Annotated in this window: 59 protein-coding genes, 1 other RNA gene and 1 pseudogene (1 of these 61 running past the window's edge); 52 read left to right on the top strand and 9 right to left on the bottom strand. The window is 43.9% G+C overall.

The features are described 5' to 3' along the window. Both AB4114_RS13575 and AB4114_RS13580 read left to right on the top strand, forming a co-directional pair. On the top strand, positions 1-812 hold an 812-nt coding region (locus tag AB4114_RS13575), incomplete at its 5' end, for an SbcC/MukB-like Walker B domain-containing protein (protein WP_441988946.1). A gap of 223 nt (positions 813-1,035) precedes the next feature. Then, positions 1,036-2,139 carry a hypothetical protein gene (locus AB4114_RS13580; protein ID WP_441988947.1) on the top strand — a complete coding sequence of 368 codons (1,104 nt, stop codon included), beginning with the start codon at positions 1,036-1,038 and terminating at the stop codon, positions 2,137-2,139. Positions 2,140-2,253: 114 nt separating this feature from the next. Here the strand turns inward: AB4114_RS13580 and AB4114_RS13585 are convergent, their stop codons facing one another. Next, positions 2,254-3,306 carry a CapA family protein gene (locus AB4114_RS13585; RefSeq protein ID WP_441988948.1) on the bottom strand — a complete coding sequence of 351 codons (1,053 nt, stop codon included), beginning with the start codon at positions 3,304-3,306 and terminating at the stop codon, positions 2,254-2,256. Positions 3,307-3,736: 430 nt separating this feature from the next. On the opposite strand from AB4114_RS13585, the gene AB4114_RS13590 reads away from it, so the two are divergent. Beyond that, positions 3,737-5,674, top strand: coding sequence for a stalk domain-containing protein (locus AB4114_RS13590; protein ID WP_441989121.1), 1,938 nt, complete (start codon positions 3,737-3,739; stop codon positions 5,672-5,674). Positions 5,675-5,750: 76 nt separating this feature from the next. Here AB4114_RS13590 and AB4114_RS13595 read toward each other — a convergent pair whose 3' ends face one another. After that, positions 5,751-7,673: an FAD-dependent oxidoreductase gene (locus tag AB4114_RS13595; protein WP_441988949.1), complete on the bottom strand. Its 1,923-nt coding sequence runs from the start codon at positions 7,671-7,673 to the stop codon at positions 5,751-5,753. A 184-nt stretch (positions 7,674-7,857) separates the two neighbouring features. Here AB4114_RS13595 and rsgA point away from each other — a divergent pair, with 184 nt between their 5' ends. The 25 genes from rsgA to rnpB all read left to right on the top strand — a co-directional run bounded on the left by rsgA (position 7,858) and on the right by rnpB (position 29,323). After that, positions 7,858-8,928, top strand: coding sequence for a ribosome small subunit-dependent GTPase A (gene rsgA, locus AB4114_RS13600; protein ID WP_441988950.1), 1,071 nt, complete (start codon positions 7,858-7,860; stop codon positions 8,926-8,928). A gap of 90 nt (positions 8,929-9,018) precedes the next feature. Beyond that, entirely contained in the window at positions 9,019-9,369 is a 351-nt protein-coding gene (locus AB4114_RS13605; RefSeq protein WP_441988951.1) for a histidine triad nucleotide-binding protein, read from the top strand. Between the two features lie 113 nt (positions 9,370-9,482). Then, a complete protein-coding gene (rpsU, locus tag AB4114_RS13610; RefSeq protein ID WP_028558020.1) occupies positions 9,483-9,656 on the top strand; it encodes a 30S ribosomal protein S21 in 174 nt (57 codons plus the stop codon). Positions 9,657-9,664: 8 nt separating this feature from the next. Beyond that, the gene (locus AB4114_RS13615) at positions 9,665-10,108 is read left to right on the top strand and encodes a GatB/YqeY domain-containing protein (protein ID WP_171635233.1); all 444 of its coding nucleotides are present in this window, start codon (positions 9,665-9,667) and stop codon (positions 10,106-10,108) included. A gap of 277 nt (positions 10,109-10,385) precedes the next feature. Continuing rightward, a complete protein-coding gene (locus AB4114_RS13620) occupies positions 10,386-11,051 on the top strand; it encodes an NfeD family protein (RefSeq protein ID WP_441988952.1) in 666 nt (221 codons plus the stop codon). 14 nt (positions 11,052-11,065) lie between these two features. Further along, positions 11,066-12,055, top strand: a complete 990-nt coding sequence (gene floA, locus AB4114_RS13625; protein WP_216626290.1) for a flotillin-like protein FloA — start codon at positions 11,066-11,068, stop codon at positions 12,053-12,055. Positions 12,056-12,073: 18 nt separating this feature from the next. Beyond that, positions 12,074-12,535 carry a hypothetical protein gene (locus AB4114_RS13630; protein ID WP_441988953.1) on the top strand — a complete coding sequence of 154 codons (462 nt, stop codon included), beginning with the start codon at positions 12,074-12,076 and terminating at the stop codon, positions 12,533-12,535. A 482-nt stretch (positions 12,536-13,017) separates the two neighbouring features. Next, complete coding sequence (gene yqfC / locus AB4114_RS13635) at positions 13,018-13,296, top strand: sporulation protein YqfC (RefSeq protein WP_171635236.1); 279 nt, start codon at positions 13,018-13,020, stop codon at positions 13,294-13,296. Positions 13,297-13,333: 37 nt separating this feature from the next. After that, positions 13,334-14,527, top strand: coding sequence for a sporulation protein YqfD (yqfD, locus tag AB4114_RS13640; RefSeq protein WP_441988954.1), 1,194 nt, complete (start codon positions 13,334-13,336; stop codon positions 14,525-14,527). Positions 14,528-14,534: 7 nt separating this feature from the next. Then, entirely contained in the window at positions 14,535-15,500 is a 966-nt protein-coding gene (locus AB4114_RS13645) for a PhoH family protein (protein ID WP_441988955.1), read from the top strand. 39 nt (positions 15,501-15,539) lie between these two features. Continuing rightward, positions 15,540-17,768, top strand: coding sequence for an HD family phosphohydrolase (locus tag AB4114_RS13650; protein ID WP_441988956.1), 2,229 nt, complete (start codon positions 15,540-15,542; stop codon positions 17,766-17,768). Between the two features lie 18 nt (positions 17,769-17,786). Continuing rightward, complete coding sequence (gene ybeY / locus AB4114_RS13655) at positions 17,787-18,323, top strand: rRNA maturation RNase YbeY (protein WP_171635240.1); 537 nt, start codon at positions 17,787-17,789, stop codon at positions 18,321-18,323. Beyond that, complete coding sequence (locus AB4114_RS13660; protein ID WP_441988957.1) at positions 18,323-19,027, top strand: diacylglycerol kinase; 705 nt, start codon at positions 18,323-18,325, stop codon at positions 19,025-19,027. Before ybeY ends, AB4114_RS13660 begins: the two co-directional genes overlap by 1 nt. 32 nt (positions 19,028-19,059) lie before the next feature. Next, positions 19,060-19,473 carry a cytidine deaminase gene (gene cdd / locus AB4114_RS13665; RefSeq protein WP_056609726.1) on the top strand — a complete coding sequence of 138 codons (414 nt, stop codon included), beginning with the start codon at positions 19,060-19,062 and terminating at the stop codon, positions 19,471-19,473. 6 nt (positions 19,474-19,479) lie between these two features. Next, positions 19,480-20,379, top strand: a complete 900-nt coding sequence (gene era / locus AB4114_RS13670) for a GTPase Era (protein ID WP_056609724.1) — start codon at positions 19,480-19,482, stop codon at positions 20,377-20,379. A 94-nt stretch (positions 20,380-20,473) separates the two neighbouring features. Further along, positions 20,474-20,626 carry a YqzL family protein gene (locus AB4114_RS13675; protein WP_082593664.1) on the top strand — a complete coding sequence of 51 codons (153 nt, stop codon included), beginning with the start codon at positions 20,474-20,476 and terminating at the stop codon, positions 20,624-20,626. Between the two features lie 46 nt (positions 20,627-20,672). Next, on the top strand, positions 20,673-21,422 hold the full coding sequence (gene recO / locus AB4114_RS13680; RefSeq protein WP_441988958.1) for a DNA repair protein RecO: 750 nt from the start codon (positions 20,673-20,675) through the stop codon (positions 21,420-21,422). 178 nt (positions 21,423-21,600) lie between these two features. Beyond that, positions 21,601-22,413, top strand: a complete 813-nt coding sequence (locus AB4114_RS13685; protein ID WP_441988959.1) for a pyruvate, water dikinase regulatory protein — start codon at positions 21,601-21,603, stop codon at positions 22,411-22,413. Between the two features lie 91 nt (positions 22,414-22,504). After that, a complete protein-coding gene (locus AB4114_RS13690) occupies positions 22,505-22,969 on the top strand; it encodes a YaiI/YqxD family protein (protein ID WP_441988960.1) in 465 nt (154 codons plus the stop codon). A 48-nt stretch (positions 22,970-23,017) separates the two neighbouring features. Then, entirely contained in the window at positions 23,018-24,865 is a 1,848-nt protein-coding gene (gene dnaG, locus AB4114_RS13695) for a DNA primase (protein WP_441988961.1), read from the top strand. Between the two features lie 37 nt (positions 24,866-24,902). Next, on the top strand, positions 24,903-26,018 hold the full coding sequence (gene rpoD / locus AB4114_RS13700; protein ID WP_028558036.1) for an RNA polymerase sigma factor RpoD: 1,116 nt from the start codon (positions 24,903-24,905) through the stop codon (positions 26,016-26,018). Positions 26,019-26,138: 120 nt separating this feature from the next. Then, positions 26,139-26,969, top strand: a complete 831-nt coding sequence (locus tag AB4114_RS13705) for a hypothetical protein (RefSeq protein ID WP_441988962.1) — start codon at positions 26,139-26,141, stop codon at positions 26,967-26,969. A gap of 3 nt (positions 26,970-26,972) precedes the next feature. Continuing rightward, on the top strand, positions 26,973-27,737 hold the full coding sequence (locus AB4114_RS13710) for a tRNA (adenine(22)-N(1))-methyltransferase (RefSeq protein ID WP_441988963.1): 765 nt from the start codon (positions 26,973-26,975) through the stop codon (positions 27,735-27,737). Beyond that, the gene (locus AB4114_RS13715) at positions 27,713-28,822 is read left to right on the top strand and encodes a Nif3-like dinuclear metal center hexameric protein (RefSeq protein ID WP_441988964.1); all 1,110 of its coding nucleotides are present in this window, start codon (positions 27,713-27,715) and stop codon (positions 28,820-28,822) included. Before AB4114_RS13710 ends, AB4114_RS13715 begins: the two co-directional genes overlap by 25 nt. A gap of 86 nt (positions 28,823-28,908) precedes the next feature. Further along, positions 28,909-29,323, top strand: an RNA gene (gene rnpB / locus AB4114_RS13720) — RNase P RNA component class A. Positions 29,324-29,445: 122 nt separating this feature from the next. Here rnpB and AB4114_RS13725 read toward each other — a convergent pair. Further along, positions 29,446-31,365, bottom strand: a complete 1,920-nt coding sequence (locus AB4114_RS13725) for a S8 family peptidase (protein WP_441988965.1) — start codon at positions 31,363-31,365, stop codon at positions 29,446-29,448. Between the two features lie 179 nt (positions 31,366-31,544). On the opposite strand from AB4114_RS13725, the gene AB4114_RS13730 reads away from it, so the two are divergent. The 9 genes from AB4114_RS13730 to AB4114_RS13770 all read left to right on the top strand — a co-directional run bounded on the left by AB4114_RS13730 (position 31,545) and on the right by AB4114_RS13770 (position 39,672). Then, on the top strand, positions 31,545-32,045 hold the full coding sequence (locus AB4114_RS13730) for a YpuI family protein (protein ID WP_145656973.1): 501 nt from the start codon (positions 31,545-31,547) through the stop codon (positions 32,043-32,045). A gap of 73 nt (positions 32,046-32,118) precedes the next feature. After that, complete coding sequence (locus AB4114_RS13735) at positions 32,119-33,213, top strand: glycoside hydrolase family 15 protein (RefSeq protein ID WP_441988966.1); 1,095 nt, start codon at positions 32,119-32,121, stop codon at positions 33,211-33,213. 44 nt (positions 33,214-33,257) lie between these two features. Then, positions 33,258-33,479, top strand: a complete 222-nt coding sequence (locus tag AB4114_RS13740) for a DUF1540 domain-containing protein (RefSeq protein WP_376769532.1) — start codon at positions 33,258-33,260, stop codon at positions 33,477-33,479. Between the two features lie 22 nt (positions 33,480-33,501). After that, entirely contained in the window at positions 33,502-33,909 is a 408-nt protein-coding gene (locus tag AB4114_RS13745) for a hypothetical protein (RefSeq protein WP_441988967.1), read from the top strand. 339 nt (positions 33,910-34,248) lie between these two features. Then, the gene (locus AB4114_RS13750; protein WP_441989122.1) at positions 34,249-35,541 is read left to right on the top strand and encodes a hemolysin family protein; all 1,293 of its coding nucleotides are present in this window, start codon (positions 34,249-34,251) and stop codon (positions 35,539-35,541) included. 120 nt (positions 35,542-35,661) lie between these two features. Continuing rightward, the gene (locus AB4114_RS13755; RefSeq protein ID WP_441988968.1) at positions 35,662-36,372 is read left to right on the top strand and encodes a lytic transglycosylase domain-containing protein; all 711 of its coding nucleotides are present in this window, start codon (positions 35,662-35,664) and stop codon (positions 36,370-36,372) included. A 163-nt stretch (positions 36,373-36,535) separates the two neighbouring features. Then, positions 36,536-37,714 (top strand): cysteine desulfurase family protein, encoded by a 1,179-nt coding sequence (locus AB4114_RS13760; RefSeq protein ID WP_441988969.1) that lies wholly within the window; start codon positions 36,536-36,538, stop codon positions 37,712-37,714. Further along, positions 37,711-38,919 (top strand): tRNA uracil 4-sulfurtransferase ThiI, encoded by a 1,209-nt coding sequence (gene thiI, locus AB4114_RS13765; RefSeq protein ID WP_441988970.1) that lies wholly within the window; start codon positions 37,711-37,713, stop codon positions 38,917-38,919. Before AB4114_RS13760 ends, thiI begins: the two co-directional genes overlap by 4 nt. Positions 38,920-38,991: 72 nt before the next feature. Then, a complete protein-coding gene (locus AB4114_RS13770) occupies positions 38,992-39,672 on the top strand; it encodes a TerC family protein (protein WP_441988971.1) in 681 nt (226 codons plus the stop codon). A gap of 23 nt (positions 39,673-39,695) precedes the next feature. Here AB4114_RS13770 and AB4114_RS13775 read toward each other — a convergent pair whose 3' ends face one another. Next, on the bottom strand, positions 39,696-40,901 hold the full coding sequence (locus AB4114_RS13775; protein ID WP_441988972.1) for an MFS transporter: 1,206 nt from the start codon (positions 40,899-40,901) through the stop codon (positions 39,696-39,698). 242 nt (positions 40,902-41,143) lie between these two features. Here AB4114_RS13775 and AB4114_RS13780 point away from each other — a divergent pair. From AB4114_RS13780 to AB4114_RS13810, 7 genes and pseudogenes are all read left to right on the top strand, one after another. Continuing rightward, positions 41,144-41,242 (top strand): annotated as a pseudogene (locus tag AB4114_RS13780) (hypothetical protein); the annotation flags it as partial. A gap of 123 nt (positions 41,243-41,365) precedes the next feature. Further along, on the top strand, positions 41,366-41,599 hold the full coding sequence (locus AB4114_RS13785; protein ID WP_441988973.1) for a hypothetical protein: 234 nt from the start codon (positions 41,366-41,368) through the stop codon (positions 41,597-41,599). 164 nt (positions 41,600-41,763) lie between these two features. Beyond that, complete coding sequence (typA, locus tag AB4114_RS13790) at positions 41,764-43,605, top strand: translational GTPase TypA (RefSeq protein WP_441988974.1); 1,842 nt, start codon at positions 41,764-41,766, stop codon at positions 43,603-43,605. A gap of 145 nt (positions 43,606-43,750) precedes the next feature. Next, entirely contained in the window at positions 43,751-44,026 is a 276-nt protein-coding gene (locus AB4114_RS13795) for a YlaH-like family protein (protein WP_056610118.1), read from the top strand. Between the two features lie 26 nt (positions 44,027-44,052). Next, the gene (locus AB4114_RS13800; protein WP_441988975.1) at positions 44,053-44,490 is read left to right on the top strand and encodes a hypothetical protein; all 438 of its coding nucleotides are present in this window, start codon (positions 44,053-44,055) and stop codon (positions 44,488-44,490) included. Position 44,491: 1 nt separating this feature from the next. Next, the gene (locus tag AB4114_RS13805) at positions 44,492-44,773 is read left to right on the top strand and encodes a hypothetical protein (protein ID WP_441988976.1); all 282 of its coding nucleotides are present in this window, start codon (positions 44,492-44,494) and stop codon (positions 44,771-44,773) included. Between the two features lie 185 nt (positions 44,774-44,958). Further along, the gene (locus AB4114_RS13810) at positions 44,959-45,102 is read left to right on the top strand and encodes a hypothetical protein (protein WP_171635279.1); all 144 of its coding nucleotides are present in this window, start codon (positions 44,959-44,961) and stop codon (positions 45,100-45,102) included. Positions 45,103-45,142: 40 nt separating this feature from the next. Here the strand turns inward: AB4114_RS13810 and AB4114_RS13815 are convergent, their stop codons facing one another. Continuing rightward, positions 45,143-45,691, bottom strand: coding sequence for a YhcN/YlaJ family sporulation lipoprotein (locus tag AB4114_RS13815; protein WP_441988977.1), 549 nt, complete (start codon positions 45,689-45,691; stop codon positions 45,143-45,145). Between the two features lie 113 nt (positions 45,692-45,804). Between AB4114_RS13815 and AB4114_RS13820 the strand changes: the two genes are divergently transcribed. Then, positions 45,805-47,136 (top strand): PhoH family protein, encoded by a 1,332-nt coding sequence (locus AB4114_RS13820; protein WP_056609685.1) that lies wholly within the window; start codon positions 45,805-45,807, stop codon positions 47,134-47,136. A 44-nt stretch (positions 47,137-47,180) separates the two neighbouring features. Here the strand turns inward: AB4114_RS13820 and AB4114_RS13825 are convergent, their stop codons facing one another. The 3 genes from AB4114_RS13825 to AB4114_RS13835 all read right to left on the bottom strand — a co-directional run bounded on the left by AB4114_RS13825 (position 47,181) and on the right by AB4114_RS13835 (position 49,883). After that, positions 47,181-47,669, bottom strand: coding sequence for a hypothetical protein (locus tag AB4114_RS13825; RefSeq protein ID WP_441988978.1), 489 nt, complete (start codon positions 47,667-47,669; stop codon positions 47,181-47,183). Between the two features lie 47 nt (positions 47,670-47,716). Then, positions 47,717-48,814, bottom strand: a complete 1,098-nt coding sequence (locus AB4114_RS13830) for a coiled-coil domain-containing protein (RefSeq protein ID WP_441988979.1) — start codon at positions 48,812-48,814, stop codon at positions 47,717-47,719. Positions 48,815-48,914: 100 nt separating this feature from the next. After that, positions 48,915-49,883 (bottom strand): hypothetical protein, encoded by a 969-nt coding sequence (locus tag AB4114_RS13835; RefSeq protein ID WP_441988980.1) that lies wholly within the window; start codon positions 49,881-49,883, stop codon positions 48,915-48,917. 89 nt (positions 49,884-49,972) lie between these two features. On the opposite strand from AB4114_RS13835, the gene AB4114_RS13840 reads away from it, so the two are divergent. Beyond that, positions 49,973-51,103 carry a class I SAM-dependent methyltransferase gene (locus AB4114_RS13840; protein WP_441988981.1) on the top strand — a complete coding sequence of 377 codons (1,131 nt, stop codon included), beginning with the start codon at positions 49,973-49,975 and terminating at the stop codon, positions 51,101-51,103. 32 nt (positions 51,104-51,135) lie between these two features. Here AB4114_RS13840 and AB4114_RS13845 read toward each other — a convergent pair whose 3' ends face one another. Then, entirely contained in the window at positions 51,136-51,366 is a 231-nt protein-coding gene (locus AB4114_RS13845; protein ID WP_029196536.1) for a DUF2626 domain-containing protein, read from the bottom strand. A 389-nt stretch (positions 51,367-51,755) separates the two neighbouring features. Here AB4114_RS13845 and AB4114_RS13850 point away from each other — a divergent pair, with 389 nt between their 5' ends. From AB4114_RS13850 to AB4114_RS13875, 6 genes are all read left to right on the top strand, one after another. Continuing rightward, complete coding sequence (locus AB4114_RS13850; RefSeq protein WP_441988982.1) at positions 51,756-52,409, top strand: RsfA family transcriptional regulator; 654 nt, start codon at positions 51,756-51,758, stop codon at positions 52,407-52,409. 101 nt (positions 52,410-52,510) lie between these two features. Continuing rightward, on the top strand, positions 52,511-53,464 hold the full coding sequence (locus AB4114_RS13855) for a ketopantoate reductase family protein (protein ID WP_441988983.1): 954 nt from the start codon (positions 52,511-52,513) through the stop codon (positions 53,462-53,464). Between the two features lie 13 nt (positions 53,465-53,477). After that, positions 53,478-53,879, top strand: coding sequence for a DUF3397 domain-containing protein (locus AB4114_RS13860; protein WP_441988984.1), 402 nt, complete (start codon positions 53,478-53,480; stop codon positions 53,877-53,879). A gap of 389 nt (positions 53,880-54,268) precedes the next feature. Next, positions 54,269-55,951, top strand: a complete 1,683-nt coding sequence (locus AB4114_RS13865; protein ID WP_441988985.1) for a peptide ABC transporter substrate-binding protein — start codon at positions 54,269-54,271, stop codon at positions 55,949-55,951. Between the two features lie 97 nt (positions 55,952-56,048). Then, positions 56,049-56,981: an ABC transporter permease gene (locus AB4114_RS13870; protein ID WP_441988986.1), complete on the top strand. Its 933-nt coding sequence runs from the start codon at positions 56,049-56,051 to the stop codon at positions 56,979-56,981. Between the two features lie 3 nt (positions 56,982-56,984). After that, on the top strand, positions 56,985-57,671 hold the 5' portion of the coding sequence (locus AB4114_RS13875) for an ABC transporter permease (protein WP_441988987.1). 246 nt of this gene lie beyond the right edge of the window; only the first 687 of its 933 coding nucleotides appear in the window; its start codon is at positions 56,985-56,987; its stop codon lies off the right edge, out of view.

Raw genomic sequence — 57,671 nt, forward strand, 5'->3', positions numbered from 1 at the left:
CCGCCGAAGCAGCGGCGCTGGCGCCTGAGCAGCGCCGCCAGTGGGCGCAGCTCGCGGCGGAGCACCGCGAGCGCGAGCAGGCGCTGCGCGCCCAGCTGGCGCAGCTGGCAGCGAAGCTGCAGGGCCGCGTGCTGAGCGCGGCCGAGTGGGCGCAGTCGCAGGCGCAGCTGAGCGACGCGAAGGCTTGCGCCGAGGCCGCGTTGGAGGCGCGGGCCAAGGCGGCGCAGGGCGCCAGCGAGCTCGCTGCGCGGCACTTGCGCTGGTGCGAGCTCGAAGCGCAGCGCGCTGAGCAGGCGACGCAACTAGAACGGCTTGGCAAGCTGCAAGCCGTGCTCAAGGCCAATGCCTTCGTCGAGTACCTTGCCGAAGAGCAGTTAATGCAAGTAAGCCGCGCGGCATCCGAGCGACTTGGTGAGTTAACGCGTCGACGATATGGGATTGAAGTCGACTCGGGAGGTGGCTTCGTCATTCGTGACGATGCGAATGGCGGGGTGAAGCGACCAGTTGGCACGCTATCGGGTGGGGAAACCTTCCTTACCTCGTTAGCATTAGCATTAGCCTTGTCCGCTCAGATTCAGCTGAAAGGCGAATATCCATTGGAGTTTTTCTTCCTTGATGAAGGCTTCGGCACGCTGGACCAGGAGTTGCTGGACATGGTTATTGGTGCACTGGAGAAGCTGCATACAGATCGACTAGCTGTAGGTGTCATCTCGCACGTACCCGAACTCCGCGCTCGACTCGTACGCAAGTTAATTGTTCAACCCGCAGAACCATCTGGCCGCGGGAGCCGCATTTCTCTTGAAGAACTATAAAAAAGTTTATTAATAAACGCCACTTTTTATCTCGAAATAGTCCGTGAAGATCAGCTTTTACTACGCTGCGCATCTCACTTTCTTATCACCTCCATTAAGGCTAATGACCCACTATCGGTCATTAGCCTTTTTTTGTTTCCTGTATGCCCCTTAGGTAAAGGCATCATGCCGAATCGTACAAGTTGGCATACACTGCACCAACATGACGAAAAGGGGAATGTGCATGGCAACATTTCATGAAGCACTGAAACATAAGAATCGTCTCTCGCCTGTATTATTGAAAAGGGCAGAGGTTATGGGCGTAGGCGTCGGGTACGCAGATCCCAAAAAACCAACCGCAGGTGCGAGTGTCATTGTATACACCCACCAAAAAATCGTGCCATCAGGATTAAATAATCTGAAAAGCGTTGCTTCTAAATTAGGTTCGTCCGTTCCCGTGCGTTTTCTCTCTGCGGATTCTTTTAAAGCACATGTGTTAAAAGCACCTAAACCCAAAGTGTACAAAGCAACTTCTTTTCAAAGCAGAAATCGTCCAGTACCAGGGGGCGTAAGTATTGGTAAGACGAATCCCTCCGCGACAGGAACTGCAGGCTTAATTGTCATCAAGAACAATCAACTTTACATTCTAAGTAACAACCATGTGTTAATCAGAGATAATTCGTCTGCATTCTCTGAAACGGTCCAACCTGGTCCGGCAGATGGCGGAACATCGGGAGCTGATCCTGTAGGAAGAGCTTATCAATTTGTACCGTTACGCCCTGGTGAAGTTAATTATCAAGATTCGTCTATTGCCCTTCCTACCTCAAACAGCCTATTAAACCCAAGGTATTTACGAAGTGCATCGGGCGACTTAATTACAGTCCCAGGCCATCTTCTAAGTTATCCGGTTGGACTTCAAGTGTTTAAATCAGGTCGTACTTCAGGAGCTGTAAGGGGAACAGTGGAGTCAAATAATGTAGATGTTCGTGTGTCATATGGCGGTAGTTTAGGTACGCTGCTGTTTCGCAATCAGACTGTCATTGTTGGAACCTCGGGTCCAGTATCACTTCCAGGTGATTCGGGCTCTGTCTGGCTCCGTTCCAGCGATCGTTATGCGGTAGCACTCAATTTCGCCGGTCCGGCGGATGGTTCTCGTTCCATTAGTAATCCGATCGGTGTAGTTATGGCATCTTATGGTGTGCGTACCGCTATTCCGGCTGCAGGTGGCACGTATATCGCAGGTAAAATAAAAGGGATTGCTCCTCATGGTGATGCCTCTTATGTACAGCCTTTGACAGCGCAACAACGGAAGCGTACTAGAGCTATTTTGGTGAAATCCCATAAATGAAATAAGTAGGTAGAACTGGAATTACAATGGCTGTTCACATAAAACGAGGTGATCGCAATCCTTATTTATGTTTAATAGCCATCGGTCATTCCTTTACATATTTCCACGACTCAATCATTTACTGGCAAACCCAGTCTCTGGTCGAAACATCTCCCCCTCGAGTGCCACCCCATAAGAAATAGACTTCAAATAAGCTAATTGCTTTTCTGCATAAACGGAACCTTTAGAGACGATTTGATTTTTTTCAATGTAAAAAGGTTGAAAAGACATCTCGATTTGCCCATCATCGAGCTTCAAATGGAGCAGACCCGTGTCTGCTTTCGGGCCAGTTACGTAGTCAGGGAATAGGAAATTACCGATCGAATAGGCAATAGGCTTGCCTTTGTAATACTCAAAACCTTGCAGTACATGCACGTGACTCCCAATGATGGCATCTGCTCCTGCATCTATCATTTGTTTAGCAAATTCGCGTTGCCAAGCCTCAGGGCGATTATTCATCTCCACCCCCCAATGCAGGTAGACGAGAACATAATCGGCATCCTTACGTTCCTGAGCAATCGCATCGAGCACTGGCTTTCTATCGTAGGCCTGAGCAATACCAGGCTTGTTCTTGCCTGCAAACCAATCTCCAGTTGGGATGAACCGAGAGAAAGCGAGGAATTTTACTGTTTTTCCCTTCAAATTTACACTCTTTGCTTGATACGCCTCTTGTGCATTCAGACCACCTCCCACATAGAGCAATCCAGCTTTGTCTAAATGGGAAAGTGTATCGAGAAACCCCTTTTGCAAGAAATCCATAGAATGATTATTGGCAACGGATACCATATCAAAGCCAGCATTTTTCAGACCAGTAAGGGATTCAGGATTCGATTTGAAATTGTAGATCTGATTGGTATCCTTTTCATTCTCCAGGGTTACTGCCGTTTCAAGATTGACGAATGAGAAATCCGCCTGTTCAATCTCGGATTGAATATGCATAAAGGGATAATCAGGACCGTTGCGGTTGATTGCTTCTTTGACAGACCAATCGAACATCGCATCGCCGGCATAGAGAATATGCAAGGGTTCCGACCTATCTTGTTGGGTTGGAGCTGGTTGTACATATACGACATTCGGAGAATTATCATCATCGATTGTGCTGAGAATGGAGGGAGGTGTTTGACTCATATCTTCATCTAATCCAGTCACCTTCGTCGTTGGTATGGGTTCCAAAACATGTAGGTTGTTTAAGTCCTGTGAAGCTACAGTTGATTTTGATTCATTAGGAGTTGACTTCATTCCAATGGACAAGGGGTTAAGGGCGGCTTCACAACCAACAAATAACGAACATATACAAACTGCCATCAGGAAAACTGACCCTTTATTTTTCATGTGATGGAACCTTTCACACTCTTATTTTCTATATTTTAACAATGGTTAATTGCAAAAGGGATCGAACCGTCGTGGTGAAATCATCAAATTTGGGTCAATTTTGCCTGATAGGTAGTGGGATATTGTAATTTTTTTAAGTAATATGCTACTTTTCTGTGACTCATAACGTATCAAGTACAAGCGAATATTTTAGAACATCATGAAAGGGAGTATATAACAATTGAAAATGAATAAACGAATAGGAATTCTTTCACTGGCTGTTGGTATTCTTGCAGCGGGTATGGCGGGGGCACCAGTACCTGTACGTGCGGATGTTGTTTGGGATCATTGGAAACAAGCTGACTCGTTGCAAGCGTCTGGAAATTCCAAAGCAGCGGTTCCTCATTGGATATATCTAGCTGATTACTATGCAGGTGCAGGGGACTGGGAGAATGCGGCTCTTTTCAGTGGCAAATTAGACAAATATTTTGATGAGATCGGCGATTATGATCAAGCAATTCGTTATTATGAGCAGGAAAATCAATATTGGGTCCATGCAGGCAAGGATTGGGGTGCTGTCAAATTACAGCGTGCTGATCAAATTCGGACAACCGTTGAATTATACCGGGAAGAAAATATCGAGAGCATCGTCGAGGATCGCTCTGAATCAGCTGGATCCCGTTTGGCCAAGTTTGAACCAGCATATGGTACATATTTAGGCATGTATTCCGAGCAAGATCCTAAAGTCGGTAATACTTTTACTAAAATGCAATCCGTCTACGGTAAAAAGCATGCGATTTACTTAGCTTATGCACATTGGGGACAAGGTTTTCCATCCTCCTATGCGAAGCGCGCCAAAGATGCTGGTGGTGCTTTGCAAATCGCTTGGGAGCCAGACAATGGGCTAGATCCTGTTACAGATGGAGCTTATTTAAGGAGCTGGGCGAAAGAGGCGAAAGCTGCTGGAATTCCAATATTTTTACGATTTGCAGGAGAAATGAACGGTGCATGGGTGAAATGGCATGGGAATCCTGCGCAGTATATCGCGAAGTTTAGAATGCTTCATGATGTATTTGCGACAGACGCGCCTAACGTGGCTATGGTGTGGAGCCCTGGGGATGTACCGGCGAATGATATTGATCCCTACTATCCAGGTGATGCGTATGTGGACTGGGTTGGTGTCAGTTTATATATTGAGCCTTACGAAAATGGAGACCCATCACTGCCATCCATGCTTGCGACTAGTAACGTAGAAAGACTTACAAGATTGTACAACACTTATGCAGATCGTAAGCCTTTGATGCTGAGTGAGACTGGCGTTCCGCATTATTCGCATTCGGCTGGTGAGGATTACACGGAATGGGCGAAGCTGAACCTACAACGGTTGTATGAAATTATGCCTTACAAATATCCAAGATTGAAAGCTATTACGTATTTTAATGTGGATCAGCAAATGAATAACGCAAAGAACGATTACTCGTTATCGACTTCCTCTGACATTCAAAACTACTACAGCAAGTTGATTGCTAATCCTTATCTTCTTTCTGAAGTGAAGGATGCAGCTAAACCTGCGGACCGTGTAGGTTATGTGCCGATTGATGCTGATCATCAAGCATTTACGAAGCAAACGAGAATCATTCCTTTTATCAAAATACCTGAAGTATACATTGGTAAAGTGGAGTATCTGTTGAATGGTCGAGTTATTGCTACTCAAACGAATTTGCCTTACGGGTTAGACCTTAAAGCTGGCGAGGTGCCAGAAGGCTCTGTTCTGCAGATGCGTATCTTGAATAAATCCGGCCAACAAGTGGCTTTCCGCACGTTTGGAATATCATCACAAGTTTCCGTGAATATCAATGGTACTGTACAGCAATTTGAACAAGCCCCTGCGATTGTAAATGGATCGACATTTACACCGCTTCGTGCCATTTTCGAAGCTATGGGAGCTAAAGTTGATTATGAAGCTGCAACCCGATCTGTCACGGCAACCAAAGGGAACACGACCGTCAAGCTGACACTTGACCAAAAAACGGTCTATGTGAATGGCAAGCCGATTGAGTTGGAAGAACCAGCCAGACTAGTCAATGGCTACACGCTTGCGCCTGCTAGATTCGTAGGTGAAACTTTTGGCGGTATCGTCAATTGGGATGGGGCAACGAGAACGGTGTCCATTACCAGCAAATAAAGCGAAAAAGCTGTTTCAATTTCTGACAACACGTCAGATCTTGAACAGCTTTTTGTTGTTAATTCATTTCTCGAATTTATACGTTCTGTAAAGCTTGTTCCACTTCCTGTACGATAGACAATGCCGCGCTGCGTGCACTCGAGAATGCGCGTTCAGCAAGCTCGCCTTTACCTGTGCAGCCATCTCCACAGAAGTAGAACGGAATATTTTCCACACGAGTTGGCAAAAGTCGATTAGTCGCAATGTTTTTCACACTGGATACCATTGCTTTCTTCGAAACTCTCTTAACCGCGGTAACATCGCGCCAGCCTGGGTAATGCATGTCGAAGAGGGCTTCCATTTGAGAAGTTTTATTATCCAAATAGGCCTTGCGTTCCTCGTCGTTATCGAATTTATCACTAAGGTAAGCGATACCTTGAAGCAGTTGACCACCTTCTGGGACAAGAGTATGATCCGTTGCGGAAACATCGCTGATGAATAGTTTATTATCCATATCACTGATATAACTAAATGGTCTAGCGACGACGCGGCTTAATCCAATGTCATACACCATTACTTCGGTTGCTGTGTTGGATTCATAAGGGGCTAAGAATGGCTCCCAAGCCGAACCTTTAAGTAGTTTTACTACTTGTTGAACCGGCATCGCGAAGATCACTTTATCAAATGCCATTTCACGGGTTTTCGTTTTTAATACAAATTTCCGATCTTCATAACGAAGTCCATCGACACCTTCCTGCAAGGCGATTTCCCATTTGCCGGAAGAGGTCATCTTCTGTTTTAGTTGATTTGTGATAACAGCCCAGCTGCCCAAGACATAGTTAACAGGTTTGCTAGACAAGAACAAGTTGTGATAATACTCGCTAATTACAGCGCCGGACACGTTGCGAGCATCTTCCGGTGTAATGAAGAAGTTGGAGCAAACCAAATGCTCCCACAGCTCTTTAACATCTTCATCGGCGTTTGACTCGGCAAGGTAGTCGGCCAAAGTAGCGTAGTTTTTTATATTGTGGATATTTGCAATAATAGCCGCAATTTCGCCAACAAAACGAACTTTTTGAATCGTGCTTAGCAGATCAGTTTTGAGAAGGTTAATGGCATCCAGCGGTGCAGTTGTCAGTTGATTGTGCTTTGCATAGACGACTTTGCGTTTATCTACTTGTTTAGAGGAGAAGGACAGACCGAGCTCACGTTCCATCGTAGTCAGGGTATGACGATCAATTCCGTAGATGGCGTGCGCGCCGTAGTTGAGCGTGAAGCCTGCTTTCTCATACGTAAAGGCACGCCCTCCGAGCTGTGGACTACGCTCAAATAAAATACCTTCTACGTGTGGATTCTCTGATAAATACGCGGCTGCTGTTAATCCAGCTAAACCTCCGCCAATAATAGCTACTTTCATTCGCTTTTCCTCCTTGGGGACGGGTTCTACCTGCAGCGATGCGTAAGGTTCCTCAGAACGAAGACCTACCCAAAGCCAGGCTAAGTTGTTTTTCATCATGGAGAGTAGGTCGGCATCATCTTGATTGCACCAAGTAAGGATCGTTCCGGTATACATGCATACGAGTAGTTCAATCTTTTTGGGCTCCGGGAGCCAGTGCATTAAGCTTTGAGTCAAGACTTTCAATTGCTGTAGTTCTTCGGATTTTACCGTATCATTTTGTAAAGAAAGTGCCTGCAAACTACGAATTAGTCTCGGTGACATTTGAATATTCGACGCTAAGTCTAAAAATAGACGATTAATATGACCTTCTAGCGATTGTACCTTCGAAGGGGGCTGTTTCACCCACTCCTGAATTAATTGTGTTTGTTTACTGTATAACGCTGAAATAATGGCATCTTTACTTTTGAAATAATGATAGAAGGTTCCTTTGGAGGTGCTGGTTGCTGCGATAATATCATCGACAGAAACATTCTCGTAGCCTTTCTCCATGAACATCGTTAGGGCAACTTCCATCATCACATCACGCTTTTTGCGGGTCGAGGCTCTCATGAATTGACTCATCCGCTCACTCCATTCAAACGATCCATTTACACTTATTATATGCAAAAATAGACTTTCAGTCTACAAGTGAATTGACCGGTGTCAAATAGGATCCGCGGATTAAATAATCTAACTCATTCTTTCCCGTGTGGGGCGAATCAGTTCGGTATATACTGCACATTAGAACCCCTTGAGAGGATGTAATATGGACTTGAATAAAGCAGATTTAGGATGGCATGTAAGTTTCGAAAAAGCATTTGAACCCTTTCTTAACGAAGAAGGATTTGTCGCAGGCCGCGTCTCCTTAGAACATAAACATATGTATCGCGTTCAAACGGAAGTTGGCGAAGTGTTGGCTGAAGTTTCCGGCAAAATGCGTCACCAAGCGCTACGTCGCGAGGATTACCCTGCGGTAGGGGATTGGGTAGTATTATCAATCCGTGAAGGAGAGCAGCGTGCTGTGATCCATGCCGTGCTTCCTCGTCGAAGTAAGTTTTCCCGTAAAGTGGCTGGACAAGTCACGGAAGAGCAAATTGTTGCAACCAATGTAGATACCGTTTTTCTGGTAAACGCTTTGAATCAGGATTTTAATGTTCGCCGAATTGAGCGCTACCTAGTACTCGCATGGGAAAGCGGTGCTAATCCCGTCATCGTATTAAGCAAGTCTGATCTGTGCGAGAATCCAGATGAGTTGGCGGCTGAAGTAGCGGCTGTTGCCATTGGCGTACCCATTCATATTATTAGCTCTGCCGAAAATCGAGGCTTAGATGAACTTGCTGCCTACATGACTCGCGGACAGACGGTGGCACTTCTAGGCTCATCAGGGGTAGGGAAATCAACCTTAGTGAATCGTATTTATGGCAGAGATATTTTGAACACGGGAGATATTCGATCGGGCGATGACAAAGGAAAGCATACGACAACGCATCGTGAGCTGATTTTACTGCCGGATGGCGGTATTTTGATCGATACACCAGGGATGAGAGAGCTGCAGCTTTGGAACGCTACCGAAGGGTTGAGCACATCCTTTCAGGATATTGAGGAATTCGCCGAGCAATGCTTCTTTCAAGATTGTAAGCATGAGAATGAACCGAAATGTGCAGTGAAATCTGCGCTAGATTCGGGAGCTTTGTCCGCGGAGCGTTTTCAGAATTATGTGAAATTACAGAAGGAACTGGCTTATTTGGCTCGCAAAGAGGACAAAGGACTTCAAGCAGCTGAGAAGGCAAAATGGAAGAAGATCCACCAATCCCTCAAAAGTCAACCTCATCGCTAATTTCGATAAGATTTGGATTGGATTTTTTGAGTGCTTTCCGATAAACTTATAACTAAGTAGGATAACAATGTCGGGAGGACGAATGGATCAATGAGTGATTGTATTTTTTGTAAAATCATTGCGGGGGATCTCCCTTCTAAGAAAGTCTATGAAGATGATCAGATTCTAGCTTTTCATGATATTCAGCCAGCAGCACCGATTCACGTCCTTATTATTCCGAAGAAACACTTTGCTTCTTTAGCGGCAGGACAGCCGGAAGATTGGGCAGTTGTGGGACAAATGCAGCGTGCGGCTGCGCAAATTGCTAGAGAGCTAGAGGTAGAAGAATCCGGTTATCGTGTGATCACGAACATTGGAGCAAACGCCGGTCAAATTGTTCACCATTTGCATTATCATTTGATGGCAGGTGCGAGATTGGCACCCCTTGGGRTCCATAACTAATCTTTCTAGTAGGAAAGATCAGTTTGCGATTGACACCCTAATTACTATCACCTATAATGAGATTTGATGAACCGTTTTGTCTTAGATGGTCTGTTCGGAGGGAGGGAAAACTGTTGTCAGAAACTCGAGTTCGTAAGAACGAAACTATAGATGCTGCACTTCGTCGCTTTAAGCGTTCCATCGCTAAGGATGGCGTTCTTGCAGAAGTAAAGAAACGTAAGCATTATGACAAGCCTAGCGTTAAGCGTAAGCTTAAATCTGAGGCTGCTCGTAAAAGAAAGTTCTAGGAGGCAACATGAGCTTAAGCGATCGATTGAACGAAGATATGAAACAAGCGATGAAGAGTCAGGACAAGTTTAAGCTCTCTGTAATTCGAATGGTACGTTCTACGATTAAGAATTCTGAGATTGATCTGAAAAGACCCTTAGACGACAATGAAGTGCTTGATGTTCTAACTCGTGAGATCAAACAGCGTAAGGATTCCCTCCAAGAATTTAGCAAGGCAGGTCGTGACGATCTAGCCGACAACCTGAAGGCGGAACTTGTTATTCTAGCTGAGTACATGCCGCAACAGCTTTCTGAGGAAGAAGTGAAAGCCATTGTACAGCAGACCATCCAGCAAATTGGTGCTTCTTCCAAAGCGGATATGGGCAAAGTGATGACGGCATTGATGCCTCAGGTTAAAGGACGCGCTGATGGTAAACTTATCAATCAGTTAGTTCAACAATTATTAGGTTAATACCAAATATGTTTTGTGAAGACCAAGTGGATCATTTCCATTTGGTCTTTTTTCTTCCACATTAGAAAGTATAAGTTTTCGGTTCCCGAAAACGTCTTGCTAATTGGCGATAAAAACAACCATAAAAACGCGGTCGCACATCCTCGAATGACTTCGATAGAAGTTTTTCTCACAGTTTAAGTGCTTTTTTAAAATTTCTACTAAATTCCGAAACAGTTCATAAGTTAATACGTACATACCTTATGAGAAGAAGTTTGAAGGGAAGGAGTGAACGACGATGTTTCTCGATAATCTATCCGCGTTTCTGACTCACCCTGTGACAGGTACCGTATTATTGATGGTTGGGATTATTGGTATAGCGCTGGAACTGCTTTTTTTCAGTAGTGGATTGTTGGCCTTGGCGGGGGTTGCTGGCTTTGGTTTATATTTCTTAGGTTTTTACTTGGCTGGCTTTGCAAGTTTTGGAGACTTAGCTATCTTGGGACTTGGTTTGGTTCTCTTGATTTTAGAATTGGTTGTGCCCAGTTTCGGAATTCTAAGTGTTCTAGGGGCGATTTGCTTATTCGGCGGTGTACTGATGGCTTCTTCAGATCCTAAGGAAGCAGCGTACATGTTAATTATTGCTTTGCTAGTCGCCCTTGTAGTTGTCATTGCTGCAATTAGGACGTTTAAACATCGCGGCGTTTGGAACCGTTTCATTCTGAAGGAACAGCTAACCACGAGCAAGGGCTTTACATCGAGCCCTGATCGCTCTAATTTAGTTGGTTTGACGGGAGAAGCCATAACGCCATTGCGACCTGCAGGAACGGCATTAATTCAAGGAGAACGTGTTGATGTTGTCACGCATGGTAGTTTTATTTCGGTCAATAAAGCAATAATCGTTGTGGAAGTTGAAGGAGTTCGTGTTGTAGTGAAAGCCGTGGATGACCAACCAAATCATTAGGAGGATACAAACAAATGACGATTGAACCAGGTTTATATTTGGTACTGCTTGCAGCMATCATTATTATTGTATTATCGATTTTACTAAGTGTTGTTCCAGTTATGCTATGGATTTCTGCGCTGGCTTCTGGTGTAAGAATCAGCATTATTACACTGATTGCTATGAGACTCCGTCGGGTAACACCAAGTCGCATTGTGAACCCAATGATTAAAGCAACGAAAGCCGGGATTGATCTTAGTGTCAATCAGTTGGAAAGTCACTACCTAGCTGGAGGTAATGTTGACCGTGTTGTGAACGCATTAATTGCTGCGCATCGTGCCAAAATTCATTTGGAGTTTGAGCGCGCGGCAGCCATTGATTTGGCAGGTCGTGATGTGTTGTTAGCTGTTCAAATGAGTGTAAATCCACGTGTCATTGAAACGCCGAATGTTTCAGCCGTCGCGAAGAACGGTATTGAGGTAAAGGTCATCGCGCGAGTTACGGTTCGTGCAAACATTGATCGACTCGTAGGTGGAGCCGGTGAAGAGACCATTATTGCGCGTGTCGGAGAGGGGATCGTTACAACCGTAGGTTCCAGCGAATCTCATAAGGATGTCCTAGAAAATCCAGACATGATCTCCCGCACTGTTTTAGGTAAAGGCTTGGATGCAGGGACAGCTTTTGAAATTCTGTCTATTGATATTGCGGATGTGGATGTTGGTAAAAATATTGGTGCTCATTTGCAAACAGAGCAAGCGGAGGCAGACAAACGGATTGCTCAGGCGAAAGCAGAGGAACGCCGCGCGATGGCTGTTGCAGCAGAACAGGAAATGAAAGCGCGAGTTGTTGAAATGCGTGCTAAGGTTGTTGAGTCGGAATCGCAAGTCCCACTTGCCATGGCTGAAGCTCTGCGAAATGGTCAATTAGGGGTCATGGATTATATGAATCTCAAAAATATTGAATCTGATACGCAAATGCGTTCCTCTTTAGGCAAAGTCAACGATGGAAAAAATGAAAAAGAATAAGGTTTGTGAGGTGATCAATTGGAACAGCTGATCGCATTCTTATTTAAGAACTGGTATTTGGTCATTATAGCGTTAACCTTTTTCTAYCAAATACAAAGCAGACGCAAGCGAGCTGAGCAGAATACTTCAAGTAAAGGTATGCCGACCTTTGGAGACGGTCCAGGCGACGCTAGAAGGCCTGTAGAAGCGAAGAAAGTGCAACCAGGACATATGACTCCATCCGGTCGTTCGGAACGCGTACGAGACGAATTTAATCAGTCTGGTCTTGGTAAATCAACCACAACAGCTCAGAAACAGAAGCCATCACCCTTCACACCGGTTGTGAAAAGTGGACCAACTGTAAGTTCACCTACTTATGCAGATGAGATCTCAACCGCAAGCCAATTTCCAGACCAACCGAGTAGGAATCAAGTTCTTCAAGGCGTTGTTTGGGCAGAGATATTAGGTCCGCCACGTGCCAAAAAGCCATACGGTAGATGAAATGATGTAAATAACGCCCTTTTGCAATTGCGAAAGGGTGTTTTTTTGCGTACACGCCAGTATATAGGTTTGATGGCTTGGAGTAAGCGCGGTGCATCCATAATCCCAACATAGATGGAAAACCTGCAGTTAATTTTAACCATTTTACCCGATCTGAACAAAAGTAGCTGTTTTAACTACATGTTTTACATTTAAATCGAATTTTTGAGAGGATTTCTCATAAATAGATGTACATTTTCCAGTTAAACAAAAGTGAAAAGTACTTGTCTCTCTAAGCCTATTAACACCACCAACAACGTCCGACCTCCGAGATCCCGTGCCTGATCCTCTGCGTCCATGCCAAGCAATTACTCATATGTCCGAAGTGTATGGTGCAGTCGTTTATTCAGCATAAAAGCGGCTGCTGTCGCATAATTTGGTAGAAAGTCTATGCGCTTTTTCTGCATTCTCGATCTTCTAGTTAGAGGGGGTACTGCCCAGCTATGCGTCGCTTGACCCGCAAATGGAACCAGTTCACGGCCAAGATCCTTGATCTTCCCCAAGATGTTGTACAGGATTTGCCGCGAATCACGATGATCGGCAACGTACAGCTATATGTTGAGAATCACCGGGGCGTACTGCATTTTTCCAGTGAGATTCTGAAGCTGGAGTTATCGAAAGGAACGCTGGAAGTATGCGGCCAACAGTTGGTCATAAGAGCGATTCTTTCAGAAGAAGTATTCATTGAAGGCATCATCGATCATGTAAAATATATGCCTTAATGTAGTGGTAGTGCGAATGAGAACTGGAGGCTGAGTCATGAAACAATCCCTATTCATTGCCCGTTTGCGTGGCTATGTACGCATACAAATTAGAGGCAAGGACTGCGAAAGGTTGATTCGTCCCATGGTGGTGGGGGGCTTCTCCATTTGGGATATTCAAACTGGCAAAGATGGGAAGCTGGAGCTGTGCATTCTTATCAAAGATTTCTTCCGACTTCGGCCGCTTTTGAAACGGACAGGCTGCAGAGTACACGTGGTGGAGCGATTTGGGCTGCCATTTTTTATGGATAAAATTGGACGGAGAAAAGTGTTATTTGGCGGTATAGCTGCTTTTATTATTAGTCTCTATGTGCTCACGTCATTGGTGTGGCAAGTGTCAGTAGACGGTAATGACCGAATTGCATCGTCTGACATTTTGCAGGCTGCATCCAAGCAAGGCATCCATAAGTTTCAGTGGAAATTTAAGTTGGACAAGACCGAGGAGCTCTCTCGTGCTATTCAGCAGCAACTTCCTAGTGCAGCGTGGGTTGGCGTCGAAATTCGAGGAACGCATATTATCATTAAGGTTGTTGAGGCGACCATCCCTGGAAAAGATCCATTGAAAAATCCACGAAACATTGTGGCATCCAAAAGTGCGCTCGTAACGGAAATACAGTCGGTGAAAGGAAAACCGATGGTTAAACCGAATACCTATGTGCGCAAAGGGGCTATTTTGATCTCAGGTACGATTGGTGATGAGCAAAATAGTCAAATCGTGGTCGCAGATGGTAAGATAAAAGGAGTGGTCTGGTATACCTCCCGAATCGAAGCTCCGCTTACGAAACAATATAAGGTCTTCACGGGTGAAACCGAACATCGAAGTTATCTCGTAGTAGGTTCAAGAGCGTTGCAGCTTACAGGCTATGGGAAGACGGCATTCGAACAATTTGAAACGATACCTGATCGCAAAACATTAGCTTGGCGCTCCTTTTCAATCCCTCTAGGATGGCTTCATGAGAAAATAATGGAGGTACATGTCGTCGAAGAGCCAGTGGAAGCAGCGAACGCGAAAAAGGTGGGTTTAGAGCAAGCTAGAGCCAAATTATTGGCTGCTGCAGGCGAGGATGCAAGGATCGTTGGAGAAAAAATTTTGCATGAAAAAACAGAGAATGGTAAAATTTATATAGACGTTCATTTTGAGGTCGAAGAGAATATTGCTGAAGAACAACCAATAGTGACACAAGGAGAATGAGGCCCTGTTGATAGAAAATGCGCAATCTGTAAAAATTACATTGAAAAATCCAAATGAAGGACTAGCTTTGTTTGGTCCGCAGGATAAATTCTTACATATCATCGAACGGGAAATTGAAGCTCAAATCTTTACGCGCGAAGCCGAAATCACAATTCAAGGCAGAGCTGCGGAAGTGAACTCACTTCAGCAGCTTTTTGAAGTTCTGCTGCAGCTGATTCGTAATAATTACACGGTAACTGAGCGAGATGTTCTATATGCCGTTGAGTTAGCGAAGCAAATGAAAGCAGAACAACTATTGGATCTGTTCAAAGGTGAAATTACATCCACACATAAAGGAAAGCCGATTCGTGTCAAAACGATTGGGCAGAAGAAGTATGTGGACACGATCAAGAAGAAAGATATTGTCTTTGGGATAGGTCCAGCAGGAACAGGTAAGACGTATTTAGCTGTTGTTCTTGCCGTGACGCGATTGAAAGAAGGGGCTGTCAAACGTATTGTCCTCACACGTCCAGCTGTCGAAGCAGGGGAAAGTTTAGGGTTTCTGCCAGGGGACTTACAGGAAAAAGTTGACCCTTATTTACGCCCATTGTATGATGCTCTTAATGATGTCCTAGGGCCTGAGCAAGTTGCGAAGTCACTAGAGCGAGGACTCATCGAAATCGCCCCATTAGCCTATATGAGAGGGCGTACGTTGGATGATTCCTTTATCATTCTGGATGAGGCACAGAACACGACGCCAGAGCAAATGAAAATGTTCCTAACGAGACTTGGTTTCGGTTCCAAAATGGTCATTACAGGCGATGTGACACAGATCGATTTACCCAGAGGAAAGTCATCTGGCTTGGTTGAAGCGTCCCGTATTCTTAGTGGTATTGAAGAACTAGGGTTTATTTATTTTGATGAAGGTGATGTTGTACGTCATTCACTTGTACAGAAAATAATTGTTGCCTATAACGATGAAATGAATAAGTAATGATGTAGGTTGGACAGATAGAGAGGAATGACCTCCGTAATGAAAAATGAAGTGCAAATGAAGGGCAAATTTCATTACCGGCTGAGCGGATGGAAATACAATACAGGCTTAAGAGTAATCTTGTTTCTCATATTGGGATTGATATTCTATGTCACATTGTATGCTAAGCTCGTTCCACAAGTTTTCGACATTACCTTAGGTATGAAGAGTGAGAAGACGATTTATGCGCCAGAGCAGATTGAGAACGCTGTCGCAACAGAGCAAGCCAAAGAAGATGCTGCGAAGCGCGTTCAACCTGTTTATCGGATCGTTAATCTCAAGAATGAAGTTATTAGTGATGCTATTTTTGATAAATTATCTCAGATCAACGCCGATGAAGAAGTGAAGTTCGATGACAAGGTCAGCATTTACCGCCGTGTCATTCCACAACTTATAAGTGATCTGACGAATGATGCCATTAAATCATTGCGCAATAGTGGGCAATATAATGATTTGTTGCTGGAACAAATTCAACTCGGACTATCGGACCAGAAATATCCGCTTCCAGAAGAGGTTTATTTTAAACTGCCTCGCTTGACCAAGGAAGAGCTCGCGGACATGCGTATTGTGACGAAAGATATTGTCACCAAGCTGATGATTGACGAAATCTTGGATGCACAAACAGCCAGGGCTAAGGTTGCAGAAGTGGTGAATACGTCTAACTTAGCGAAGAATACGTCTCGCGAGATGGTAACCGAGATAGCCAGAGCGTTGATTACCCCGAATAAATTCTTTGATCAAAAAGGTACCGATGATGCGAAAGGACAAGCACGGGGCAACATGAAGACCGTTTTTATTAATAAGAATGATGTCCTGGTTAAAGCCGGAGATGTCATTACGGAAGAAATATACACGCGGTTGGAGAAGTTGAAGCTGCTAAAGGATAAAGCGAATCATTTGCCTCAGCTCGGCCTTGGTATCCTTTGTGCACTCTTGTCCTTTGCGATCTTTATATTTGTTAGACAGAGTAACTTACAGGTCAAATACAATAATTCACAACTGGTTATGCTTGTTCTCATCTTCGTGTTGAATATTGCTGGTATGAAAATCATTTCGCTGCTCCAGAATTTTGATTATCCATTTATCGGATATCTGGCACCGACAGCACTCGGCAGCATCTTAATCGCTATATTACTGGATGCACCGCTTGCTTTTATTTCATCGGTTTTGTTCTCTACAATTGCTAGTATTATTTTTAATACAGAACACGATGCGTTATTCGATTTCCGGTTTGGCTTAGTTAGCTTAGTTATTTGTTTTAGCGGTGTATTTACGATTCAACGTGCAAGTCAGCGTGCGACTATTTTGAAAGCCGGCTTAATGATCGCCTTTTTCTCCATGTTAACGATCACGGCGATGCTTTTGATGGAAGACCACTTTCAACAACGAGAAGCACTGATGTCTCTGTCTTTCGCTACTGCTGGAGGACTGGTAACCGTCGTTTTCGTCATCGGGCTGCTTCCGTTTTTTGAAGCTTCATTCGGAATCTTGTCCCCGCTTAAGCTGGTAGAGCTTTCGAATCCGAATCATCCACTGCTTCGCAAGCTGTTAACGGAAACACCAGGTACGTATCATCACAGTGTGATGGTGGGCAACCTGTCCGAAGCGGCTGCTGAATCCATTGGGGCAGATGGGCTTTTGTGCCGGGTAGGTTCGTACTATCACGATATTGGCAAAACCAAACGGCCTAGCTACTTTATTGAAAATCAAACGAATATCGAGAATCCGCATGATCGTATAGATCCGAATCTTAGCAAGTCCATTATTATTGCGCATCCGCGCGATGGTGTTGATATGCTGAAGGATTATAAAATGCCTAAACCGATCCGCGATATCGCTGAACAGCATCATGGGACAACGCTACTGCACTTTTTCTATCATAAAGCGAAGAAGCAAGCTGAAGAAGAGAATAGTGAGAAAGGGATACGTGAAGAGGATTTCCGTTATCCTGGGCCTAAAGCACAATCGAAGGAAGCGGCTATTGTCGGAATTGCAGATAGTGTGGAGGCAGCGGTACGTTCATTGCGTAACCCGACCCTTGAACAAATCGATTCCATGGTAACCAAAATTATTAAATCACGCTTGGACGATGGTCAATTCAACGAATGTGACCTCACATTGAAGGAGCTTGATAAGATCGCCAAAACATTGAATGAAACTTTGTTAGGCATCTTCCATTCTCGCATTGAATATCCAAGTGAATTAACGGCTAAGAAGCCAGGAGCATAAGAAGGAGGGCTTATCCCTATGGCAAGTGTAGATTTGACATTAGCATGGAGCAGTGAACAGGAAGAGAAAGAAATCTCGCCTGCGTTCATTGAAAAGCTCGAGGAGCTTCTCAAGCTTGCAGGTGAGATTGAAGGTGTATCCGAAGGTGAGGTTGCCCTCACGTTCGTTGATGACGAGACGATCCAAGATTTGAACAAGCAATATCGCAATTTAGACAAGCCTACAGATGTTCTCTCCTTTGCGATGAGTGAATTTGGGGATGATGAGATTCAGATTAACTATGAAGATGATGGTGACGATTCTGAGGGAGAGCTTGAAGAAGGCGAAACCGTATCAGAGGCGTTCATCGAGCCGCTTGGCGATATTATTATTTCCGTACCACGTGCGATTGCGCAAGCAGAAGAATATGGTCATTCTGTCGAACGAGAGCTTGGATTTCTATTTGTCCATGGCTTCTTGCATCTGATTGGATATGATCACCAGAGTGAAGAAGAAGAGAAAGTGATGTTCGCTAAACAGGAGGACATTTTGCAGAAGGCAGGCTTGACACGCTAATGTCAAGCGGCTTCCGTAAATGGCGCAGAAGTTTTCGGTATGCCTATGAAGGAATCAAATATGCACTAGATACGCAGCGAAATATGAAATTTCATTTTTCCGTTGCGTTTCTTGTGTTATTAGCAGCTCTTTTCATTCATTTATCCAAAACTGATATTTTGTTTATTTTGTTGGCCGTCACTCTTATGATTGTCACAGAATTAATTAATACGGCTGTCGAGAAAACGGTGGATCTAGCTATGCCAGACCGCCATCCGCTAGCCAAAATTGCGAAGGACGTCGCCGCGGCGTCCGTATTGGTGTCTGCTATGTTTGCAATCGTTGTCGGCTTAGTTGTTTTCTATGAGCCAGTCGACCGATTGTTAAGGCATGCCAGACTCGAAGAAACTCCGATGTCAGCGGGTGCGATATGGATCTTGATTGCACTAGTCATGCTAACTGTTATCGTGATTGAGACAAGGTTCTCGGACAAAGGGAAACTAGTTAGACCCAGTTTATTAACAGCTATCGCCTTTGCGATTGCTACTGTCATATTGGTATTAGTCACCGAAACAATCGCCGCGTTACTTGGGTATACGCTGTCTATTCTTATCCTTATTGTCTTGTATGATAAGAAAACAAGGCCTTTCCCAGCGCTTTTTTTGGGGGCAATAATTGGTATTGTCGTGACGCTCCTCGCTTTTTCATGCTTAAACATGCTATAACTTAACTATTACTAAAAKGGGTGGGGATGGCTATGAATCCGCAAGAACTCATTGAATTCGCCAAAGAAGCGATGAAGCGAGCCTATACGCCTTATTCTAACTTTCAGGTCGGTGCCGCATTATTGGACGCGAATGGACATGTGCATTTAGGGTGTAATGTCGAAAATGCAGCCTATGGACCGACGAATTGTGCCGAGAGAACTGCGTTATTCCGTGCTATTGCAGATGGGCATCCGAGGGGATCCTTTCAAGCAATCGCGGTAACTGGAGATACGGAAGGGCCGATTTCGCCATGCGGCGTATGTCGACAAGTATTAATTGAATTGTGCGAACCGGAAATGCCTGTTTATTTGAGTAATCTCAAAGGAGCTTTCGTTCAAACGACGGTGGCTGCTTTATTGCCAGGCGCTTTTACAACGAAAGATTTGCACACAAATGGAGGATAAGTAGAAGTGGCCAAAAAAGAATTTAAGTCAGGGTTTGTCGCGATTATCGGACGCCCGAATGTCGGTAAATCAACACTAATGAACCAAATTATCGGACAAAAGATTGCGATCATGTCAGATAAGCCTCAAACAACTAGAAATAAGATCCATGGCGTATATACTTCGGATAATGGGCAAATTGTATTTCTAGACACACCAGGTATCCATAAACCAACATCTAAGCTAGGCGATTACATGAGTAAAGTTGCTCATGGGACACTTGGTGAAGTAGATGCTGTATTATTTTTAGTTGACGTTGCAGATGGTATAGGTGGTGGAGACCGTTATATTATCGAGCAGTTAAAGCATATTGAAACGCCAGTCATTTTGGTCTTAAATAAAATCGACCTCGTTCAGCCTGAGGCGCTGCTTGCCATTATTACGAATTACAAAGACCTGTACAATTTCGCTGAAATCGTACCTGTATCTGCGTTGAAAGGGAACAATGTAACGACGCTTCTCGAGCAAATTATTCGCTACTTGCCGGAAGGACCTCAATATTACCCTGCGGATCAAATTACCGATCACCCGGAGCAATTCGTGTGTGCGGAGCTTGTACGCGAGAAAATTTTGCATATGACAAGGGAAGAAATTCCACACTCTATTGCCGTCCAGATTGAAGATATGCGTGTCGAACCGAATGGAATCGTTCATATCTCCGCGGTCATTTTCGTGGAGCGTGAGTCGCAAAAAGGAATTGTCATCGGTAAACAAGGTGCGTTGCTGAAAGAAATTGGGCGACAAGCCCGTCGGGATATTGAAACACTACTGGGTTCCAAAACATTCTTGGAATTATGGGTGAAAGTCAAGAAAGACTGGAGAAATCAAGACAGAGTCCTTCGAGATCTCGGTTTCCGTCACGAGTAAATTTTTTTCCTAAGAGTTCCAGTTTTTACATCGCATACTGAGGCGCCTAATGCACATCCTATGAACATCACGTTCGATGGGGAGGATGCTGAACATGAAAGATTTTTCGTGGACGTATTTTTCAAAGACCGGTGATGTGGACGCCTATCTGCTGTACAAACAAGTAACGGGAGAACCTGGCATGGATTCAGAAGTGCAAGAAGAGGATCAAAGTAACGAAGAGCCGCTCGATGGTCTGAATATGTGATATAAAGAATTCGTATATTCAGAGCGGCATTCATGGGGGAAGCTATTTGCTGCATAGCGTTCAAGGAATTGTCATTCGTAGCATGGACTAYGGAGAAGGTAACAAAATTATTCGTTTATTCACCCCCGAGCTGGGGAAAGTAGGAGTTATGGCTCGCGGAGCGAAGAAACTGAAAAGCAAACATGGCGCCGTTACGCAGCTGTTTACGTACGGCGATTTTGTTTTTTTTAAACAACGAGGTCAGATGGGATCTCTTAACGGTGCCGAAATTATTGAGGCTCATCATGCTCTACGTGAAGACTTGCATAAATCTGCCTATGCTTCCTATTTAGCAGAGATGACGGATCGTATGCTGGGTGATGAAGAGGGGAATAACTACATATTCGAACAGCTTAAGGCTGGTTTGATGGCAATCGAAGATAATAAGGACATGCAAATTGTCACCCATTTGTATGAAATGAAAATGTTTGATTTAGCTGGTTATTTACCAATAACGGATGCCTGTGTTGCTTGTGGTGAAACCGCTGGAATCACGACTTTCGGCCCAAATATGGGTGGTACGTTATGTAGCCGCTGTCGATATAAAGATGCCTCTGCGATTGCCATTGGTGAAGGTGCGCAGAAACTGCTTAGACTTTTTCCAAGAATGGATATGCGCAGATTGGGTTCCGTTCAAGTGAAAGAGGAGACCAAAGAGCAGCTTAAGCAATGCATGCGTGCTTACATGGACATTCATATCGGTGTACAGTGGAAAGCAAGAGGATTTATTGAACAAATGGAGAAATACAATATTTAAATGAATATGTGCTTCAATTGACATGTGTTTCTCCCTTTGTTATGATGTGGTGGAAAACACCTCGCCCTTGTGCTGTCCGCATATCGGTGAGGTTTTTCTCATGCTGTCGTTCTGTTCTGATGTTCTTTACATACAAATGCTAGTGTAGGGTCTGTCCCTGCTGAAAGGGGTTAGGAAGATGGAACATCCACAACCTACTCGTGTTTATGTTGTTTCGGATTCTGTCGGTGAAACAGGAGAATCTGTCGTTCGGGCAGCTGCTATGCAATTTCATCCAGTGCCTGTTGAAATCGTACGTGCTCCTTTTATTCACGATTTCGAGGGTATTGATAAAGTGATCAATGGGATTCGAACGCATGGAGGAATCGTTGTATTTACGCTAGTTATCCCCGAACTTCGGGATGATTTGATTACGAAAGCGAAACAATATGATATTCCCTATATCGATTTGCTTGGACCTGTTGTGACGACGTTAGGAAACGCATTGCGGCAAGAACCGCGCAGACAACCTGGGATGATCCATCCACTGGATGAAGATTATTTCAAGAAAGTCGAAGCCGTTGAGTTTGCCGTTAAATATGATGATGGTCGAGATTTTAGCGGCATTCAGAAAGCCGATATTATTCTATTAGGGGTATCACGTACGTCCAAAACACCGTTATCCATGTATTTGGCACACAAAAGATTGAAAGTGGCGAATGTGCCGTTAGTTCCGGAAATGCAGCCGCCTGCTGCCATTTATACCGTGCCAAAGGATAAGATTATTGGCCTGCGCATTGACCCTGATAAGTTAAATGTAATTCGCCAGGAAAGACTTCGTACACTTGGACTTGCAGAAAATGCAACCTATGCGAATGTAGAACGTATTAAAATAGAACTGGATTTTGCTGATAAAATTATGAGTAAAATCGGGTGTGTCATCTTTGATGTATCAAACCGTGCTGTTGAAGAAACAGCCAGTTTAATAATGGATCACATTGAACATATCTAGTAAGCTTTTATGTTCTGGCTTGCAGGATTTTTTGCAAGTCCATCGTATATAATAGTACGGTGAGATTTCTTCTGAAGGCAGGGGCTGACACTTGAGTGCAAGAAGTATTATCGTTGATGCCGATGCTTGTCCTGTAAAGTCGGAAATCGAACAGGCAGGTAGACAGTTTGGCGTACAAGTTGTTCTAGTTGCTTCATTCGATCATAAKATGAAGGAAAGTCCAGGCGTGAAGGTAGTTCAAGTAGATCGTTCCGATCAATCTGTCGATTTATATATTGCCAATCAGATTCGGTCAGGTGATATTCTGGTAACACAAGACTTTGGACTCGCCGCGTTAGGTTTAGCGAAGGGTTCGATTTGTTTGACGAATCGGGGGCAGGAATATACCGATAGTTCGATTGATTATCTGTTGGAACGCCGCCATGCCTCCGCCAAAATGCGAAGAAATGGTAAGCACACGAAGGGGCCAAAACCCTTTACAGAGACGGATCGCAAAAATTTTCTACATGGTTTGACAAATCTTTTAAAAAAATTGCAGGAAATCGAAAACAAGTAGCGAATAGTAATTAGTCGGAAAAGCGACCTGAATTGTAGGTGGATTGAAATGAGGTACGGGCGCATACCTGAAGAGGTTATTGAGGCTGTACTGAAGCGCCATGATATCGTAGATGTCATTGGCAGGCACGTACATTTAAGCAAACAAGGGCATTATATGAAGGGACTATGTCCTTTCCACTCGGAGAAAAGTCCTTCGTTTACGGTTACACCAGAGAAACAGATATATCGTTGCTTTGGATGCCAGGCAGGCGGGAACTTAATTCGTTTCATTATGGAAATCGAGGGCTTAAGCTTTGCAGAAGCGATTACGAAGCTTGCAGAAGACGCAGATATCCCAATTACTTGGGAAGAGGTATCTGACGAGCAGAATGAGCAGCAGCAAGAAAAAGCTACCCTTTTAAAGGCCTATGAATTTGCAGCCAAATTCTATCATTATGTTGTGGGTAATACTGATCAAGGTAAAGCGGCAAAAGGCTATCTGACCTCTAGAGGGATCTCCGATAAGCTGATTGATACGTTCCAGATTGGTTACGCACCGTTAATGTGGGACACGCTTGTTCAACAATTGGACAAACGAGGATTTGATTTAGCTCTAATGGAAAAAGGCGGTTTGATTTCTGCCAAACATGAAGGCCATGGGTACGTGGACAAATTCCGTGAACGTATCATGTTCCCTATTTGCGACTCTACGGGCAAGGTCATCGCATTTGCCGGCAGAGCCATGGGGGATGCGCAACCCAAATATTTGAATAGTCCCGAATCCATCCTTTTCAATAAAAGTAGGACTTTGTACAATCTGCACCTTTCCCGGCCGAATATGCGAAAGCTTCAGCAAGCCGTTATTTTCGAAGGGTATGTGGATTTGATCAAAGCGTGGGAAGCGGGGATTACCAATGGTGTTGCGACGATGGGCACGGCATTAACCAAAGAGCATGCTGCCTTATTGAACCGCAACGCGGATGAAATCGTCATTTGCTATGATGGTGATAATGCAGGACAATCTGCAGCTTTCAAGAGTATTCCTTTATTGGAAGAGACCGGAAGCCGCGTCACGGTTGCGATGCTGCCAGATGGCAAAGATCCAGATGATTATGTTCGCCAATATGGGTTTGACCGATTCGCAAGGGAGATCATTGGAGCTTCCGTGCCATCGATGAAATATAAGCTCTTATACATCCGCAAAAATTTTAAATTGCATGAGGACGGTGAACGACTACGTTATCTGCAATCCGCTGTGAAATTAATTAGCCAGTTGCAATCTCCTATGGAACGTGAACATTATCTCAAACAGTTAGCTTCAGAGTTTCCTGATTCTTCTTATGAAGCTATGAAGTTAGATCTCCATGAAATCTTATTGCAATCGGAAAAAAACCGACCAGATGGGGATAATAAACCAATTCTGTGGAATAATGTTATGAATAATGGGAGAGCAGCGGAACGAACTAAGAAAAAAACGCCCTCGTTACTACCTGCATATCATAATGCAGAGCGTTTGATTTTAGCTGTAATGATGCACGATCGTGACGTATGTGCTCATGTTGAAGCGCAATTAGGTGACCAGTTTAATGTTGAAGCTCACGCAGTCTTAGCTGCTTATTTATATGCTTACTACGCTCAGTATTTAGAGCCCGATGCAAGCCGATACATTGCCATGCTGCAAGACGAACAGCTGGAGAGCTTGGCTAGTTCCATCGTAATGATGGGAGCTGGTCATGGACTAAATGAACAAGTGATTGACGACTATATTCGCCAAATTCGCAAAGTTCCAATGCAAGAAGAAGTTGAACGTAAGAAAGAAGAACAAGCTCGCGCAGTACGCGAGGGAGACCATCTTAGAGCTGCACAAATTGCAATTGAAATTATTGCCCTAGAAAAACAGTTGAAGTTATCTTAGCTAAACTGACATGACTAGGGAGGAGGGAGTCCGTACCATGGCGAATGATCAGCGTACAGAATTAGAGACAGAATTGACCCTGGACCAGGTGAAAGACCAACTTATAGAGCAGGGGAAAAAACGGTCCTCACTAACTTACAAGGATATCATGGAGAAATTAGCTCCCTTCGATCAGGATCCTGAGCAAATCGATGAGTTCTTTGAACAACTTTCCGAACAAGGTATTGATGTGGGGAATGAGTCAGATGAAGATTCGATGAATCCGGAAGAAAACGAGCGCGATGAATTTAACTTCGATGATGATCTGGCTTTGCCGCCGGGGATTAAAATTAATGATCCAGTTCGGATGTATTTGAAAGAAATTGGTCGCGTACCGCTTCTTTCCGCGGAAGACGAAGTGGGGTTGGCTAAACGTATTGAAAATGGGGATGAGGAAGCGAAGCGTCGTTTAGCAGAAGCTAATCTTCGACTCGTTGTCAGTATCGCCAAACGTTATGTAGGTCGCGGCATGCTGTTCCTTGATTTGATTCAAGAAGGTAATATGGGTCTTATTAAGGCTGTGGAGAAGTTCGACCATACCAAAGGTTACAAATTCAGTACCTATGCGACCTGGTGGATTCGTCAAGCGATTACTCGCGCCATTGCGGATCAAGCGAGAACGATTCGGATTCCGGTACATATGGTTGAAACGATTAACAAATTGATTCGTGTTTCTCGTCAATTGCTGCAAGAATTGGGGCGCGAACCTACGCCAGAGGAAATTGCGAAAGAGATGGATTTAAGCACGGATAAAGTTCGTGAAATCATGAAAATTGCACAAGAGCCTGTTTCATTAGAAACACCGATTGGTGAAGAAGATGATTCACATTTAGGGGATTTTATCGAGGATCAAGAGGCGCTAGCGCCAGCGGATGCAGCGGCATACGAGCTTCTGAAAGAGCAGCTTGAAGACGTACTGGATACGTTAACTGAAAGAGAAGAGAATGTGCTTCGCTTACGTTTCGGACTTGATGATGGACGTACAAGAACATTAGAAGAAGTCGGTAAAGTATTCGGTGTTACAAGGGAACGGATTCGTCAAATTGAAGCAAAAGCTTTGCGGAAATTAAGACATCCAAGCCGTAGCAAACGTTTGAAGGACTTTTTGGAATAAAATCGCTTGGAGTGGGCCCTGCCAAATTCGGCGGGGTCTTTTTTTGCGGTTTTTCATAAAAATTCACTAAAATCTGAGCATTGAATCACCGATAAAGTAGCTAGGAAGGTGAGCGAATAGATGGATGCTGAGAGAAGAAAAGTAATAGTAAAAGAAATCGATCATTGGCGCCGGAGCAAATTGCTTCCCGAGCATTATTGCGATTTTCTAATGAATTTGTATGTGGATGATTTGACCCCTAAACCGGCTTCACTTTTGGGTGTTTCGGCTACAGCTGTAACAAACAGTAATTGGAAAATATGGTTGTTCGCATTAGCGGTAATTGCCGCTCTTGCCTTATCTGCTCTTAATTTTAACTCTTTTGGATTGCCAATGCAAATCGGTATTTCCACACTTTTTGTCATCATTTGTTATGCAGTCGCATACAGACAATTTAGTCGTACGCCTGTCATTGCCTATGTCTTGTGCGGCATAGCATCTATTGCTATGTTACTTTTGGGGTTACATATAATGGATATGTCGGGTATCCACACGTCAACTACGTATATCGGATATTTGGCATTTTGCAGTTGTATTTGGTTATTTAATGGCTTGATTGGTCGAATGGCGATTTTCCAAATTTGTGGATGGCTTGGGCTAGTAGGGACATATAGTTGGTTGTTGATGCAAAAATTAGAGCATCCTGCTTGGTTTTCACTTGAATTAAGCTGGGTTCCTGTAAGTGTTGTACTCATATGGATGGCTTGGCTTGCACATCACACGAATAAACAAGCGGCTAGCGTGCTCATGCTAGTAGGAGGCTTGGTTTGGTTTATTCCTGAGGCCATGACATTCCTTGTGGATATCGAAATGAGCTCGCGTCTCATTCAAATATCTTTTACAGCCAAATTAGTTTCAGTAGGCGTAGCATTATTTTTGCTGCGAAAAAAATGGGTAGAGTGGGTAATGTAGCATATGGTTAAATTATCGAAAAGACTTCAAATGATTGCTGATCGCGTGCCAGTGGGCTCAAAAGTAGCCGACATTGGTTCGGATCATGCTTTATTGCCAACCTATTTGGCGCAGCAAGGGATTATCGTAGCTGCGGTAGCAGGGGAAGTAAACCCTGGACCTTTCGAGGCAGCGCAAAGACAGGTGCTCGAAAGTGGTTTATCTAAAGTCATTCAAGTCAGATCGGGTGATGGTCTTGCCGTAATTGAAGCCGGTGAAGTGAATGTCATCACGATCGCTGGCATGGGCGGCAGCTTGATGGCGAGCATTTTAGAGGCAGGTAAATCGAAGCTTCCAGGCGTTCAGCATTTGATTTTACAACCGAATGTGGGTGAAGATCATGTGCGCCGTTGGCTGCTAGCCAATGGCTGGAAGTTGGAATCAGAGACTATCCTTGAAGAAGACGGCAAAATCTATGAGATTCTAACAGCAGTGGCAGTCTCAGAATCGGAACGCAGCACATTAGGAGCACTTTATGAAGAGCGTCAACTTTCAGGTGGATTCACCATATCGAAGGAACGCTTGCAACAGATGGGGCCTTATTTAATTAATGAGGCTCCTGAGGTCTGGTTTATGAAGTGGGAAAGTGAACTGAAGAAACTTGCCATGATCGTAGATCAGTTAAAGCTGTCCACGGCAGAAGCGTCTATTGCAAAAGCAGAGCAAGTGAGCCAAGAAATGCAGGAAATAAAGGAGGTACTTGCATGCTTGCAAAAGGTCAAACCGTAATCCAGCTATTTGAACAGCTGGCTCCTAAGCATTACGCGATGGCAGATGATAAGATCGGCCTACAGCTCGGCTCCCTTCAGAAAGAGATCACGAAAGTGCTTGTTGCCCTTGATGTAACAGATGCCGTTGTTGATGAGGCTATTGAATCCAAAGCCAACCTTATTATCGCGCATCATGCGATTATTTTCAGACCTCTGGCTCATCTGCAAACAGAAACACCAGCAGGTCGTTTATACGAGAAATTAATTAAGAATGATATCGCTGTGTATATTGCCCATACGAATCTGGATGTGGCAGAAGGCGGCGTTAATGATTTGCTCTCGGAACAACTTGGCCTAACAGAAATGACGCACTTGGAAGATGTACATACGGAGAAGCTGCAGAAGCTCGTCGTCTTCGTACCTGAGACGCATCATCAAGTCGTGCTGGATGCCCTATTTAAGGCTGGAGCAGGCGGCATTGGCCAATACAGCTCCTGCAGCTTCAATATCCCCGGGACGGGGACGTTCCTGCCGCAGGAAGGGGCGACTCCGTTTATCGGGGAAGTTGGGAAGCTGGAACGCGTACAAGAGGTACGCGTGGAGACGATCGTAACCGCTAGCGTGCAGCGCAAAGCGGTTACTGCGATGCTGAAGGCCCACCCCTACGAGGAGGTGGCCTATGACCTCTACCCGATGGACCTCAAGGGTAGAGTGTTCGGTTTGGGCCGCGTGGGCAAGCTGCCCGCGGCCATGACACTTCGCGAGCTCACTGAGCACGCGAAGGCTGTGTTCGACGTGCCGACGGTACGCGTCGTCGGCGATCTAGCACGGCCCATCCGCAAGGTGGCCGTGCTGGGTGGCTCTGGCGGCCGCTACATGCGGCACGCCATGTTTGCCGGCGCCGATGTGCTGGTCACCGGCGACATCGACTACCACACTGCGCACGATGCGCTCGCGGCAGGGTTAGCCCTCCTCGACGTTGGGCATAACGTCGAGAAGATCATGAAGCGCGGCGTCGCGGATTATCTTGCCACGCAGCTAGCCAAGACGGATACGCAGGTGCTCGCATCCGCGGTTAATACGGAGCCGTTTCAATTCGTCTAGGCAGCTTAAGGATGTTTCTGGAAAGAAAGGAAACGACCATGTGTTGTAATTCGAAGACATTCCTAGTATACTAGCCTATGCAATGGAAAGTTTGACAGACAATCGCTGGCTATGGGTAAGCCATAGCGAGAGGAAAGTCCGGGCTTCATAAGGCAGGGTGCTGGATAACGTCCAGTCAACGCGAGTTGAAGGATAGGGCCACAGAAATGGACCGCCGATGGCTTGAAATATAGCACAGGCAAGGGTGGAACCGTGGTGTAAGAGACCACGAGGTTCTATGGTGACATAGATCCTGGTAAACCCCACTTGGAGCAAGACCTAGTGGAACGCAAGCTGCTTTCGAGGCAGCAGTCTTCGCCTGAGACGCGTTCGGGTTGGTCGCTTGAGCTGTGCAGCAATGTACGGCCTAGATAGATGATTGTCGCTTCAATAGTGGCAGGGGAGCAGACGCCCGTTATGACCACTGGAAGTACAGAACCCGGCTTATGGCAAACTTTCCACTCAGTCGGTTACCCGCAAGGCATCAGCTTTGCKGGTATTTATTCTAAAATCAATAAAACCTTCAATCCCGCTAAATGGGGGGATTGAAGGTTTTTAACTGTGCATGGAAGGTGGTGAGTGTTCTATTTCTCAAGCCCCAAGCTGCCCGCATATTTCTTCGGTACAAGATGTAATTGGCGTGCTAGATCCTGCGGCCAGTAGGACAAAGGCGATGTATTCTGCTTCGCCATTTCAAGTGCTTTGACGACATCGATGACGCCATAACCAAAGTATTTGTCATGACCTTTGTCGCCAAGATCCTGTGCGGACTGCCTCATAATTTCATATACGTCCGTATTTTTCAAATTGGGATTAGCTGATCGAATTAACGCAGCGAGTGCCGTCACATGGGGACTAGCCATGGATGTACCTGATAAGGCAGCGTATTGATTATTTGGATACGTACTGGCGATGGTGACACCTGGCGCAGTCACATCAATATAGTCGCCATAATTCGAGAAGGGCGCTTTCTCATTCTGTGAATCTATAGCGGCAACTGCAAATACCTCAGGATAAGCGGCGGGATATCCGGGCTGCTCGGTATTGTCATTTCCGCTAGCCGCGATGAGGGCGACATCCTTATCATAGGCATATTGAATAGCATCATGGAGAAATCCTGAATCTGCGTAATTACCGAGACTGAGATTCATGACTTTTGCACCGTGATCCGTTGCCCAAATAATCCCTTGAGCTACCGAATAGGTGCTGCCAGCACCTGTCTGATCTAGCACTTTAACGGGTAACACTTTGTTAAACCAAGTCATCCCCGCAACACCTAGCTGATTGTTGACAAGAGCTGAAATGACGCCTGTGACATGTGTACCATGACCAACATCATCTTGCGGATTATCAGTTCCACTAATGACATTGTAACCAGGGAGTAACTGTCCTTGCAGGTCGGGATGGGCCTTATCTACACCTGTATCAACAACGGCAACAATGACATTATCGGCGCCGCGATTTAGCTGCCAGCCTTGTAACGTTTCGATCAGCGGCAGATTCCATTGATATTTTTGATATAAATTATCATTAGGCGTGAAATTTGAAGAGACTGGTGTTTGCTTACTATGTGAATTGGTGCTGGATGGGTTTGAATCCGTTTGTTCTTGATCATCATAGTAATCATTGGTCATATAAAGAAAGTGTGGTTCAACATACACAACATCCCATTTACTGAAATAAGCGATCAACGACTTGGCGTCTCTATCGTTTGTTCGGAAAACGTAGGTATAGCCTAGTTTTTGCGCAGATGTTGCATGGATTTCATTTTTAATTTGATTGAGCTGATCTTCTGTTGGATCTGTTTTGAAACGGACGACGACTTCATTCTGATGATAGTGGCTAGTCCCTTGATTATCTTCGGGATGATCGACAATCTTCTCATTCAGCGTATTCGTTTCAACGGCTTTTACTTTCCAATGGTTCTCATTGGGATAAGGTTCAAGTCTTAAGTTTTTCATCTGATGATCGGTCACTTGTGCGAGTACATCTTGATGAATGACCCCGATAAGTGACTCCTGACCATTGGTTGAAGGGGTACCTTGGACGAAGTAAACGTGATGTCCAGCACCAAATTTAGGTGATTGGTAAATCTCGCCCCTATCAACGGCTGCTTTCGCTTCCTTCAAATAGGTTGCGGCCTGGTCTGTATAAGCAGTGGGGAGTTCGCCGGATTTGATGCCTTGCTCCCAAGTTTGGCCGCGCTTAGACCATACAAGCACATCCATTTTCTCATGGTGATTTCGCATGTTTTTCAAAACGTTGGTTACAGGCTCACCGCTTTCGATCTGACCGAGCATGGTCGTATAATCGACAGCACATTGACTTCTGCAAAGTTCATCTGTAAGTTTTACATCTTGTTCTAATAACGCAAGCTTGGACGTTGTTTCATACTTCGCACTGTAAACCTCAGGACCAGGTCTGGTCCGATGTTGGGGTTGATGAGGGAAGAGGATTACTCCTAATCCCAGAACAACCGCAAGGGTGGAGAGATAACGCCACATGATCATGCCCTCCTTTTTGTTTGTAGAAAAAGGTCAACTCGTTAATGAAAACATTTTATCTAAGAGTAGGGTTAGGCGAGCGGGTATCTTTTATGCATGGTAACTGGTGTTTTACATATACCACTTCCGGATAAATTATGGTAGGATAGAAGTAGCGCAATTATAGGAGGTCTTCTAACATGGCTGTTTTTAATGTGAAAAATGTTTGTGATTCCACGCGTACGAAACTCAAAGAAACGACGGCCAAAATGGAACTGTTTCTTAATCAACATTCGCTCTCACAGTTAAATGTGGAAAATGATCCAGCAATGGATGAATTTTACCGCGGGTATTTACAAGATACTCGTCATCTTCTAGTGTTTTGTGAAGTGGCATATGAGAAATTGGGCGTTAGCTTAAGACGTCCTACTTTTAATGTTGATTTTTCGGAAAAAGTGCTCTATGAGGTATACCATACATGTGTTAATACCTTTTTCTATCCTAAGAACGAGTGCTACTCTGAAGATGGTCGTTACGCTTATACAGGACAAGATGCGATTCGTTTCCGCAAGAAACCATCACGTGAAGTACGTGATTTAACGATCGAATTGTCCAAGGTGTTCGAAGAGCTTCGTGAAGATCTTGCTTACTATGAAACAGATTACATTACACAGCGCCGTATGCAAGGCGAAAAAGTTTAATAATCACAAAGAAACCAACAAAGGGATGCGGCCATAACGCATCCCTTTTTATATAAAAAGGGAGGAAATCGTCATGGAACTAGAACATTTAGTCAGCGTTAGTAAAGACATCATTAAGCTGAATCAACATCCTAGTGGAGGTTACGTGGCTTCTCCTCTTTTTTCAACCTATTCCTATAGTTGGCTGCGCGATGGCACTTTTATAGCAAATGCGATGGATCGTGTAGGAGAAACGAGAAGCGCTGAGCAATTCTATCGCTGGGTGAATCGTGTTCTGAAAGACAAACGCCCGCGGCTAACGGAGCTATTGCGAAAACACGAGAATAGGGAGTGGATTGATCGTTCCGAGTTTTTAGGGACAAGGTATCACTTGGATGGGCGGGATGATCACTCTGAATGGGGTCACTTCCAGTTGGATGGTTACGGCGCTTGGATCTGGGGGCTTGTCGAACATATACGCATGACTGGTCATACTACACTTCTGGAAGAGTTCAGGGAAAGTATTGAGATAACTGTTGATTATATCATGACATTCTGGCATTACCCGAATTTTGATTGCTGGGAGGAATATCCCGATTATGTCCATCCCGCAACATTGGCTTGCTTATATGGCGGACTGAAGGCGTTAGGTGAGCTAGAAGGGCGTCCGGACTTGATTGAGAAAGCTGATCTCATACGACTTTTCATACATAACCATGCTGTTCATGACGGGCGTTTCGTAAAATCTATTCATTGTGTGAATGAAGTTTGGCAGCCTGCTCTATTTGGTGTGGATGCAAGCCTGATGTGGCTCGCCTTACCTTTTGGTGTTTGTGAACCCAATGACCCGATGATGCTTCGAACGGTGCAAGTAATTGAAGCTGATCTCAAACATGACGGAATTCAGCGCTACATTGAGGATCGCTATTACGGTGGTGGTGAGTGGCTGCTACTGACCGCTTGGTATGGTTGGATCCAGTTTGAACTTGGAAATAAAGAAGAAGCTCAGCGCTGTTTGGCATGGATAGCAAGTAAAGCTGATGAGCTCGGACGTTTACCAGAGCAAGTAGATGATCATCTTCGCGAAGCGTCGGTGTATAAGGAATGGAGTGAGAAGCATGGTGATCCTGCACTTCCGCTGTTGTGGTCACACGCCATGTTCTTGGTCTTATCTGACAGACTTAACTAAGCATAGTTCACTCCTGAGGCGGGCAAATTGTTAAGGGGGTGATAATGATGCCAGCAGTTAAATGCGCAGTAGCGAATTGTGAATATTGGACACAAGGAAACAACTGTCATGCGGACACGATTATGATTGAAATTGATCAGCACGCTCATGCTAGCTACAATGAAGAATTTGCTTCAGAGGAATCGTTTGATACTACTCATCATGATACTGCAACCAAAGCGGCTAATACGTGTTGCCACACGTTTAAGGCTGCGACTAAACACTAGGTATGTGTAACGCGGAGGTAGCATGAATAAAGAGGATAGTTCTTTAGACAATGCCACCAAGGAGCGATTCCAGAAGAGTCAGCTTCATCTCGAAAGCGGACTTCATGCCCAAGAAGAATATGCAGCTGAGATTGCTGTACCTCAGACAAGAATAAGCCGAGATTATAAATCCAGTTCGACCTCGAAAGTTTCTGATGAGGAAGTCGCTGAGCTCGTAGAAGCGGTAACACGTAATAAAGCAGTGGGGTATATTGCACTCTTTGTTGCTCTGGCCTCTTTATTTGTATGGCCAGTACTGCTTGGGATTTCAGGTATTATTCTCGGAGTTATTGCTTTTGTAATGGGGAATAAGAGTTTGGGTTCTTGGTCCGTTGCTCTTGGTTTTATTGCTGTTGCCGCCTATTTTTTATTGATTCCATATTATTCCTAGCAAGCAAAGCAAGCTGAGAAATCGGCTTGCTTTTTATTTTTTTATGAAAAAAAGGTGGAAAAGAGCTTAAGAATGCCACTATTCTTGTGTAAAAGCGCAAGAATGGCTCATTTTAATGTGTTTACGCCCATTTGCTCGTACTATTTGGCTTCAAGTGTCATATTCGCACCTTTGAATGATTACAGTATTATTATATAATGAATAGTGATATTTAATCTAATTAAAATCGAAAATTAAGGGAGGTGTACCTACTCTCCTGGGTGCAGCTTTTGCACTTGTTRGGGGATAGGTAAGGTATTGGAAGATCCTTTGCCCGAAACGTTAATCAGTTTTCTGTTAATGTTTGGACTAGTGTTGTTAAACGGTTTTTTTGTCGCAGCAGAATTTGCAATGGTGAAAGTGCGTGGAAGTCGGATTGAATCGCTTGTCGGTGAAGGCCGGCGTAATGCGAAGTTTGCACAAGGTATTATGAATAATCTTGATGCTTACCTTGGTGCGTGTCAATTAGGAATTACACTCACCTCATTAGGACTTGGTTACGTAGGTGAACCGACGTTCGCCAAAATTTTAGAGCCTTTGTTCGCTCCGCTGGGATTACCAGACTCCGTTTTTCACACGATTACATTTATTATCGCTTTTTCTTTAATGACTACTCTTCATATCACATTAGGTGAACAGTTTCCTAAGACGTATGCGATCCGTAAAGCGGAACAAATTACGTTGCTCTCCGCAGGACCCATGGTATTATTCTATAAAATGATGTACCCGTTCATTTGGACATTGAATGGCATTTCGAATTGGATGTTGCGCCGTGCTGGGATTGAGCCTACAACGGAACATGAATCTGCGCATACGGAGGACGAAATTCGAGTCCTGATGCAGGAAAGCCACAAAAACGGACTAATAGATAACACAGAGCTCACGCTTGTTGATAATATATTCGGATTTGCTGAGACGACAGCACGCGAGATTATGATTCCTCGTACAGAAATGGAATGCTTATACGCAGGACTTTCTTATGCGGAGAACTTAGCTATCGCGATTAAAGAAATGCGAACACGTTACCCTGTGTGTGATCCAGATAAGGATAACATCATCGGTTTCGTTCACATTAAGGATTTGCTGAAGCCAGATGCTAACTTGAAAGGCATTAAGAAAATCATTAGACCGATTACGACAGTACCGGATTCCATTCATATCAGTGATTTGCTGAAAATGATGCAGAAACGCAAGAGCCAAATGGCTTTGCTCATTGATGAATACGGCGGTACTTCAGGTTTAGTGACGCTGGAAGATATTATGGAAGAGATTGTTGGTGAAATCCAAGATGAGTTTGACGAGGAGCGCCCAACGATTGAAATGAAGGATGAGAATACATTCTCAATAGATGGACTGTTGTTGATTGATGAAGTCAATGATTACTTTGGACTTGAAATCGAGTCAGATGACTATGATACGATCGGTGGTTGGATTTATTCACAAACAGAAATTCCTCCTAGTCGTAATCAACAGGTAAGTTATAATGACGAGTTTATGTTTATCGTTGAAGAAACCGATCATTTGCGCATATCACGTGTCACAGTGAGAAGATCAATGAATGATAATGAAATGTTGCAACAGAATATTTCTTGAAAGGCAAGAGGGGACAGTCATTAGACTGTCCTTTTTTTATGCATGCGAATAAAAGTATAGTCGTCAGGGCTCAAAACGTGTACAATGAAAACATCGAAAATGGAAAAGTGAGGTCTGAGAATGAACAGCATCTCGAATACGCAAGCAATTGACCCTAGAGTGTTGAAGGAGCTGCTTCAGCTTCAGACGATGAGTAAATTAAGTCTTTTCGCTGATAACTCCTCATCTTCAAGCTCAGATGAAACCAGTGATTTTAGTGAGCTTTTGAACACTTTGATGGGCCAAGGTGTGGGTATGGGGACTGATCCGCTAGACACATCTGATCTTAATCAATCGCTAAGCAACCTGCCAAGCGCGTTAGGCGCTTTGAATAAATCATATACACCTTTGCAGTCGCTCTCACAGTCAACATCGGTTACACAGTTTGAAGGGCTCATTGGGCAAGCTAGTTTGAAATATGGCGTAGATACCTCTTTGGTTAAAGCGGTCATCCAGCAAGAGTCTTCGTTCAACCATCAGGCGGTTTCCTCCGCAGGTGCCAAAGGATTAATGCAGCTTATGGATGGGACAAGCAGTGGTTATGGAGTCACGAATCCATTTGATCCCAAGCAGAACATAGACGCAGGTACACATTTCCTCAGTGGATTGCTAAAGAAATATAATGGGAACGAAGGTGTTGCGCTTGCTGCTTACAATGCTGGTCCTGGTCGTGTCGATCGCTTAGGGATAAAGACAGATCAAGATTTGCTCAGTAAGCTGCAGTTCTTGCCAAAAGAGACGCAAGCGTATGTATCGAAAGTGCTCGATCATCGTGCTAAATTTTCTCTATAACTACGGTATCAATGGGCTGGTTTTCGCATGTGCTATGCGGAGATCGGCTTTTCGCATTGTTGCCTATTAACTTGAGTTCTCATCGGATATACGTTTTAATAGAAAAGCATCCCATGAAACAAGAAACAATTAGTTTAGGGGTATGAAGGGGAATCTGCAAACCATGCTTTATATGGATTACGCGGCAACGTCGCCGCTTTATGAAGAAGTTATAGATACCATCGCGGAAGTGATGAAATCCCATTACGGAAATCCATCCTCAATTCATCGTCTTGGTGTAGAAGCGGAAAAGCTTCTGCAGAGCGCGAAAGGAGTCATAGCTACATCGCTTAAGGTATTCCCGAGTGAAATCATATGCACTTCTGGCGGGACTGAGAGTAATAACTTAGCGATTAAAGGCGTAGCCTACAACTACCATCAACGAGGTAAGCATCTGATTACTACACAAATCGAGCATCCATCCGTTAAAGAAGTATTTGTTGGACTTGAGCATGAGGGATTTCGCGTTACCTATTTGCCTGTCTCAAAGACTGGCTGCGTAAAGCTAGAGGATCTTCAAGCGGCAATAAGTGAGGATACGATCCTTGTTAGCATCATGTATGTGAATAATGAGATAGGTACAATTCAACCAATTCAAGAAATCGGTCAATACCTCGCGGGTTTTCCGAAAATCATATTTCATGTGGACGCTGTCCAAGGCGTTGCTAAGCTTCCTTTAGAACCGAAGATGTGGGGAATCGATCTCTGCAGTGCTTCAGCGCATAAATTTCGAGGACCGAAKGGTGTTGGGTTCTTGTATCGGAGAGCAGGCGTACAGCTCAAGCCATTGCTTGCAGGAGGGGGACAAGAATTTGGCGTGCGTTCAGGTACGGAAAACGTCCCTTTGATCGTGGGCATGGCCAAAGCACTTCGAATCAGCATGGACAATCTTGCAGAGAAAATAGTTCGTAAGCAGGCATTCAGGCAGCAATTGTTGGCCGGTATCGGTGCAATACCAGAGCTTTCGATTTCAGGCTCTGAGGTGGAGCAGGAGATGGCTCCTCATATTGTTCATTTTGCTTTTGCAGGAATGAAAGCAGAGGTCGTCGTACATGCCCTTGAGCAGAAGGGGATCTACATCTCTACGAGATCGGCATGTTCTTCTGGTGAGTCAGAGCCTAGTGAGGTCATGCTGGCATTGGGTTATCAGCGTGATGTGGCTGCTAGCGGCTTAAGAATAAGCTTTTCTGATGAACATCAAGCGCAAGATATAGCGCTATTCCTGCGCTCATTACAAGAGGTGGTCAAGGAGCTTGCTCCCATGAGAAATCCATCCGTCATCCATAGGGGGAAGCGAAATTGAAACCGGATTGTTTAATATTACGTTTTGGCGAAATGATGTTAAAAGGTAAAAATCGCAAACGATTTGAACAGAGTGTGATGATTCAAATACGTAAAGTTTTAAGTTCTTTTCCTGATGTTAGGTATATTCCTGAGTTTGGACGCGTATATGTGGAGCTAGGGGGTGCCGCTTATGAACAGGCTTCTGCTTCCTTACAGCGTGTTTTCGGACTTGCATCTTTCAGTCCAGCTTATCATGCGCCATTAGAACTAGCGTCAATTCAGGAGACAGCGCTGCGGATGATGCAGGCATTACCTAAGCAACCGGCGACCTTTAAAGTAACTGTTCGCAGGGTCAATAAATCATTTCCACATGACTCTCAGCAGATGAATTACTTAGTTGGCGGCTATGTGCTTCAAGCGATTCCGGGGTTACAGGTGGACGTTCGAAAGCCTGAGGTTGAATTGCGAGTAGAAATCCGAGAGGATAAGGTGCTTTTATACGTTGAAGTCATTGAAGGGGCTGGGGGATTCCCGTCAGGTACAAGTGGCAAAGCGCTGCTCATGCTGTCTGGTGGTATTGATAGTCCTGTTGCAGGGTGGTTAGCCATGCGCAAAGGATTGACGATGGAGGCTATTCATTTCCATAGTTACCCCTATACCAGCGAGCGGGCGAAGGATAAGGTCATTCAGCTTGCGAATCAGTTGGCAGGCTACACGGAATCCCTAAAGCTTCACATGGTATTTTTCACGGAGGTTCAAACCTCCATTCATCGTGTTTATCAGGATAATCTGCTGGTCACGCTTATTAGAAGGGCAATGTACCGAATTGCTGAACGGATTGCTGAGCGTGAAGGACTCGGAGCCATAGTTACTGGTGAGAGCTTGGGGCAAGTTGCCAGTCAAACCTTGCCAAGTTTGAATGCCATTGGTCGTGTGGTCACTTTACCGCTCCTTCAACCGTTGATGATGATGGACAAGCAAGAGATTATTGGTCTTGCTGAATCGATTGGGACTTTTCCTATTTCGATTTTACCCTATGAAGATTGCTGCTCCTTATTTCTACCGCCATCGCCAAGTACGAATCCTAATTTATCTTTGGTGGAGAAACTGGAAGCTRGCATGGGTTTTCTAAATGAGTTAATTGACAAAGCAGTTTTAGAAACAGAAACTATTGAAATCGTACATGGACAATTGAAACAGGAAACTAACGCCCATTTATTCTAACTCCTCGATGCCGCTGTGATCGCAACCATTCCACTCACTTGCTCTCCATGTTCGCCAGGAGGTCGTGAAGTAATGATTGATGCGCTATTTTTATTTCTGCAGATTATGTTAATCAATATCGTTCTGAGCGGCGATAATGCTGTTGTCATCGCATTAGCTAGCAAGAATCTTCCGCTCGAGCAGCGCAAGCTTGCGATTTGGTGGGGGGCGTTCGGCGCTATCGCTCTGCGCTTAGTATTGACACTTGTTGCCGTAAGTCTGCTTACCATTCCATTTATTCAAGCGGGCGGCTCTATCTTGCTCTTATGGATTGCGATTAAACTCCTTACGGACGAAGAGGGGCATTCCAATGTCAAGGAAGCTTCAACGCTAGGCAAAGCGATCTGGACCATTATTGTAGCAGATTTCGTCATGAGTTTGGATAATGTATTAGCGATTGCAGCTAAAGGAAATGGCAATAATACAGTCATTATTTTAGGTATTGGACTAAGTATTMCGATCATTATTTGGGGGAGTACGCTTGTAATGAACTTATTGCAGAAATACCCGATTCTAGTATTTATCGGAGCTGGGATACTTGGTTATACAGCAGGGGAAATGTTTGTAAAAGATGAGAAAATGATTGATTGGCTGCTGCATGATTATGAGTCTTTGCATGTTTGGATCCCCATTATGGCGACCATAGTCGTTATTGCGGCGGGTGGAATCGCCAAAGGGGTTCGACTGCTCCAATTCAAGACACGGAATGAATGAATTCTAAGCACGCTGACCATGGGTCAGTGTGCTGTTTTTTTTGGCCAAGTGAAAGCCCAGAAGGACCAGCCATAGATCAATAGGAAAAGGATAATTAATGCTGTGGAATACCGATACATCATGGCATAACTGCCACTCCAGTTAGCGAGGGCCCCTAGCGCCATAGCGCCTAATCCAATGCCTAGATCGTTGGCTGAGAAGAAAGTTCCATTGGCGGCACCTCGACGTTCTGGGGAAGATCGCTGGATTGTCCACGCCTGTAGTGCAGGTTGTATGGAGCCAAACCCAACGCCATAGCAAAGAGCAGCAATAGCGAGGCTAATATTGGAATGTGCATACGAGAGCAACAATAGGCCAGTAATTGTGAATGCCGCACCAGGGAGCAGAACCCACTCTGGCCCTTTGCGATCAAAGAGAACCCCTGTAAGAGGACGAACGAGTAGAACCATGCTGGCATTACATAAGAAGAATAGACCCACATTGGGAATACCTGCTTCTAAGCCAAACAAGGTAATGAAGGTCACGATTCCTCCGTAACAGATTGCGCTGCAGAGCAGCAGGGCAGAGGGGAGGAGTGCGCTCTGTTCCCAGAGGCGATCGACAAAGCGAGGTCGCTGACTTGGTTTCACGGGTAGAATGGGCTTCGGATATGTAATGAAAAGCGAGCTAAATAAAGATAAAATCGCAAGAATGGTTGAGATTAAAAGCACATAAGAAAACCCAATAGACTGCATGACCCACAGGCCTGTTAATGGACCGACAGCCATGGCCAAAGTGTTGGATAACCCGTAGTAACCCATCCCCTCACCGCGGCGTTCAGGAGGGATGATATCGGCTATTACGGTTCCGAGCGATGTCGTCGACAACCCCCAGCCGATGCCATGAACAAAGCGTGCTGCTAATATAAGTGTAACTGCTGCGATATACGAATATCCGGCAATTGTAAGTGCGCAAATCGCTAAACCAACTAGAAGAACATGTTTTCTTCCTAAAAGATCTAATGCTCTGCCTGCGAATGGCCGTGTCAGGAGCGAGGAAATGGTGAAGATCCCAATAACAAGTCCTACCTTGACATTGTCTCCACCTAATTGTGAAAGATGAGTAGGTATCGTAGGGATCAGCATTTGAAAACTAAAAAAGAGCAATAAATTTGCAAGTGAAGTGATTAGAAAAGCTTTGGTCCAAAGTGGTTTCCGCCCTGCCTTATTACTTGTAAGAGTTTGTTCCATGATACCTCCCAGGTGAACATCAGATGACCAGTCGCCAAGGCAAAAGGCTTCTGTCCGAGCTTTAGTATACCCAGTCAATTGGAAACAAACGCAAAATGGTGCCATCATAAACACCTAGCAATTTCAGGCCATGTGAGCTAAAATATTTGTTGAAGGGTGTCGATTCAAATTCGATTTACCCCATGCAACCTATGTCCATTTGAGGAGGGATTCGTATCGCTAGAAATAGCTACTCCATTGGTATTGTATTTATTGGCTTAGCTGTCTTATTGTTGCTAGGCAAATTAGGAGTCTTCCAGTTTATTTTTTCCTTTTTTTGGCCGCTTGTATTACTCGTGCCTGGACTTCTCTTTCATTTGTTGTATTTCAACCGTCGATTACCAGCGGGCGTACTCGTTCCTGGCGGCATTTTAACCGTATATGCCCTTATGTTTTTCTTTTGCAATTTATTTGGATGGGGCTCCATGGCCTATATTTGGCCAGGTTTCATCTTAGGCCCAGCAATTGGTTTATATGAGCTCCACTTGTTTGATCGGGGGAGTGATCGCGGGATTTGGATCGCAGCTATGGTGTTAGGAGTTATTGCTGCAGCGCTTTTTGCTTTGACTTTACTAGTCAAATTAGGGATTTATGTAATCGCTTTGATCCTTGTGGTTGTTGGACTTTCCATGATTTTCCGAAAGCGAAGATTGTGGTGAACTTGCTTCTTTCCAGTTAAAAGTTTTGTTAAGTGTGCCTTTTTTCTTGCATAATGTCGAGAAACTGCGTATACTAATGGTAAATGTCAAGCGTCGGCGCTTATGTCCGACGCTTGTTTTATGAACAGAGACGAAAATTATAGGGTAGAGAGGGTTTGACATTCATGCATGCAAGAGACAAGATTCGCAACATTGCCATTATCGCACACGTTGACCATGGTAAAACAACACTCGTAGATAAATTGCTTCAACAATCCGGAACGTTCCGCGATAACGAAGCTATTCAAGAAAGAGCGATGGACTCCAACGATCTAGAGAGAGAGCGCGGTATTACCATCCTTGCCAAAAATACGGCGATTAATTATAAAGATTACTTGATTAACATTGTAGATACACCAGGACATGCTGACTTCGGTGGCGAAGTTGAACGGATTATGAAGATGGTAGACGGCGTATTGTTGGTAGTAGATGCTTTCGAAGGAACAATGCCACAAACGAAATTCGTTCTACGTAAAGCACTTGAGAGCAACCTATCTCCAGTTGTTGTTGTAAACAAAATTGACCGTCCGAACGCTCGTCCACAAGAGGTTGTTGACGAAGTTCTTGACTTGTTCATCGAACTTGGTGCTACTGACGAGCAACTAGATTTCCACGTTGTGTATGCATCCGCATTACAAGGGACTTCAAGTCTTGATCCAGAGAAACAAGATGATAACATGGAAGCTATTTATGAAACAGTTGTTGGGCACATTCCAGCTCCAACGGAAGATGTTGACCAACCTCTACAATTTCTAGTTACATTGATGGATTACAATGAGTACTTGGGTCGTATCGGCGTAGGCCGTGTGAACCGTGGTAAGATCCGCCAAGGTCAGACAGTTACAGTTATGACTCGTGAAGGCGGACAAAAACAAGCTAGAATCGAGAAGCTTTTCGGATTCAGTGGTTTGAAGCGTATTGAGATTGAAGAAGCAGCTGCAGGGGACATCATTGCCATTGCAGGTATCAAAGATATTAACATTGGTGAAACGGTAGCGGATCCTGCGAACCCAGAAGCATTGCCAGTCTTGAAAATCGATGAGCCAACGCTTCAAATGACATTTATCGTAAACAACTCGCCATTCGCGGGGCGTGAAGGTAAATGGGTTACTTCCCGTAAAATCCGTGAGCGTCTATACAAAGAGCTTGAAACAGACGTTTCCTTGCGCGTTGAAGATACAGATAGCCCGGATGCATTCGTTGTATCAGGCCGCGGTGAGCTTCACCTAGGGATTCTGATCGAAAACATGCGCCGTGAAGGCTTTGAATTGCAAGTTTCCAAACCAGAAGTTATCATTCGTCAAATCGACGGACAAAAAATGGAGCCGATTGAGCATTTGATCATCGACGTTCCAGAAGACAGTATGGGTTCCGTTATGGAGAGCTTAGGTTCTCGTAAAGCCGAAATGGTCAACATGATTAACAACGGCAGCGGTAACGTTCGTTTAGAGTTCAAGATCCCAGCACGCGGTTTGATCGGTTACAGAACGAACTTCCTAACGCTGACTCGCGGCTACGGAATTATGAACCATGCTTTTGACAGCTATGGTCCATACCAAGGAGCAGGCGTTGGCGGACGTCACGAAGGCGTACTCGTTTCCAGTGAATCTGGTGTATCTACACTATACGGAATTCTTTCTGTCGAAGATCGCGGTATCTTGTTCGTTCATCCGCAAACAGAAGTTTACGAAGGCATGGTTGTTGGTGAGCATACACGTGACAATGATATCATCGTTAACATTTGTAAAGAAAAAGCAGTAAACAACATCCGTTCCGCAAATAAAGAAGAAACAGTAAAAATGAAAACACCTCGCTCGTACTCTTTGGAGCAAGCTCTCGAGTACTTGAATGATGATGAGTATTGTGAAATTACACCGAAATCAGTTCGTATCCGTAAAAAGATTTTGAACAAGAGCGAGCGTGAGCGTGCTGAGAAGCACCGCAAAACAGCGGAAGCTAACGTTTAATTCACAAAGTTTTCGAATAAAGGGAAATGTGGGCTTTCTAGCCGCATTTCCCTTTATTTTATTGTCGTTTTAAGGGATAATGAGGAATGACTTGCTTAGAAGACTTAACCTATTAATGAAATGGAGTGTATGTTCGTTGACTGCCCTGAATGAATGGTTTGCCAATCACCTCTTGATCACGTATCTATTAATCTTTGTTTTCATGTCCTATGTGTACAATAAAGTGTTTCGTACACGCAAATTGCCTGTACTCAAAACGGCTCTAATCTATGTTCTGCTAGCAATCGGTTCCGTGATGCTCCTCGTATTCCAAATTGTAGGTTTGCCAATAGTACTTTGTTTAGCTGTAGCGATTTCTTTGATGTTCATGGTGAGAATCCGCTATTTTATTGAAAAAAGAACCGGCAAAAGGCCGACTTAACTTAACGAGCGAGGAGTCCATGCCTAATGACTCGATATTGGTTAACACCTATCCTTAGTTATTCGCCGCTCGTGTTGGGGGCAGAGCGCATGAGCTGCATGCCTGATGCAGAATTCGAATCGTTCCGCCAGCTTGCAGGCCAACAGCATCCTCGCTTACTCCAGATGTTTAAAGCGAGTCTCCTGCTGAGTGATGATGAAGAGGTGTGTGGATCAGACCTCGTAGAATTAGATTTAACGAATGAAAGTAACCTGTTATTTGATGGTGAGCCATTTCATCTATCGCACTGCGCAGAAGCCTTTCTGGATCGTTTGTTGACTAGGCGGGAGGCGAAGGCACTGCTAATGGCAATGGATGAGCATAGGGAAGCTAGCTATAGGATGCAAGCCGTGTGGATCAAACAGTGGATGGATTGGTTAGATGCCGGTTATGATATTGTGTTACTAAGAGAGGATGGACGCTGAGATGAAACTAGGGGATGCTTTTTTCAATTGGCTGCAAATGCATATTGTGTCTCAGGCTCGTCCTGAGGATGAAGCGGCCAAAGAAACGCTTGATTTTTTTGCACTTATTTTAGTTGAAGATCACGGGGTAAGTAATCTTGAAGTGCTGGCTATCGAAGATCCAATGAAAATATGGATTGGCTATGACCATGAAGGGGAATATCATAAGCATTGTTTCGACCGCGAGAGTGMGGAGAAGCTGTTGGACGATATCAATTCGAATCCCATTTATAACAATCAATAGCGGTTTAACGCTGTGAATTAAGGACATAACTTTAACAAATCAACGTACAATTAAATATATCTGGGCAATAAGGAGTGCCTGCTGATTTGAAAATAGATACATAATGGTGGAACGCTTGGCACTCGCTATGCTATACTGTAAGTGTAAGGAGCGTTTTCAACCACCTAGTAGGAGGCGCAAACGATATGGCTGAACTTCTAACAGCTGCACCGATGCAATGGATAGATAGCGCCCACATGATGAATAAAGCTGAATATGCGAAAGCTTGTGAGAGCCGGGATGCCCTTTTTTCACTCGGCCAAGTTTTTGATGCGATAAAAAAAGCCTAGATCTGCGTATGCAGGCAGGCTTTTTGTCATCTTCAGTGATTTATCGGGCTGGAACCTGGGTGCTATTCCCATTGGGACCTGCGTTATCGATGTCTGGATCATTGCGGATATCACGTGGCAGTTGTGGCATCACACGACCAACGATATCAGCCATTTGTTCTGCAAAGCCTTGTATAGGTCTTCCTGCTTGAATGTTATCCCGGATGTTGCGTAAGCGTTGATCTAAATCCATATCAGCCGTCACAATTGCATTGACACCATAAGGATCCTTCTTGAGTGCCTCGGCCACCGAATATTTAACGGTACCGACTTTGGCTCGATCAAGCTCCTTCTTAATATTAATGCCGATGACAGCTGTATTGCCGAAGACGACGCAATGTGCGCTTTCAACCTGCGGGATACCCATTGCTAGGTTTTCCAAATGCGCTGCAACCGCCTTAGAATCTTTGATTTCTAGCTTTTGCGGAGCAATTTGTTGAACTTTTACTTGCTTTTGATTCGTATCTTGAGAGGGGGCACCACTTTTCGGCGCTTGACTGCAGCCTACCGCGAGGATCAGTATCAGTCCGCATACGTATATTAGTCTCACCAGAATCGTTCCCTTCTTTCCTTGAATCTCGCGTTTAGTTTGTCCTGTACAGTTAGGTTGTATGTATGAATATAACCAATGATCTAACGCCAAATCTGGGAGGGGACACACCAATGAAAAAAATTTACGTGTTAGATACCAATGTACTGCTTCAGGATCCCAATGCTTTATTCGCATTTGAAGATAATGAAGTGGTCATACCCGCCGTGGTGTTGGAAGAAATCGATTCTAAGAAACGAAATGCRGATGAAATCGGTCGCAATGCTAGACATGTCTCGAGATTACTAGACGGATTAAGAGCCAAAGGCAATTTATCTGACGGCATTACACTTGGGCATGGCGGCAGTATTAAAGTGGAGCTTAACCACCGCAGTTTTGCGAAACTGCAAGATACGTTCGCTGAATTAACRAACGATAATCGCATTCTAGCGGTTGCACTTAATTACCATTTGGAAGAACAAGAAAATGATGTAGCTAGACCAGTCGTTATTGTGAGTAAAGATACGTTGGTTCGAATTAAGGCGGATGTACTGGGTATTCCGGCACAGGATTACTTAACAGATCGGATTGTGGCTCAAACCGACATGTATACCGGTTATATTACACTCTTTGTTCATCCTTCGATCATTGATGAATTCTATTCGTATCGCTTCTTGACCGTGACTTCACTTAATTTGAGCTATATGCTGCACCCGCACGAATTCGTGATCCTTCGCGATGAGCTGGGCTCTTCCAAGTCCGCACTGCTCAAAGTTACACCAGATGCCAAAAAGCTTGAGCCGCTTTACATGAGTAATGATCCCATCTGGGGAATTGCCGCGCGCAATGCGCAGCAGCGAATGGCTCTTGAGCTTTTGCTCAATGACGATATCCCGCTCGTCACCCTAACTGGGAAAGCGGGTACAGGTAAAACGCTGCTTACGTTAGCTGCGGGGCTCATGAAAATTGAGGATGATCGTAAATATAAGAAATTGTTAATTGCTCGTCCGGTCGTTCCGATGGGCAAGGATATCGGTTACCTGCCTGGTGAAAAAGATGAAAAGCTGCGCCCTTGGATGCAGCCGATCTATGATAATTTGGAATACTTATTCGATACCAAAAAACCAGGTGATATTGAAAAAATACTTGCCGGTCTAGGTAGTATTCAAGTAGAGGCGTTAACGTATATTCGAGGACGTTCCATACCTGGGCAATTTATTATTATCGATGAAGCGCAGAACCTCTCGAAACATGAAGTGAAAACGATCGTATCTCGTGTGGGAGAGGGCAGTAAAATCGTTCTCCTGGGTGATCCGGATCAAATTGACCATCCATACCTGGATGCATCAAGCAATGGGCTTACGTACGTGGTAGAGCGCTTTAAACAGGAAGGCATAAGCGGACATATCACATTAGAACGCGGCGAACGCTCGCATCTGGCTCAATTGGCTGCAGATTTGCTCTAAATAGAGAAAAGCCCACATCAGCCGATGTGGGCTTTTTGCTGCATTTACCGAAGAATTTCGATGTTGCAGCGATAAGCTTTGGCAATTCCATGCATGAGCTCTTCGAGCTGCCGATCAACGACGTACACGTCGTGGTCGCCATCTTTGTACTGGGCGATGAGATGCTCTTCAACCTGAAGGGCGGCTTGATCAACCTCAACGGCGGGACTATTCGCTGTAAAGCGGAAAGGGATCACGATTTTATCGTATAAGTAGTTATGTTCTGCGCGACTAGTGAACCCGTAGTCACTGAATAAATCCGTCAATTCTGCTTCTTCAACAAGCAAACGGAGCTCCATTACCGTGGTTTCAATATTAAAATGGGCCATGACTTCAAGCGCAGCGCGTTGCTGCTCTTCGTTACTAACAATCAGCATTTCTTTATCACGATCGAATAACTCGACTTTGCCGGCAAGCGCTTTGACGATTTGGGCGTAGAAGCCAGGTATTTTTCCGTCGGGTAGATCCATCATTAGACCAATTTTGAATTCCATTTTTGTTGTTCCTCACTTTTCCATGCATTATTCCTACTAGTTTTAGTTTACAGAGATAATTTGAGTTTCACAACTACCACGCCTTTTTTGGTTTCAACACTGATCACATCGAGGTAGCTCACTACTTTTTTCGGTACAAAACCTAAAGAAAATTCTTTCGTAAAGTCTGCGATGGTCGTATCTGGCAGCTTAAAGCTGTTAAATTCAAGATTATTAACAACAAAGCTGACTTCATTCAAGTTCTCTGCGTTCGTAAGAAGGACGAAGTTCCCTTGTATGGCTATCTGCAAGTCACCTTTTTTGCCAGTCGCGACCATAGCCCCATCTTTGAATTCAAAGTTCAACGTTTTCAGAAGATCGCTCTTGGAATGCAGATACGTATTGAAATCTGTGTCTGTCAAATTGACAACGGGCGTCGTGGATGTGATGCTAATATACTTACTGTCGGACATAAGGAATTGTGGCAGCTCGCGGAAAGCCGAAGATAAATTATCCAGATAATCTCTCGCCAAAGGCAAGCCTTCTTGCTTCCATTGATCATTTAAGCTCTTGATTTGGGTTGCAATAGCTTGCGCTTGTGCACTGACAGCCAGCTGTTTGTCCAATTCTTCTTGAAGCTTGACGAGTCGCTCGCGCTGCTCGAGGAATTTAGTTTTGGTATTCTGCAGCTCAGTTCGCGAATTCGCTAGTTCCGTTTGTAACTTAGTGAGTTTCTGAAAGGAATCCGTAAACTGCGCGAGTGAACGATGGTCATTCGTGATGATCATCTGTAAGTATTCGAACATGCGCAAGACGTCAGTAAAGGAATTTGCCGCGAAAAGTAGCATCCAGATCGAGTCTCGATCTCCTGTATAGTACGCTCGAAGCACTTTGCCTGCATGCTTGCGAGTTGCATCCACATTACCGTTTTGCTTTACGATATCTTGTTCATTCTGTTTGATTTGCTCACCGATTTTGGTATCCTGCTCGTTAAGACGAGCGACCTCTTTATCGATTTCGAAAATAGTGAGCCCTTTCTGGAGCAACTCCTTGGTTTCATCTTGAGGTGATTTCGTTTCTTCGGCCAAAGCGCCTCCAGAAGGCAATGTGATTTGTATGAGCAAAACAATGGATAACAGCAAGGCTGTGAGTTTTTTAGAATTCATTGATGGTATTCTCCCCCTATGAATAGATTATCATATTTCTATTAAATGAAGCACAAAAAAATACTTACCTTCGGGGAAAGGTAAGTATTTAACTCCATGCCTATTTTTTGGCAGCCGGTGTTAAGAGCTTGAGAATATCATCAAAACTCTTCACTTTAGCAGGGATTTCCTTTGTCAGAGGTGCACCTTGATTAATCGCATCCGTGGTTTGATGGAGTGTAATGTGATTGTCGAGGACTTTACCATCTAGCGTTACTGAGAATGTGATATCGAGCGTCTGATCACGAATAAAGCCTTGATCATCTATCGCGATCTTCATGCTGCTAGGTGCTTTAAGCGCTAGTGAAGCCATCCCATTTTTCTTGAGTGCTTCGGCTTTATCAGCTGTTAGTAAACCATTTGTTTGTAAGGTACCAATGAATTCTGGTAATTTCGCTTGGAATTGCGTATTGATTTCTTTTACATTTTTGGTAGTCAGATCAACTTGAATCGATTTAGCTGAGGATCCGTCAGTTAGTTTAATGGGATCTTTGGCTTGCTTAAACCACTTCGCATCCAATCCTTCGAAAATCAATTTCGTAAGAGCAGCGGATACTTGAGGTGTATTTTTCAACGTGTCAGCCGTTAATGGACTAGCCGTTGTGCTGCTCATTTTYTGTAAATCTATGGCATAGAACTCATCAGCTGTCTTATTTAAGGCTGGCATATTAAAATACAATTTGCTATCTTTAATGAGAATTGGTATATCGATGGGGGACGTAGATCCCTTGGGCGTTATACGTAAGTCTGATTGATATTGAAGKGGGTCTACTTGGCTAATGCCCTTCCACGTAATCGTGCTCTCTCTGATCAAGGATAATAACCCATTGGTAAGAGGGTTTGCTGATTTCATTAAACCATCACTGATTGCGAGAGTCGTGCTTCCATYGAACGTATAAGATTTCAATTCCGATTGTTTGTTTACGGATTGTTGAAATGCTTCTTTAACTTGCGTATTGTCTGTGCAAGCGGTCAACGAGACGAGGCCAATTGCCGTTATCGCTGTTAGGGTAATCCATTTTTTTGTCATGCTGGGCTGTCTCTCCTTCCATAATCCTTTATCATTATAAGGGTTTCTTATTCATTTGTCTGTAAGTAAAGAACTGGGGGTTTACAATCGTGCATCAACTAGGGCCTGCTAGCATTGTCGAGGTACTGAAGGAGCGTATTAGTTCGACACTAGATCAAAGAATATCCTTTCGAGACTATATGGAAATATGCTTATACCAGGAAACTGTCGGTTATTACCGAAAGGATCAAATAAAGATAGGTAAACAAGGAGATTTCTATACCAGCTCTTCCATAGGAACCGTAATGGGGGAAATGGTTGCTTCTTTCATATATAACCATCTACGAACGCAATCCAATCTGCCGCATCATCTTGAAATTGTTGAATGGGGGGGAGGCAATGGGCGAATGGCACGCCAATTGCTTGATGAAATGAATCAGGCTGCACCCGATATATATGAGCGATTAACGTATACGCTTATTGAATCGAGTGCCTATCACCGCCAGTTGCAGCAAGAAAGGCTTGTTGCACATGTGGAGCGAATTCGATTCGTGGATGAAACAGTTTGGTTAAGTGAGCCTCCAAGCGATCATGTATATGTATTGGCAAATGAATTGCTGGATGCCTTCCCGATTCACCGCCTGCAATACAAAGATGGGGCCTTTCACGAATCGTATGTGATATGGCAGGAGCAAGAGCCTCTTTTACAAGAAATCTGGTTACCTCTTGGACCTGGACGCATATTAGACTATCTAAATGCCTTAGAAGTTCAATGGCAAGAAGGGCAGATTAGTGAATTGAATCTAGAGGCGGTAGATTGGTATGTCCGACTTTCGGGACGGATGCTAAGCGGGTGCGTAATAGCAATTGATTATGGAGATAGGGAGGAGGAGCTGTACGCCTCTCATCGGCATCAGGGGACATTAATGTGCTATCGGAAGCACGAAGCCCACGATAATCCTTTGATCGACCCAGGTGAACAGGATATTACGGCTCATGTTAATTTTAGCTTATGTCAAAAAGCCGCGGTTTCAGCAGGGTTCGAACCATATGTGTATCAGACGCAGCGTCAGTTCTTAGTTGAGCAGGGCATTTTGGAAAAACTGCAAAATCATTTCGATCCGAATCCATTTAGTGAGGTGTCCAAAAGAAATCGTTCAATCCGACAATTACTGTTAAGTGATGGAATGAGTGAATTGTTTAAGGTGTTTGTTTCAATTAAAAAAGGTGAATCGGCATAATTGCCGATCCACCTTTTTGCTCGTTATCTGCGTTAGACGGACATTTTGAAAAATGACCAATACGTAAATCCGCTGAAGGAGATAATCATGTATCCCCAGAACAGCAATATGTAAGTACGTTCTGACAAGCGCATATAGCCTAGAATGACGAATACGGCAGTTTGAAAAAAGAAAATCAGAGACATAGGTATCATATCGCCAGCTAAGCTCATTAGTGCGATAACAAGTGTCCAAAAACCTAGAACCCGAAACATGCGATCCATTCTCGTTACATCCCCCTCTCGTACCACGTTGCACAATAACTACAACACATTATACCGTTTGATCCAAGTGGTGTAAACCGTCAAACGGTGACGAAATTGAAAACATTTCATCATATAGACGTAGTATGTCTTTTTATACGAATCCCATGTATGAGTGTCAAAAAATTTGGCAATACCATTTAGTATCAAATAGATTCTATGAACTCTAGTACGGGCATAGAAATAGTAATAATGGCAACGAATCAATTGATACCTGTCTGACTAATTGATTCTTCTTTATGATGTATCCGCAGGTAGGAGAGAATTTGATCAGGAATCGAAGCTCCCGAAAAGGAGAGACTTTGCTCTCCGACCAAAGATCCCTATAATTTGTTAGGAGGTTTGGCCTTATGTCGGCAATTAGACAAGATGCTTGGAGCGATGAAGACGACTTAATTTTAGCGGAGTTGACATTGCGTCATATCCGAGAAGGAAGTACACAATTATCTGCGTTTGAAGAAGTTGGGGAGCGCATTGGACGGACCGCGGCCGCGTGCGGGTTTCGCTGGAACAGCTTTGTACGGAAGAAATATGAAGCAGCCATTCAAATCGCGAAAGCTCACCGTCAGAAACGGACACAGCTGAAAAAGCATGCCCCTGTTTCGATTTCCGGTTCTTCTTCCATTGGTTTACTTGATAGTACAGATGTGTCTACTGGCAAGAATGAAGTGTTTAATGAAGAAACACTATCTATTGATGCAGTCATTCGTTTCTTACGGCAATGGCGCAGTACCTATCAGGATATGAATCGTCATATTAAAACGTTGGAAAAAGAACTGCAGGACAAAGAGGACGAACTCGATAGACTTGGCAGAGAAAATAATAAGCTGAATAAACAAGTAAATGAAGTTGAAACCGATTATCGCGTCGTGAATGATGATTATAAAGCGCTTATTCAAATTATGGACCGTGCCAGAAAAATGGCCTTTCTTGTAGAGGAAGAGGAAGAAGAGAAGCCGYGCTTCAAAATGGATGCAAATGGTAATTTGGAAAGAGTCGAATAATCATTTATTTTCTTGGAATGAAAAGCTGCAAATCAAGGGGAGCCTTGGTCTGTGGCTTTTTTGTTGTATAATGGGGATACATGGATAAAGGTGGTTATTGTATGCATATCATGATCATTGGTGCTGGTTCTCTTGGCCTTCTTTTTGCTGCTAAGCTTGCCCCGGTTTGTTCGCAATTAACAATAGTAACAAGATCTGTTGGACAAGCTAGAGAATTGGCGAAGCACGGCATCCAACTCGTTGGGACAGAGTCACAAGAGGCGAAGCTTGCGAAGTCGATTGTATTTCAGAGCTATACCGAAGCGATTAGTGGAAGTGTGGTACCGATAGCGCGGGAAATCGATTATATCTTCCTTATGGTGAAACAGACGGCAATATCTCCAGAGCTTATCGCCTATATTCAAAACCAAATGACGCGTCACACGTACTTGATATGCTTTCAGAATGGTGTTGGTCATGAAGTGAAATTAAGCCAAGCCATCGGGTTGGATAAGCTTTTATTTGCCATTACAACAGAAGGGGCTAAGCGAATTGGGCTTACTTCTGTTAAACATACAGGGCATGGAATCACCTATTTGGGGGAGTTAGAAGCGTACAATCATGCTGCCACAAATCATCAACATAATTTCATTGTGCAGCTGTTGGAGTTAGCAGGATTTCGTGCGGAATTGTCGAAAAATATGGAAGTAAGAATTTGGAGCAAATTAGTCATCAATGCGGTCATCAACCCACTCACAGCCATTCTACGTGTTCAAAATGGTGAATTGCTACGTTCGGCATGGACCCTTTCGCTTATGCAAGATCTTTACCAAGAAGTGCTTCGTTTGGCTGCTGCCAAAGGAATTGAGCTTCCGGCTGAATTATGGGATACCGTACAAGCTGTTTGCGAGGCGACAAAAACGAATCATTCCTCTATGTTGCAAGATATTGAAGCTTCGCGCCTAACAGAAGTTGACTATTTAAATGGCAGTTTAGTGAAGATGGGTAATGAAATGGGCATCGAGCTACCTGTAAACAGCTTGGTATATAGAATGATTAAAGCGATAGAAAATTAAGAGGTGAAACTTTTTGTTGAATAGTTTCGTTAGTCTATTATCTACCTTATATGCCATGTTGGCTGTTGCGCCATTTATCACGTTTGTTTTAGTGTGGTTCCTCATCTTTCTATTCCTGAAGGATAAGAAGATGACCACGAGGTTTACTATGGATGTCACAACGTTGTTTCTACTAGGATCCGTATCCTTGATGTGGAACAAACTTTTTCATACCCAATTTGGTTTCTGGTTAATTGTCCTAATCTTATTAATTGCTTTTGGTATTATTGGGGGTTATCAAAACCATTTGAAAGGTGAAACTAATTTAATTAAAGTAGGCAGACTTGTATGGCGTCTTAGCTTTGTAGGCTTATCGGCCTTATATATTCTGTTATTTTTCGTTCATATAGGTAAAAACTACCTTTTTTCAACATAGATTTCTTTGTCGTTTCCTGATTTAGAATATTTTGGGCATTAATTAAGCGGATCTTTGTAATATTTATTTGAGATTTGTAGAAAATAACAAACAAAATCGTCTAGATTTTATTGACCGTTGGTTGTATAATTAAAAACCGTGAGAGTAAATTTTTTTACCGGTTATTTAGACAAAGGTAAATTAATTGTGGACAAACTCATCGTTTATGTTATAATTCCTTGCGTAGACTCTAGTAAATTTTTTTACCAGAGATACAGGTGATGTTGTATAACATGAAAGAAGCGGTTACATTGATCTTCGGGTTGAGGGTGTAAGGTTTATGTTATTAAAACTAACAAAGCACCTAGCCATAGATGTCTAGACATACATATTTTAAAGGAGGAGTTTATATGAAAGCGACAAAGTGGGTTACTACAGCAGTAGCATTAACGCTTATGGGCAGCGTAGCAGTAGGTTGTGGCAAAAGTGAGGAAACACCAGCAGTATCACCAACAGATGGTACTAAAGGTACTTCAGCTCCAGCTTCCAACAAGCCTCAAGAAATTAAGATCAATTTCTCTGCTGAGCCCCCTATTATGGACAGCTCCAAAGCAACTGCAAATGCTGCTTTTACTTTTATTAGCGCATTTAATGAAGGTCTATATCGTACAGATAAAGACGGCAAAGCAACTCCAGGTCTTGCAAAAGATATGCCTAAAATCTCTCCTGATGGTCTAACGTACACAATTGACATTCGCGACAATGCGAACTGGTCTGACGGACAACCAGTGAAAGCACAAGATTTCATTTATTCCTTCAAACGTACATTAGATCCTGCTACAAAAGGGCAATATAGTTTCGTAGTAGCATGGATTAAAGGTGGAGAAGCTGTTACTAAAGCAAAAACTCCTGAAGAAGTTAAAAAAGCACAAGATGCACTTGGMGTTAAAGCAATCAGCGACAAGCAAATTGAAATTAAACTAGAGAAGCCGGTTGCATTCTTTACACAAATGCTTGCATTCGGAACTTTCTTGCCACAACGTGAAGATTTCGTAACAAAAGCTGGCGACAAATACGGCGCTGAAGCTGACAAAGTAATCGGTGCAGGTCCATTTATTTTGAGTAAATGGGATCATGGCCAAACACTTGAGCTTGTTAAAAATGAAAAATATTGGGATGCTGCAAATGTGAAGTTAACAAAAGCAACAATCAATATTGTTAAAGACACAAATACAGGCCTTAACCTATATGAAACAGATGCGGCTGATTTGACTGAAATCAATCGTGATCAACTTACTTTGTACAAAGGTAAACCGGACAACCTGCCTAAACCAGAGTTGACGAACTCCTACTTGATGTACCAAGTGAAGAAACAACCAGCTCTTGCGAACAAAAAGATTCGCCAAGCGCTTGGTATGGCAATCGATCGTCAAGCTTATGTAGATACAGTTCTTGCTAACGGTTCCGTTGCTTCCACTGGCCTAGTGCCAGGTGGTACTTCTGACGGTGCTGGCGGTGAATTCCGTAAAACAGCTGGTGAGACACAACCGAAGTTCGATGCTGCTAAAGCAAAAACTTTGCTTGCTGAAGGTTTGAAAGAGCTTGGTTTAACAGCACTTCCAAAAATGAAAGTGAACGCGGATGATACAGAAACTGCGAAAAAATCACTTGAGTTTATCCTTGCACAATGGAAACAAAACCTTGGATACGTTGCTGAAGCGAACCCAGTTCCTCATGCGTTGCGTATCGAGCTTTCCTCCAAAAAAGATTTCGATATTGTTCTTTCCCTATGGGGCGCAGATTACAACGATCCAATGACGTTCTTGGATATGTGGGTAACTGGCGGCGAGTTTGATGAAGGTGACTACAGCAACCCAGAGTACGATAAACTTGTAAAGTCCGCTCAAACAGAAGTAGATACTACGAAACGTGCTAAAGCTTTGGTTGAAGCTGAGAAAATCCTTATGGATGATCAAGGTGTAGCTCCATTGTACTTCCGTACTCGTGCTTACCTGAAAAAAGCATCAATTTCCGGTTTGATTCTACCATCGTTTGGTCAAGAGTGGGAATTGAAATGGGCTACTGTTAAGTAATCTTTAAAGCAGTTTAAAGCAGAAGGGGCCGTTCGCACMTCGTGGGAGCGGCCTCTTCTAACTTTCTTGTCTTATATTTTAATAAAGGAGGAGCAATATGATTAAGTTCATTCTTCGCCGTTTCCTATATGCGCTTATTACGTTATGGCTAATCTCAACATTTACTTTCGTACTGATGAAAAATTTGCCAGGTAATCCACTAGGAGAAGGCGCTGAGAAGATTCCGAAAGCTACGAGAGATATGTTGATGAAGCAGTATGGTCTAGATAAGCCATTATGGGAACAGTACTTGACATTCATGAACAATATCATCCACGGCGATCTAGGAGCTTCCTTTCAATTCCCTGCTCACAAAGTAACTGATATTATCAAACAAGCTTTCCCTTCATCCTTAGAACTTGGATTAATTTCAATTGTGATCGCAATTGTTGTTGGTTTAACTTTAGGGATTATTGCAGCCTTGAAACATAATAAAGTTGGCGATTATACAGCTATGTTCATTGCGATTTTAGGTGTTTCCATTCCGTCCTTCGTACTTGGGCCAATGCTTTCTTATTATGTAGGTGTAAAGTGGGGGATTTTGCCTGCTGGTTTATGGAAAGGTCCAGAATACAAGATATTACCAGCTATTGCTTTGTCCTTCGGTACAATTGCGATTTTGGCACGGTTAATGCGTACGTCCATGTTGGATGTTTTGAATCAAGATTATATTAAAACAGCGAAGTCAAAAGGTTTGTCAACTATAACAGTCGTAGTTAAGCATACAATTCGTAATGCAATATTGCCGGTTATCACGATTATTGGTCCAATATTTGTAAACGTCATCACAGGTACGTTAGTTGTTGAACAAATTTTTAGTGTACCAGGTTTGGGTAAACATTTTGTATCGTCTGTATATTCGAATGATTATACGATGATTTCTGGATTAACTATCTTTTACTCAGCGATTTTGATTGTCGTTATCTTTATTACTGACGTTGTATATGGCTTAGTAGACCCTAGAATTCGTCTTGGGAAAGGCGGGAAATAATTCATGCAAACTCCAAATGAATCAACAGAGACTAACTACAAGTTTGCTCCCGTTTCAAATAAATCTCTAACTGGTGAAGTAATTGTAAGACCTTCACTTAATTATTGGCAGGACGCATGGAGACGACTTAAGAAAAATAGACTGGCTATGGCTGGCTTAATTATATTGGTTGCTTTAATCGTACTTTCGATTATCGTTCCATTTGTTTCAAGCTACGATTATCAGACGCAAAACTTAAAGCTTAAAAATGCAGTACCGAGCAGTTCGCACTTTTTTGGAACAGATGACTTTGGTCGAGATGTTTGGACGCGCGTATGGTGGGGTACTCGAATCTCCCTATTTATCGGTATTACAGCGGCATTAATTGACTTAGTAGTTGGTGTTATTTACGGAGGGATTTCCGCGTATTACGGTGGGAAAGTTGATGAAGTGATGCAACGTTCCATTGAGATTGTCTACGCGATACCTTTCTTGTTGATTGCCATTCTTTTGATCATGGTTATTGGCTCAGGGGTTTCTTCCATTATCATTGCTTATAGTATTACAGGGTGGGTACCTATGGCGCGGCTTGTTCGTGGGCAGATGCTTACGCTCAAAGAACAAGAGTTCGTATTAGCTTCGCGTACACTGGGAGCTTCTCCCATGAGAATAATTATGCGTAGTTTGATCCCGAATGCACTTGGTATAATC

The sequence above is a fragment of the Paenibacillus sp. 2RAB27 genome (genome assembly GCF_052115445.1).
GTDB lineage: Bacteria > Bacillota > Bacilli > Paenibacillales > NBRC-103111 > Paenibacillus_E.

Excerpts from the sequence above, each read along its gene's own strand:
- AB4114_RS13830 (WP_441988979.1), bottom strand. The coding sequence starts at position 48,814 with ATGAATTCTAAAAAACTCACAGCCTTGCTGTTATCCATTGTTTTGCTC.
- cdd (WP_056609726.1), top strand. The coding sequence starts at position 19,060 with ATGAATCCGCAAGAACTCATTGAATTCGCCAAAGAAGCGATGAAGCGA.
- rsgA (WP_441988950.1), top strand. The coding sequence starts at position 7,858 with ATGGACTTGAATAAAGCAGATTTAGGATGGCATGTAAGTTTCGAAAAA.
- AB4114_RS13825 (WP_441988978.1), bottom strand. The coding sequence starts at position 47,669 with ATGGAATTCAAAATTGGTCTAATGATGGATCTACCCGACGGAAAAATA.
- AB4114_RS13715 (WP_441988964.1), top strand. The coding sequence starts at position 27,713 with ATGCTTGCAAAAGGTCAAACCGTAATCCAGCTATTTGAACAGCTGGCT.
- AB4114_RS13800 (WP_441988975.1), top strand. The coding sequence starts at position 44,053 with ATGACTCGATATTGGTTAACACCTATCCTTAGTTATTCGCCGCTCGTG.
- AB4114_RS13730 (WP_145656973.1), top strand. The coding sequence starts at position 31,545 with ATGGCTGTTTTTAATGTGAAAAATGTTTGTGATTCCACGCGTACGAAA.
- AB4114_RS13580 (WP_441988947.1), top strand. The coding sequence starts at position 1,036 with ATGGCAACATTTCATGAAGCACTGAAACATAAGAATCGTCTCTCGCCT.
- AB4114_RS13740 (WP_376769532.1), top strand. The coding sequence starts at position 33,258 with ATGATGCCAGCAGTTAAATGCGCAGTAGCGAATTGTGAATATTGGACA.
- AB4114_RS13725 (WP_441988965.1), bottom strand. The coding sequence starts at position 31,365 with ATGTGGCGTTATCTCTCCACCCTTGCGGTTGTTCTGGGATTAGGAGTA.
- AB4114_RS13855 (WP_441988983.1), top strand. The coding sequence starts at position 52,511 with ATGCATATCATGATCATTGGTGCTGGTTCTCTTGGCCTTCTTTTTGCT.
- AB4114_RS13710 (WP_441988963.1), top strand. The coding sequence starts at position 26,973 with ATGGTTAAATTATCGAAAAGACTTCAAATGATTGCTGATCGCGTGCCA.
- AB4114_RS13810 (WP_171635279.1), top strand. The coding sequence starts at position 44,959 with ATGGCTGAACTTCTAACAGCTGCACCGATGCAATGGATAGATAGCGCC.
- AB4114_RS13620 (WP_441988952.1), top strand. The coding sequence starts at position 10,386 with ATGTTTCTCGATAATCTATCCGCGTTTCTGACTCACCCTGTGACAGGT.
- AB4114_RS13660 (WP_441988957.1), top strand. The coding sequence starts at position 18,323 with ATGTCAAGCGGCTTCCGTAAATGGCGCAGAAGTTTTCGGTATGCCTAT.
- AB4114_RS13685 (WP_441988959.1), top strand. The coding sequence starts at position 21,601 with ATGGAACATCCACAACCTACTCGTGTTTATGTTGTTTCGGATTCTGTC.
- AB4114_RS13595 (WP_441988949.1), bottom strand. The coding sequence starts at position 7,673 with ATGAGTCAATTCATGAGAGCCTCGACCCGCAAAAAGCGTGATGTGATG.
- AB4114_RS13870 (WP_441988986.1), top strand. The coding sequence starts at position 56,049 with ATGATTAAGTTCATTCTTCGCCGTTTCCTATATGCGCTTATTACGTTA.
- dnaG (WP_441988961.1), top strand. The coding sequence starts at position 23,018 with ATGAGGTACGGGCGCATACCTGAAGAGGTTATTGAGGCTGTACTGAAG.
- AB4114_RS13705 (WP_441988962.1), top strand. The coding sequence starts at position 26,139 with ATGGATGCTGAGAGAAGAAAAGTAATAGTAAAAGAAATCGATCATTGG.
- yqfC (WP_171635236.1), top strand. The coding sequence starts at position 13,018 with ATGCGTCGCTTGACCCGCAAATGGAACCAGTTCACGGCCAAGATCCTT.
- AB4114_RS13675 (WP_082593664.1), top strand. The coding sequence starts at position 20,474 with ATGAAAGATTTTTCGTGGACGTATTTTTCAAAGACCGGTGATGTGGAC.
- AB4114_RS13750 (WP_441989122.1), top strand. The coding sequence starts at position 34,249 with ATGTTTGGACTAGTGTTGTTAAACGGTTTTTTTGTCGCAGCAGAATTT.
- AB4114_RS13775 (WP_441988972.1), bottom strand. The coding sequence starts at position 40,901 with ATGGAACAAACTCTTACAAGTAATAAGGCAGGGCGGAAACCACTTTGG.
- AB4114_RS13785 (WP_441988973.1), top strand. The coding sequence starts at position 41,366 with ATGGCCTATATTTGGCCAGGTTTCATCTTAGGCCCAGCAATTGGTTTA.
- AB4114_RS13755 (WP_441988968.1), top strand. The coding sequence starts at position 35,662 with ATGAACAGCATCTCGAATACGCAAGCAATTGACCCTAGAGTGTTGAAG.
- AB4114_RS13745 (WP_441988967.1), top strand. The coding sequence starts at position 33,502 with ATGAATAAAGAGGATAGTTCTTTAGACAATGCCACCAAGGAGCGATTC.
- rpoD (WP_028558036.1), top strand. The coding sequence starts at position 24,903 with ATGGCGAATGATCAGCGTACAGAATTAGAGACAGAATTGACCCTGGAC.
- ybeY (WP_171635240.1), top strand. The coding sequence starts at position 17,787 with ATGGCAAGTGTAGATTTGACATTAGCATGGAGCAGTGAACAGGAAGAG.
- AB4114_RS13650 (WP_441988956.1), top strand. The coding sequence starts at position 15,540 with ATGAAAAATGAAGTGCAAATGAAGGGCAAATTTCATTACCGGCTGAGC.
- AB4114_RS13735 (WP_441988966.1), top strand. The coding sequence starts at position 32,119 with ATGGAACTAGAACATTTAGTCAGCGTTAGTAAAGACATCATTAAGCTG.
- AB4114_RS13590 (WP_441989121.1), top strand. The coding sequence starts at position 3,737 with ATGAATAAACGAATAGGAATTCTTTCACTGGCTGTTGGTATTCTTGCA.
- AB4114_RS13615 (WP_171635233.1), top strand. The coding sequence starts at position 9,665 with ATGAGCTTAAGCGATCGATTGAACGAAGATATGAAACAAGCGATGAAG.
- typA (WP_441988974.1), top strand. The coding sequence starts at position 41,764 with ATGCATGCAAGAGACAAGATTCGCAACATTGCCATTATCGCACACGTT.
- AB4114_RS13845 (WP_029196536.1), bottom strand. The coding sequence starts at position 51,366 with ATGGATCGCATGTTTCGGGTTCTAGGTTTTTGGACACTTGTTATCGCA.
- AB4114_RS13585 (WP_441988948.1), bottom strand. The coding sequence starts at position 3,306 with ATGAGTCAAACACCTCCCTCCATTCTCAGCACAATCGATGATGATAAT.
- yqfD (WP_441988954.1), top strand. The coding sequence starts at position 13,334 with ATGAAACAATCCCTATTCATTGCCCGTTTGCGTGGCTATGTACGCATA.